A 57,301-nucleotide genomic window follows, 5' to 3' on the forward strand; every position below is an offset into this window, starting at 1 on the left:
CAGAACAGGTCGGGGGCGTTGAAGGTCGTGCCGAGCGCGAGCCGGGCCAGCGCGCTGTGCGCCGACAGCTCGGCCGGTACGCCGGTGATCTGGGCGAACTCGACCAGCCAGCTCAGGCAGAGCGCCACGGCCGCCACCACGACCGGCCGGGCGCGCGGCGCGGCCACGACGACCAGCGCGTACACGAGGAGGGTGTAGAGGAGGTCGCCCGCGTACTTGGCGACCGCGCCCGGCAGCAGCGCCCGGACCGTCAGGCCCGCGGCCACGACCACCACGGCGGCGGCCAGCGCGGCGAGCCGGCGATGCGGCGAATGCGGCATCCGGGCACCCTATCGGGCCCGGTCGTCAGGGGATCCGGTGGTAGCGCACCCAGATGTCGCCGCCGATGTGCCCGGACAGCCGCAGCACGACGCCGTCGGGATCGGGCGGCACGGGAGAGGTGTTGTGCACGCGTTTGTGCCGGACCCACCCGCCGGAGGTCACCTCGTCGGCGGCGACACGCCAGCCGATCGGGACCCGGATGACGACGTCGCCGAACATCGAGTCGCAGCGGACGATCATGTCGATCTCCCGGTGCGGGCAGTCCGCGTACCGGAAGTCGACCACCGCCGTCCGCCAGGTGCAGTCGAGCGTGATGCGCGGCGGCACCCTCCAGCGCCCGGTCTTCCTGACGGCGCGCGTGCCGCGGGTGAACAGCAGCAGGTCGTCCGCCGGCTCCGAACGCACGTCCGGCGCCCGCGTCCCGGGCAGGTCCGCGACCAGGGCCTCCAGCTCGCCGTACGTGCGTGCGGCGTACAGACGGTCGAGCCGATCGGTCAGTTCGTCCAGGGTGATGCGGCCCTCACCGACGGCGGCGCGCAGCCTGTCCGCGATCCGGTCCCTGTCCCGGTCTCCGGCGCGTAATTCCGCCTGGTCGCCCACGATTGCGCAGTTTAGTAATCGGCATTCCAGGGTCGCCAGTCCACATATCCGAAATAGCGGTAACCGTCAGCCCGAAATGTTATGAGCGCCGGTGAAAAATCATCTCATGGAACGATCTAGCCGGAAAAACGATCGCTAGTTAAACTCCGAGTCAGCTTCGGCCGCCCGTCTCGGGTGGCCGTTCGCCCGTCGCCCAACGGGGAGGGCCCGTGCCCTCCCATGCCCGGGGGCGGCGCGGCTCCTCCACGCCCTGAGCGGCGGGGCCTCACAGGTCTCCATGGAGGTGTCGTGTCGAGGAAGCCCCCACCTGCCTACTTACGGACCACAGCGGTCGTCGCCGGCCTCGGCCTGGTGACGGCGATGATCCCGGCGGCCACCGCTGCCGCCGACCCGAGCCCCACCCCGTCGTGGTCGTGGAGCGCCACGGCCGTGACGGGCGCCGAGCGCGTCCAGGGCGCCAAGTCGCCCAGCGGCCGGCTCGCCAAGAGCGACCCCGCGCTGCTCGCCTCGCAGTCGGCGGAACGGACGAGCGTCGTCGTCAAGCTCGACTACGACTCGCTCGCGGCGTACAAGGGCGGCCTGCCGGGTCTGCCCGGCACCAGCCCGTCGGTCACCGGCAGAGCGCTCAACCCGAAGAGCGGTGACGCGGCGAAATACACCAAGCACATCGAGAGCGTCGAGAACACCTTCCTCGGCGAGCTCGGCAGCAAGATTCCCGGCGCCAGGGTCGGGCAGAAGCTCCGCACGGTCTACGGCGGCGTCGCCCTGACGCTTCCCGCCAACAAGGCCGCCGACCTGCTGAAGCTGCCCGGTGTGGCCGCCGTGCAGGAGGACAAGCGGGAGCAGCCCCTCACCGACTCCAGCCCGGAGTTCATCGGCGCGACCGCCGTCTACAACCGGCTCGGCGGCGCGAAGTCGTCGGGCAAGGGCGTCATCGTCGGCATCCTCGACACCGGCGCGTGGCCGGAGCATCCGTCGTTCGCCGACCCCGGAACGCTTCCGGCTCCCCCGCCGAGGGCGGACGGCACCGCGCGGACGTGCGACTTCGGCGACAACCCGCTGACGCCGGCGGCCGACCCCTTCCGCTGCAACAACAAGCTGATCTCCGGCCAGCCGTTCCTGGAGACGTACAACGCCATCGTGGGCGGGGAGATGTACGGGGACAGCGCCCGTGACTCCAACGGCCATGGGACGCACACCGCCTCCACGTCGGCGGGCGGGCCGGTCGACCACGCCAACCCGCTCGGCATCGACCGCGGCGCGATCCACGGCATCGCGCCCGCGGCGCACGTCGCGGTCTACAAGGTCTGCGGCGCGGAGGGCTGCTACCAGTCCGACTCGGCGGCCGCGGTCGCGCAGGCCATCGCCGACGGCGTGCGGGTCATCAACTTCTCGGTCGGCGGCGGCGCCGACCCCTACAGCGACCCGGTCGAGCTCGCGTTCCTCGACGCGTACGCGGCGGGCGTGTTCGTGTCGGCCTCGGCGGGCAACTCGGGACCGGGCGCGGCGACGACGGACCACCGCGGCCCGTGGGTGACCACCGTGGCGGCCTCGACGCAGAGCCGCACCTTCCAGTCGACGATCACGCTGACCGGCGGCCCGTCGATCAAGGGGGCGTCGATCACGGCGGGCGTCGCCTCGCCGCTGCCCGTGGTGCTCGCGTCGGCTCCGCCGTACAACGACGCGCTGTGCGTCAGCACCCCGCCCCCGGGGCTGTTCACCGGGAAGATCGTCGCCTGTGAGCGCGGCCCGAACCGGGTGCTCAAGGGAGCGCAGGTCAAGAAGGGCGGCGCCGCGGGGATGATCCTGTACAACTCCACCCCGCTCGACGTGATGACCGACAACCACTGGCTGCCGACGGTCCACATCGACAAGCCGGAGACCGACGTGCTGCTCGCCTGGCTGAACTCGCACCCGGGTGGGACGGCGAGCTTCACCCAGGGAGAGAAGGCCACCTGGCAGGGCGACGCGATGACGACGTTCTCCTCGCGCGGCCCGGGCGGCGACTTCCTCAAGCCCGACGTCACCGCGCCCGGCCTGCACATCCTGGCGGGCACCACCCCGACGCCGGAGTCGGAGCTGGAAGGCCCTCCGGGCAACCTGTACCAGGCGATCGCGGGCACCTCGATGTCGTCGCCGCACGTGGCGGGCGCCGGCGCGCTCGTGTTCGCGCTGCACCCCGACTGGACGCCCGGCCAGGTCAAGTCGGCCCTGGAGACCACCGCGACGACCAAGGTCACCAAGCAGGACCGGACCACCCCGGCCGATCCGTTCGACTACGGCGGCGGCCGCATCGACCTGAGCAAGGCGGGCGACGCGGGCCTGACCCTCGACGAGACCGCGGCGAACTACGCCGCCTCGGCCGCCGACCCGCTGAACCGGATCGACCTCAACCTGCCGTCGGTCAACGCGCCCGTCATGCCGGGCGTGATCACCGCCAAGCGCACGCTCGTCAACGCCACCGGCAAGTCGCTGGTCTACGCCGCGTCGGGCACCACCGTCAGCGGGGCGAACATCACCGTGCTGCCGCCGCTGTTCACGGTGAAGCCGGGCAAGAGCCAGAAGATCACGATCGTGATCACGGCGCCGGACCTGCCCGACGGGCAGTACTTCGGCCAGGTGAACCTCAAGCAGGTCGGCGGCAACCGGGAGCAGCACCTGCCGGTGGCCTTCTACCGGCAGGAGGGCGCCGTGCCGATCGACCAGACCTGTGCGCCGAGCACCATCGCCAGGAACACGGGCGAGTCCACCTGCACGGTCACCGTCCAGAACAACACCCTGGAGGACACCGAGGTCACCGCGGTCAGCACACTGGACCTCAAGCTGCGGCTGGGCGGCGTCACCGGCGCGACCAAGATCGGCAGCCAGATCGTGACGGCCAAGAGCACGCTCGCGGGCAGGCAGCCGGACAAGCCGACCATCGCACCCGGCGAGAGCCCGGTGGGCTACCTGCCGCTGTCGGCCTTCGGCATCGCCCCGACCCCCATCGGCGACGAGGAGGCGCTGAACTTCACCGTCCCGGCGTTCACCTACGCCGGACGTACGTTCACCAGGATCGGCGTCGTCTCCAACGGCTACACGGTGGCGGGTGGCACCAACGGCGCGGCGGACATCCAGTTCGCACCGCAGACGCTGCCCGACACGGCCCCGCCGAACGGCGTGCTCGCGTCGTACTGGACCGACCTGAACGGCACCGGGGCGCCGGGCGTCTACGTCGCCTCCCTGACCGACGGGGTGAACAGGTGGATCGTCGTCGAGTGGCAGGTCAACCTGTACGGCACGAACAGCCGCAAGGTCTTCCAGCAGTGGATCGGGCTGGGCGGCGCCGAGGACATCTCGTACGCCTACGACCCCGCCAACCTGCCGGGTGACCCTGGGCCGGAGTACGGCCTGACCGTCGGCGCCGAGAACGCGGAAGGCAACGCCGGCAGCCAGATCAGCGGCCCGCCGACGCAGGACTACCGGATCACCAGCACGCCGGGCGCCCCCGGCGGCACGCTCAGCTACTCCTTCAAGGTCAAGGGCGTGTCCTCGGGCACCGGCAGCGTCACGACCGGCACCTCCACCCCCCAGGTGAAGGGCATCACGGTCGAGGTCGACAAGATCACCGTTCAGTAGGGATCCCCTGGGGCCCGGCGGCGGAGTCCGCCGGGCCCTCCCGTTGCCGCCGGTCAGCGGGCGGAGGCGATCTGGGCGCGTACGGCGGGGCTGAGCCCGGCCAGAAGGCGCTCGGCGCGGCCGTCCGTGGTCGCCCGGAGCAGCGCCGCGGTGACAGGCGGGGGCACGTACTCCAGCACCTGCCGGGCCCGCCGGGTCGTCATCGCCTCGACCAGCCGGATCGCGGCGGGCGTGACGCCGAGCGCGTTGAGGATGTCCGCGGCGACCCGATCGGCCACGTCCGCCAGGATGCCCGCGCCCCGGCTCGCCGGCATCTGCCGCAGCAGCGCGGCCGCTCCCGCCGCGGTCATGTGACCGATTACCCGCCCCGCCTGGCCGGGCGGCAGCAGGGCCAGCACCTCGGCCGCCCGGGACGGATCGTCCGCCATGGCGTCCAGCGCCTGTCCGGCCGCACCGGGCGTCATCGCGGCCAGCGCCGCGGCGGCGCTGCGTGAAGAAGAGCCGCGTGAAGAAGAGCCGCGCGACGGCGGCGGCGACTGTTGCGGCTGTTGCGGCTGCTGGGGTGGAGGTGGCGGCGAGTGGGGCGGCCGCATCGGCGGCGTGGACCGCGGCGAAGCGAGGATCGCCGCCAACCGGCGGTCGAGTTCGGCCGCTCCCGTCCGGAGGCCGGGGTCCTTCCTGAGCAGTCCGGCGATCACGTCGTACAGCGGCCCGGGGTGGCGAGGCCGCGGGAGATCGTCGTTGCAGACGGCGTGCACGGTCGCGTAGGGGTTCTCCCGGCGGAAGGGCGAGTAGCCTTCCAGGGCGCAGAAGAACGTGATGCCGAGCGACCACAGATCGGCGGCCGGTCCCACCGTGCGCCCGTCGATCCGCTCCGGCGCCATGAACTCCGAGGTGCCGAGCAGGGTGCTGCGTGAGGTGAGCCCGCTCTCGCCGACGATGTGGGCGATGCCGAAGTCGACCAGAACCGCCTTGCCGTCGTGCCCCACGACGATGTTGGCCGGCTTGACGTCGCGGTGCAGCACGTGCGCGGCGTGTGCCGCCGTCAGCCCGGCGAGCACCTCGCGTCCCATGGTGGCGATCTCGCGCTCGGACAACCGCCGCCGCCGGATCAGGTCGTCCAGGGAGCCGCCCTCGATGTGGACCATGACGATCCACGGCGAGCCGCCCTCCTCGAAGACGTCGTAGATCCCGGCGATCGCGGGATGCCTGATGCGGGCCAGCGACCGAGCCTCCCGCAGCGCCCTCGCCCGCTGGACCTCGATGCTCTCGCCGTACGGCGTCAGAGCGACTTCCTTGAGCGCGACGAACCGGCCGAGCATCCTGTCCTTCGCGAGCCAGACCGTGCCCATGCCGCCGCGGCCGAGCTGGGACCTCAGCTCGTAACGGTCCCTGATCACGCGCCCCGGACTCGCCATGGGAGCGTCAGTCGTCATCGGGCAGCAGCTCGACTCCCCCGTGACGCTCGGCGCCGGCCCGCGGCACCCGCATGGTCCTGTCGTCCGGCATCCGTCTCAGCTCCTGGTCCTCCAGCGAGTCGTACACGTCGGTCTCGCCGACGGTCTCCGCGCGGGTGCCGGTCGGGCCCGCCGGATACGGCGCGCCGTCCCCGGAGACGTCCACGACCGGCTGGGGACCCGTTTCGCCCGTACGGGACCAGATGCGCCAGACGTCCTGGGAGCGGGCCGAGGGCGGGACGGACGTACCCGGACCGGACGTGCCGGGCGAGGCGAATGTGCCCCGCGCGTCCCGGAACTCGTGCTTCTCGGCCAGCGCGAGGACCTTCTCGTAGTTGCCCGGCCGCTGCATCAGCTTGACCGCGATCGGCAGGCACTCGATCAGGAGGAACAGCAGGAACAGCAGCAGACGGGTGACGCTGAGGCTGGGATCCTTGCCGGTGATCTCGTTCAGCGCCTGGATGCGGATGAGCAGACCGTTGGTCGCCATGTTCTCCGCGTCGAAGGACGCCTGGAGGTCCGCCTGCCGTTTGATCCCCGCGTCGAGCTGCGCCTTCGCCTTGGGCAGGGCCTCCTGCGCGCTGGCGAGGCGGGCCTGCTTGGCCTCCTCGCTACTCGCGCTCAACTCTCGCTTGCGGTTCTCGATCTGCCGGTTGATCAGGTCGATCCGCCGCTTGTCCTTCTCGTACGCGCGCCGGCTGTCCTGTGCGAGAGGACCGTCGCCCTTCTTCGGGCACGAGGGTCCCCCGTACAGCTGGCACTGCCACTCGTCGTAGTGCTTGTCGGCCAGTTTCTGCTGTCTGGCACGCTCGACGGTCAACGCCTTGACGGCCGGGTCCTGTTCGGTGTCGATGGGCACGTCGCCGCCGGAGGAGATGACCTTCTCCAGATCCGCCACCTCCTTGCGGAGTTGGCCGACGTCCTTGCCGACGTTGCCCTGCTGCTGCTGTGCGACGAACGTGTCCGCACGCCGCTGCTTGATTTGCACGATTTGAGCATCAATCTCCGACCGGAAAATCTGCAGCACCAATGGCGTGGAGATGACGAAACCGAGCAGGAGTGCCATGAGAACGCGCGGAACGGCCAGCGGCCAGCGGCGCGGGGCGTCCGCCCTCATCGTGGTGACCAGCCAGCGGTCGAGGCTCAGGATCATCAGGCCCCAGACGAGCGCCGCGATGACCGCCAGGACGACGTTGACGCCCAGGGCGCTGTTCAGGGCGAACGTCATCGAGACCACCGCGAGGACGGCCGTGGTGAGCACGGCGCCGCCGATGCCCTCGAACTTCCCGTACTCCGTCGGGCACCGTTGGAGCACCTCCGGCCGCGCTCCGGACAGCGCAATCAGAAACCGTCTCATGTTTCTCCTCGCCTACGCGGCCCCCACCTGGAGCGCCATATCGCAACCTGGCATTACGCACGCGACGCGGGCTATCGTAGATCCCTGTCGTGCGATTGCGGGGAATTGACAATGATTCGACGCAACGACACAACAAGAAGCCTAGCGTTATGACAAGTCGTCTCTTCGTAGTTGCCGACTAGACATAAAGGGACGTGGGCGACAAATAGGACGATAATCGGAGGATTCGTGCCAGAGCCCGACAAGGCTCTGCTTCGCAAGGCCGTCGCCCGGGCCGTTGCGGGGCTCACCGCCACCGGCCGCCTCACGATCGTCGAGGTCGCAGCCGACGCAATGACCGTCTTCCAGATCCATCGGGACGACAACGGCAGACCTCGCTGCCACTACTGGTCCCTGTCATGGGGCGAACTGGCCTCCGAGCACGGGTGGGCAGAGGAGTCTCCCCGGCAGGCCGTGCTCCGGGCCGCCGACCTGTCGTCCGCCGACGAGGTCGTCCTCGCCTGCTCGTTTCCGGACGGCGCGGAGGCGAGCCGGGTGCTCGGCTGGCTGAGCGAGGCGCGGCCCGCCGCCGTCCACCCCGTCGACGGGCCGGTCACCGCGGTCGTCGAGGACGTCCTGGCCTCCGACCCGCTGACGCGGTCGTACGACCTGGTCGTGATGCGTGCCGACCACCCGGGCGGGCGACTGCGGCTGGGGAGCAAGCAGCTGTTCCCGATCGGCGCCGTCCCAGGCACCCGGGCCGAGGTGACCGTCCGCTGCGAGCCCGGCGACGAGTACGGCACCGCGTTCGCCGTGGTCACCTGGCAGGGCCGCGAGCCCAGGCTGCTGTCGGTGCACAGCGCCAGGCTCACCCCCGGGCGTTACCCGCTGACGGCCGAGCTGGTGCGGCCGGGAAAGGTGCGGTTCACCGGCGTGGGCGAGCTGACGCGCGACCCGCGCGACTGGGGCGACCTCGTCGCCGCGGCGCCGTCGCAGCTGCCGCCCCGGGCCGGACCCACGCATCTGATCTGCGCGGTGGAGGTGTGCGGGCCGGACGCGAAGGTGGAGGAGCGGCTGAGCCGGGTGCGCCAGGTGGTCAGTTTCCTGTCCACCGAGCTGGCCGGCCTCCTGCGGGTCTCCCTCGTGACGTACGGCGCGCACTCCTACGACGACCGATCGGCAGGAGAGCATCCGGTGGAGGTCGCCGCCTGGCAGGTCGCGCCCGAGCACGCTCTGGCCGCTCTGGAGCCGCTGGAGGATCGCGGCGCGATCACCGAGGGCTATCCCTATTACCCGCACGCCGCGCAGCTGGAGGACATGCTGGACGCCGTGGCCCGGCGGCTCTCGACGTCGGAACACACGCGCACGGTCCTGCTCACGGTCGGCGACCGCCCGCCGCATCCGGTGCGCGCGAACCGGTCGTTGATCCTGCCCTGCCCGCACCCGCACGACTGGCAGTCACTCCTGAGTCGCGTGCAGCACCGGCCGGACACCCTGCTCGCCGCGATCTGCGACCGCCGGGACGCCTCCGCGCACCCGGCCTGGCGCCGGCTCGGCGCGAACGCCGTCGCGCATCTCGACGCCCTCGACATCCGGGGGCTGGCCACCGACCTGGGGCTGAGCGCGCCCGCCGCCCTCCCCATCCCGTTCCCCCTCCTCGACGAGACGGAGTGAGACCAGGCATGCAGTCCGATCCGGCGCCGGGACCACCGGCACACGACATCGCCATGTGGGGCGCCCCGGGCAGTGGCAAGACCACGCTTCTGGCCGCCCTGAACATCGCGCTGATGCGGCGGAACGACGACTGGAAGATCATCGGCTCCGACGCCGCCTCGTCCGACTACCTCATCGAGAGAACGAACGCGCTGTCGAGCGGGAAGGTCTTCCCCGAGGCGAGCCAGAGCCTGGAGCACTACCGCTGGACGCTGGTCGGGCCGACCGGGCGGCACAAGCGCCGGTGGTGGCACAGGCTCCGGCCCGCCCCGCCACTGAAGATCGGCATCAGCATGGTCGACGCGCCCGGGGGTCTGTTCAGCGCGGCTCCCCTCCGTACGGGGACCGGCTCCGGAAGTGCCGAGGACCCGCGACGCCGCCTGATGGACAACCTGGTGAAGAGCCGGGGCCTGGTCTTCCTCTTCGACCCCATCCGGGAGTTCGAGCTCGGCGACGCCTTCAACCACCTGCACCCGCCGCTCACCCGCCTGGCCGAGAAGATGCTGGAGACCGGCGAGCTCCGGGACGGGAAGCTTCCCCATCACGTCGCCGTCTGCATCACCAAGTTCGACGACCCCCGCGTGCTCGAGACCGCGGAGAAACTCAACCTGCTCGACCCCGCGCCGGACGACGAGTACGGATTTCCCCGGGTGAGCAGCGAGGACGCCCGGGACCTGTTCCGGGCGCTGTGCGAGGTGTCCGCGAGCGGCAACGCGGACATGGTCGTCAACGCCCTGGACCAGTTCTTCGACCGCACTCGCGTCGAGTTCTTCGTCACCTCGTCGATCGGCTTCTACGTACGGCCGCAGACCAAGACGTTCGACTGGCACGACTACCAGAACCTGCTGCCCGAGGCGGGCAAGGACCTGCGCATCCGGGGACAGGTCCATCCCATCAACGTCGTCGAGCCCATGCTGTGGCTAGGGCAGCGCCTCGCCGCCGGCGGCTCCCGGTGATCGGATTCGAGTGGGCGCTGGAAGGCAAGCGGCCCGGCAGCTATGACGAATACGGTCTACTGAACTGGAGCGACGGACGACTCGATCACGAGGTGTTCGAGAAGCTCAGGGACCGTTACACCGCGGGCACCGCCGTCGACCTGCCACAGGTGACGATCGGGACCGCGAAGATCAGCGAGAACGGGGAGATATCCCATTATGTGGTCCTGGCGATCCGGGAGTGGTCCGGTCACCACGACTTCGCCAACCGCAGGATCGCCTACACCCGCTGGTTCTACGTGCCGTACGAGCAGCTCGTCGATCGGCCCGTGTCGTACACGGCGCTTTACACCGCCTTCGCCGCGTTGCCGCTGGAGCCGCGGCCCCCGCTGACCGTCGACGTGCCCCCGTACGCCCCGGAGGCGGTGTCTCCCGGGCCGGACGCGCTCTCGGCGGCGGCGCTGCTGCTGAACGGCCGGCCGGTGTGCGTGGTGGGCGCCGACGCCGTGCCCATGATCGACCGGCTGCGGTTCGTCGACACCGTCGCGGCGCTGCTGCCGTACGGGACGCGGACCAGGTTCACCGCGGCCACCTGGACCAGCAGCACGACCGAGCACACCATCAAGCTGTCGTTCGCGCGGTACGCCCCCGAGGGAGGGCAGACGGTGGTGTGGGGGCACGCGGCCGAGAGTCTCCGCGACCAGACGGCCTCGAAACTCTGCTACCAGTTCTACACACGGTCCGACGTCCCCGTGGCGACGATGGTCGCAAGGCTCGCCCGCGACACCGAGCCGCTGTCCCTCGAGAAGGACCGGCCCAGGGTGCTCCAACTGGTCGAACTGTCCGGCAGCGCGGTGCCCGAGATCGAACCCTCGCCTGACCCTCCTTCGGCCCCGCCCATGGGTCCCGCGGACACCACGGTGGCGCACCGGAACGGCGCGGGGCAGGCCTTCATCGAGGCGCTGGCCGACGCGCTCAGCTATGCCCCGGACGTCCGCGCCGCGGTCGAGGAACTGGCTCGCACGGGCACGAACCCCACGACGCGGCAGCACATCCAGCGGGTCCTGCTCCAGCGCAACTGCTTCCGCGGCGTCATCGACTCCCGTAGTGACGCGAGCCGCCTCTACGCACGGCTTGTGGACGCGGCCTTTCCGCCCGAGGAGATGGGCAGGCAGTCCACCCAGGACATCGCCGACGCCCTCGTCTGCTCACCCACCACGCCCGAGCCCGTCCGGCGGATGCTCACCTCTCTCCTGGGCGAGCCGCCGCCCGAGCGCCGGTGGACCTGGCGGGCTCTGGACCGGCGAGCGCGTCTGACGGTGACCCTGGCGGGAACGGCCGTGCTCGTCGTGGTGTCCGTCGTGACCGTCTTCCTCACTCTGGGCGACGCGGGCGAATCCTCCCCGGAGCAGTTCTCCCCTCTGCCGGTGGTCGTGCAGGCGCCCGCGGAGCAGCAGTACGCCGCCGAGGCCTTCGCCGAGATGCTCGGCCGCGACGGCTACGCCCCGGCCATCGAGACGATCGATCCCGCGACGGTCACGCCGCGCGCCGACGTGCCGACCGTGACGATCGCCTACGACCTCGACGTCCTCCGGGCGGTCAGCGGCGGTCGGTACTCGGGCAGGGACGTGCGGGGAGAACTCCAGGCCTTGGGCCTCAGCGAACTGGCGGACCTGCGGGTGACCGACCCCGACGTCCTGCTCGTCAACGACGACATCAAGCCCGAGAGGTTCCTCGACCATCCCGAGAAGGGCGAGGAGGTTCTCATCCGCGACACCCTCGGCGCGGAACAGCTGAATGCGCTGCGTGATTGGGGCGTCCAGTTGCGCCCCGAGTCTGCCCAGGAGATCTCGCGCCGGCTCGCGGAGCACTCCGCCGACGCCGCGATCGTTCCGGAGAGCGTGAGCGCGTACGAGGGCTACCGGCGTCCTGATCCGCGGGACCTGCCGCTTCCGCGGCGCAGGCTGGTCGTGCTCGTCAACAGCGCGGCGGGCGACCGGATCCGGCAGGACCTGCTCCAGGTCACCCGGGCGGCGGATCTCGGGCACGCTCCCCCAGGCGACCTCAAGGCGGCCGCGAAGGCCCTCATCGACAGGATCGCTCCGGTGGTGGAACCGGCGACCCTCGAAGAGCCGGCGGAAGGAGGCCGCTCCTTCCCGTACGTTCTCTTCTTCGTGGTGGTCGCCGTCGCCTTCGTGGCGGTGGTGCTGTGGATGTGGCGTCCCGACCGGCTCGGCGACCACTCCCTCAGCCGGAAGCCGTCCAGGAGGGGCAGCAAGTGACCGACCGCGCCGGGTTCGCCGGCTATGACATCCGGGACATGCGGGAGGCCGACGCCGCGCAGGTCCTCGCCATCTACCAAGCGGGGCTCGACAGCGGTGACGCCAGCTTCGAGATCACCGCCCCCACCTGGCAGGCGTTCGACGCCGCGAAGCTGCCCCGCCACCGGCACGTCGCCGTGGACACCACCACCGGGCGGGTGATCGGCTGGGTCGCCGTCAGCGCCGTCTCCGGCCGCTGCGTGTACGCCGGGGTGGTCGAGCACTCCGTCTACGTCGATCCCGCCCACTCCGGCCGGGGAGTCGGGTTGGCGCTGCTGAACGCCCTGATCCGGTCCACCGAGGCCGAGGGCGTATGGACCATTCAGTCGGGCGTCTTCCCCGAGAACACCGCCAGCCTGCGCCTGCACGAGAAGGCCGGCTTCCGCGTCGTCGGCATTCGCCACCACATCGGCCGGCACCACGACCGCTGGCGCGACGTCGTCCTCCTCGAACGCCGCAGCACCGTCACGGGTCTGTGACCGTCATCCGACCGACCGCGGGGGATCTTCATGGAGAACGGAGTGGCGGAGTGGCTCGAGTCGCGAGCGATACCGCTGAACGGCCTGAAACCAGGTGCCGGGACCGCCGACCTCGCGCCGTTCCGCGCCGCACTGGACGGGGTGCGGGTGGTGGGAGTCGGTGAGGCCACCCATGGCAGCCAAGAGTTCTTCCTGCTCAGGCACCGACTGCTGGAGTTCCTGGTCGAGGAGCTGGGCTTCACGACACTCGCGGTGGAGGCCAGCGCGTCGGCGTCCCGGGCCGTGGACGACTACGTGCGGGGCGGCTCCGGTGATCCGGTCGAGGCGCTCGCCGGTCTGGGCTTCTGGACGTTGCACACCGAGGAGATGCTGGCGGTCGTCCAGTGGCTGCGCGACCACAACCGCACCGCTGTGGAGAAGGTCCGGTTCGTGGGGATCGACCCGCAGTATCCGGCGGCCTCGCTGGAGGCCCTGCGTACCTACCTCGGCGATGACGCGCCGGACCTGCTCGACCCCCTCGCTCCCCTCGCCGGCAAGCGCCTGGGCATCGGCCCAGCGCTGGACCGGCGGATCGAAGCCGACGCCCGCCGTGTGGAGGACTTACTGACCGGCCGGACCGCCGGCCTCGGACGGGATGAGGCGCTGGCGCACGCGCGGATCGTGCGGCAGAGCGCGGACCTCGCGAGCCGGCCGTTCCGGCATTCGGACCCCGCCGAGACCGTGAGCGTCGCCCGCGACCGCTATCTCGCCGACAACCTCGGCCTGCTCCTGGCCGACCCGAACGCCAGGATCGCCCTCTGGGCGCACAACGGCCACATCATGAAGGGCAGTCACAGCGGCGGGTCGGTGCCCGCCATGGGCCGGCACCTCGCAGAGCGCCACGGCGAGGCGTACTACGCACTCGGCGTGCTGTTCGGAGAAGGCCGGTTCCGGGCCCGGCGGCCACGGTTCGGAAAGGTGAATCCGTCCAAGCCTCCGGTCACCTTCCGCGTTCCACTCGTCCACAAACCCACGATCGTGGAGGGCCACCTGGCCGCCGCCTCCCCGGGCGAGTATGTGGTCGATCTGCGGTGCGGGCCACGGCCCGAGGCTGTGGCGCAGTGGCTCGGCGATTCCCTGTACATGCGGAGCTACGGCGCGGTGGCGAGGCGGTTCACCTACAAGCTCAGCTACACGTCGACCGTGCTCGCCGAGCACTTCGACGGCATCGCCTTCGTGCCGGAGACCACCGCCTCCACGGCTCTGTAGACGCCGATGTGAAGCCGGCCAAGATATCGATCACCGGAATGTCGGGGACCGGTAAGTCGACCGCGCTGCTGGCCTGGCTGGAGAGCGGACCAACAATCCGTACGGCAAGCGGCCGGAGGAACGAGACGCGATCCTGGAGAACCTGCGCGTCGTCGAGCCGCTGCTGCGGGCTACCGCGACCATGGAGATCGACGCCAGCGCTCCGATAGAGCATGTCGTCCGGCAGCTCGAGGAGCTTGCCGCGGCGCGGGCTCCACGCACGTGATCGGATCAGGGCATGGGCGAGCCGACGCGATGCAGTGTTCCGTCAGGGTCGATGTAGGCGAACTCCCGGAGTCCGTACGGAGTGTCGTGAGGTGCGCCGAGGCGGCCGGCGACGTCCGCCGCGGCCCATTCGGCGTACACGGCATCGGCGTCTGAGACATAGATGTAGACGGCCGCGGCGGTGCGGGCAGGATCGTGCTCATTCCACTCGGTCAGATGGAGCGAAATCGACCCCCGCGCGACGAACCCATACCTGGGGTCCTCTTCGGCTTTCCGCACCGAAAACCCCAGCTGACGGTAACGCTCGAGTGCAGCAGCCAGATCGAGGACAGGGATCACGGGCGCCACCGTCTCGAAGAGAACCTCGCTGTCCATGGCCACCCCTACGGCTGTCGGCATCGGAGTCGATGCGAGGCTATGCGGTGGCCCTGACAATTTCACGGATGCCGACCTATTTCTCGGCGTCGTCGTCCGCACTGCAACAGCCCGTCGCCCGGTGACTGAGAGCGCCGTCAGGATCGTCAGGCAGTCGGGGAGACGAGCCGCCGCCTCCCGCCCCTGAGCCCGCTCGGCGGCCGGGTATGCGGCTGTGGGCCGCTCCCGGCCGCCGGCAGCTCGGGCCGCAGCCTACCCCCATGCCTCACAAGTCACTTCGTCCAAGTCAGGAAGCTCCGGTCGGCCGAACGTGTTCCCCGAGAACCACTCCAGCAGGAACTCGGTCGCGGTCAATCTGATAGCGGGACCCTGATCGTGATGCCGGGGCCAGATAATCACTGGCCAAGCTTCCGGTTCGCCCTCGGTCAGCCAACCGATCAAATCACTGTTGTCGGTGCTTCCCCATTTGAGAAAGCCACCTGGCTCCGGCCAGGCCGCGAGCGGGTACCAGGACGGCCACTCCTTACGAAACTCCCGGTATTGATCCCCAACGTACCGAGCAGCGTCCGCGAAGGACTCGCCACCCGCAGCGCTACGCGGATCAGCCACCGACAGCCACTCCCCGAAGTAGCAGCTCCCGTAACGGTCGACGAGTGCAACGAAATCGGCAGGGAGAGAAGTGCCGAGCTCAGCGAACACCGCTTCCCACGCCGTCTCCCCATGAATGGGCTCGGCAGGAGGCGGAACCAGAGCAATGAGCTTGTTCAAGGCATCGTGCATCCGGCAGACATACACCTGATTGGCCGGGCCTGTACAGAATAGAGAGCCGTCCGCGCCTGGCCGAGATACCTCCGGCGGGTGCCTCGGCTCCGGGTCATCGTCCGCCCGTCGCCCGAGGCCGCAGCCGGTCCGCCGACAAGCCCTGATTTCATCTGCCAGCGGCACCTTCAGCTTTCGCCAGGCTCTCCTACCAGGTACCGGCTCTCAGTAGCGTGGGGTCGTGCACGAACACGCCTCAACGGCACGGCGGGTCCAGTGGCCAGAGCGACGTGCAGACGTCCTGAACGCGTTACAAGCCCTCGGCGACCGCGACTATCAGGAGCAACACTGGCGAGCAGGACACGGGTGGCCAGACCTCACTGCCGCCGTTCACTGGCTGATCGACGACACTTCCATCGACCAAGCCGGCGCACGATCGCTGATCCCCCAACTCTTCCAAAACGAGCGAGAAGCCGACCGCGTGCAACTCGTGGTTGATGCCCTCCTTCGCGTTCTCGATGACCTTGGCCCCATCGCCCCAGACGATGCCTACCTCGACCACCCCGCATGGGTCAGCGTCCTGCACGCGGCCGACGCCGCCCTCCAGGTTCTGGCGCCGGACAAAGAGAACCCGTAACGGCATCCCCGGGCATCAGCGAGATAGTGCGGGTCCGAAACCTCGCGGGAAGAGTCAGCATCGTTGTCCCGTTCCGCGGCGTACACCTGCAGGACCGCCACCAGATCATCTGGACGGGCAGTTCGAACCACACACGCTGCGGCAGCATCCATCACGTGATCAGCATGCCCGGTGGGGCGGTCGACGTCACCACGGTAGCGACCTCGAAGGCAGAGCGACCATTGGTCGAAAGCGCTTCACGACCTGTGGAAACACCCTCGAGATCATTGCACGCATATCGATGGACCGGCGACAGACGGGGGGCTCAGGGCGGCGCCTGGCTGCACAGGCCGGAGAAACAGAAGAGGCCCCGGAGGGCCTCTGAGCTGCTGTTCTGCTGGTGGCAGGTCCAGGGTTCGAACCTGGGTAGGCTGAGCCGACGGTTTTACAGCGCGTGACCATTCTCGGTTGCTCGACGCTCTTGACCTGCGCCGGAAGCTTCTCGCCCGGCCCTTCTCGGCAAGATCATTGCACGCATATTGCACGGCGCGCCATACGGAGACTCAAGGGAAAGACCCCGATGCCGAGCCCGGCAGAGCCCCTTCCATCACCGGCCAGGATCGGTTACGCTCAAACCAGCGTTAAGACCCCGAGGCATGCGCCCCGCGTGACGTCTTCGCTGACCTTGTCGATCCCATTTTTATGGGTATTCGACTTTAGGGTGTTGAGTTTTGTGCTGCCCGAAATCGGGCGCGCAAACTCGGCGCCCTTTCGCTTTTATTGGGCTAGTTACAGCCGTTTCGCTGTATGTGGAGGGGAGGTGATGACAGTGACATGGTCTGCAGTCGCCATCGAGGTAGTGCGGACGGTACGGCTGGCTCTGGCAAGCTGGGGCCGTACCGTCCGCCTGGCGGTCCTGGTTGTGCTCTTCGCACTGATGGGATGCCTATTCACAGCGATCCAACGGTTTCCGCTGATCGCGTGGTGAGGCATCTGACCTCCGTAGCACAGCTTAGGCGGAAGACTGGGCCTCCTGCAGCCTCGCAGGGGTTACGTCCTGCTCGTTATTAGGGCACCGTCGAGCCGTGCTGTCGGCGGCCTGGGGGAGGTGCGGCCTCGCACGCCCCTCCCCCATCCGCGCATCCCGTATGCCGTCGACCCGCTGCGGAGCAGCAGCAGGCCGGCGACGGAGGGGCAAGCCCGTCTTCGCGTGTACGTCAGCCGGTCGCCGTTCCTCGGCCATCGGACGCCAAGGGTGACAGACGGGCTTGAGCTGTAGGAGCTGGTCTGCTGGGCTTGCCCGGGTCGATGGCAGGAGGGATGCGCGGGCTCCTACCTCAGCCACCTGAAACCCGCGCTCTCCAACTGGGCGGGGCATCCCGGAGCCGGAGCGCCCCCGCCGGAGGCACACGACTTGACCTCGTCAGAGAGGTCTGTGGCCGGAACCGTCGAGAAAGTAGAACTCGACAGGAGCGGTGAGCGGGCGGACACGGCGTAAGTACCGCTCGCCCACCAGCGCGTCTTGCCCGAATACCATGAACACGCGATCGGCCTGCACCTTCTGCAAGAGCCATATGCATTCAGCGATTGCCTGCCACTTCGCGGCCGGAACCTTGATGTTCTTGAGCCACTTCGCGTCTCCGACGATGCGCTGGTCAGGCGAGACGAGATCGAACTTCCAAGGGACCTTCCCGCCTACGTTCACAGAGCGCTCCGCCAGCTCCACTCCCCACAGCGCGGAGAAGTATCGGCGTGCATGGTCCTCGAACGTGCGCCAGTCAGAGACACCGGTGATCGGTAAGTCCATGTACTCGACCGTACGGGCCGCCAGAGTCGGGCGCCAGCGGTAGCCCGGTCGGTCGCCTTTTTCCTGGAGCCGCGGCCCGAGCTGCCGCCGGCCGGGACCGGCCCCCGGGCCGCACGCCCGGACGGCGGGCGGGCGAAGGGCCGCAGTGCGGCGGCGCGCAGCGCCGCCGCCTTGATCCTTATAAGAGCAATTCAGCAGAGCAGGATGCAGACCCACGACCGGCGGCCTTCAGTCTGGGATAGCAGCCGAAACCGTGTTGTGGTATGACTGCCGGTGGCGCTCTCCCCGCTACTCAGGAGCGGGGAGAGCGTCCGGGTTCGGCTAGATCAATCGCTCCTGGTCCTCCGCATTACCCCTCCGCAGCCGCGCGAAGTCAAGTAACTCGGTAAGCCGTGCATTGTTCTTGTGCCAGGCCCGAAGAGCGGTCTCACCGAGTAGGACGTAGTGCCAGGTGAGATCAAACCGCTGGCTTTCCGAAAGGTCGTTGATCTGATCCACCCAGGTGAGGGCAGCACGCTGCTTCCGCTGTACGTTCTCATCGCTCAACGCACTCTGTGCTTTCGTTTCAACAACGTATACGTCGGAGTCCGTCCGCACAAGAAAATCTGGTGAGTACTGCGCAGGCATTCCATCTGCCTTCAAGTATGGGCGACGCATGAAGTCATGTCGATACTCGTGAATCTTCACGAAAGCTCGAATCTGTGTGTCCTGATCCGCCCACTCCATAAACAGCCGCTCCAGGCCGCCGTTACGAGTCGGCACAGGCAACTTCGGATAGATTGACTTAGTCACCGTAACCGCACTGGAAGACCGAACGCTGATGGTCTTAACTTCGGACATACGCCTGTAGATGACTTCGGCGCCTTCAAGCTGAAGGTTCTCCTGAGCATCTTCGACTAGGCGGGTGGCAAAGGCTCCAGCGATTTCCATAGCGATATCGTCGAGAAGCAGGATCCGCCAATTCTCGTCGGCCAGCGGATCGTAATACTGACCAAAAAGCCGCTGCCGAATGTAAGTATCCAGCCATGCCGCCAGAAGAGGGCGGTGTATCTGGAAGACGGGATACTTAGAGATCTCGCTGTACTTCTTCGCGCTCCTGGTCAGGTTGCTACCGAGTGCTTCAGAGATTCGCACCGTCATTCTGGACAGATAGTCGTTGTATCCTGTAGCGGTCAGTACACCGCTGTCGACGCGGTAATCGCCATACTGAGTTCCCGTTTGAGCATCCTGAGACACAAATCGATCGCCCTTGCCGATCTGCTCAAGCAGCCAACCGAGTTGGTACTTACTACGCGGCAGCTGCATCGGATCAAGGAAGGGCGTCTGCAGCTCCTCTTCGGCCTCTCGAATTACGATAGGGATATTGAAGTCGTATGAGGAAAAATCCTCCCGAAGATCTACGCTTTCGAGGTCACCAGTCGGATCCGTCCGGTCCCCCTCGTCACCCACCTCGCCAGCCAAGCCGCCGGCTAGGAGCTCATCGTAGAAGTCGGTGAACGCTGGGTGTTCGACAATGAAGAGGACATCGAAGTAGTTAGTGGGCTCCAGCCTCTTCTTAAACCGCTCTCGGGTTTCTCGCTTAAGCTCTTCGATGCGTTCGTCACCGCGCCACATGAGGCGCAAGCCCCGACCAATCGTCTGCTCTAGTAGGATCTGAGCCTGGCTAGAGCGAAGCGGCACTATGACGCAAATGTTATTGACATCAAACCCTTCTCGCAGCATAAGAACGCTTACGATTACTTTTGGCTGCTTGTGCCTATCGATATCGAAGAGCCGTTCACGTGCCGCCTCCCATTCCTTCTTGGACATCTCCCCCTTACGGTTAGAGTCCACGCTGAGAATGTCGTCCTCGCTCAGACCAGTCTGCTTAAGGAACTCAACGACATGGCCGGTGACGCTGGTGTCCTCACAGACAACCAGAAGCTTGGGGTGCTTGTCCGGATCAGTGGCCGCGAACTTCTCTTCCAGGATAGAAAGCTTCTTCAAGCCTGCGCGCAACATCGTGCGCTGTCCGCTTGAGAGCCCACTTGCCTTTCCCTGCTCATCCCGTTCCGCGCGGAAGTCCAGGGGCAGAGAGGCCACTTCCTTACGCTTATCCAGAGCCAAAGCCTTAACAAGGCCAAGACTCATGGCCAGATTTAGATCGAAGTCGACTACGATATGAGGGAAGTACTTTTTTCCCTTATTCCTCCCGGAACCGACCTCATTGTAAGGAGTTGCAGAAAAGTCTATTTGGATGAATCGATGACCCTTGGTAGAGGCGATCTCCGCCAAACTCTTTTGCCACTCAACCTCAGTGACCTCACCCCCTTTGCGCACCTCATGAATGTGATGGGCCTCATCATTGAAGACGAGAAGACGCGACAAGTCCTTGAGACTGTCGAGCGGGCCGCCTCGTACGTAAGCCCGGTCAAGCGCCTCTAGGGAGTTGCCGCTTGTGGTTCCAGGGGTAATCGGGAAAAAGCTTTCGATAGCCGCTTGTGCATCTACTTCTACTCCGGGTGCATCCACGTCCGACACAAACAATGGATCTTCCACGCCAGCAAGCAGGTGCCAGTTTGTAATGGCTATCATTCCGCCGCCGGTAACCTTGCGACCAATCTCGACTTTTGTGACGACAGAAGATTTGAGGAACCCGAAAACTTGCTCTCGGTGATTATCCGGGATGAAAAGGTCGCGATTCTGGTAGATATCGCTTGTCTCGAAGTGCCGCTCTCCTTCGCGCTCTTTGCCGAGGAAAGAGTCAAGCAGACGATCGTAGACGATGAGACCGGGCGTAACGATTAGAAAGTTGCTGGTGAACCGATCGTCTTCAGGCGCAGCTACATGGTTCAAATACTGCCACACCAGAAGAGCATTAAGAACCCAGGTCTTGCCGGTCCCTGTCGCCATTTTTGCGGCGTACTTAGGATGCTGGTGGCGACTGCGCGTTACCTCGCCTAAGACGCCGTCTTCGAGCAGGGCATCAGGTGCTACGGCCTTGTACAGCTCGTAGAGATTTTTGGTGCGCAGGACTTCATGTGCATAGATCACATGCAGAATTGCCGCGCGCTGACCCTCGTGGAAATTGAGCCATCTCAAGGAGCAATAGTCGGGGCCGAACCAGTACCGCAGGAGTTCCGCGGTAGTAGGAGTCACATGATCTAGCAATTCAGGAGAACTGCCACCTACGAGTTCGGCGAGTTGCTCGTTGAGTCGCTGAGCGAGGCCGGTGGCCAGGGGAAAAGAAACACCGTTGCCGCTCATCCGGTCAGCTCCACACCATCGATGATGACCTCTGATTCGAATCCGAACACGTCAACTGCCCGCACGCATACCTTCCGCGTTCCTTCCTTCATGGGCAGCGTGAGACGAGCGTTCGTCACCACGCGAAGAGGATCACCATCATTATCGGTATTCCCTCTATAGTCCTGCCAGACGGAGCGGACAACCTCACCATCATAGTCCGGGTCTACAGCCCAATATTCAATAAGCGACAGCGGTTCAGTGTTTATTACCCCTTGCAGCGCCTTGCGGTTTTTCTCATCGATATTGATCGCCTCTGGAGATAGAAGGACGTAGTTCTCTAGGGAAACACGCAATTCCTCCCCGTCGGGAGAAGCCTTACGCTCCGTCACTCGAGCTTGCAGATACTGCAAGCTCGAGAAGCGAAGGTCGCCTGCGAGCTTCTCCAGACTTCCCCTCTTCTTCAGTCGGTCGAGAAGATCAGGTGGAATCACCAGCACTTCGAGGCGATCGTCGTTGAGTGCGGAAATCTCCTGCCCTATGCTAGCGGAGAAGTTCCAGCCCAATACGATTACCTTGTCGAATCCTCCCATAGTTGAATCTCTGTAACCTTGCGCTCGCCTCAAGGTCGAAGCAGTGGTCAGCTTGGATGGACTATCGGCGTAAACCAGTGTCTTCGTTCCTGGAACACGTCCCAGACTGCCGTTAAGGTTCTCCTCCTGAGGAAGTGGGATCGCGCCAAAAAGACTCAAGACCACTTGTGCCAGGTCGCCGACTCGGAACCTTCGTCCCAGAGTTGAGCGCGCCTGTTCCACTTGATAGTCGCCAATCGCCTGATAAACAAATGGCTTGGCGTCCTGATCAATGAGTCGCTTCCGTGTGATCATCGTTGCGGGCTTGCCCATGTCCGAAGCGATCCAAGACCGCCCTAGCCGCTCGGCCACAGAAACGGTGGTCCCAGATCCGACAAAGAAATCAGCTACGATCGAGTCCTCGTCAGAGGCAGCCAAGATGATACGTTCCAAGATGGCTTCCGGCTTCTGCGTCGCGAAGCGCAGATTCTGGGTCTTGTCGGCCGGCTGCAGCATCGATATGCGCCAGACATCATCGACCGTACGGTGAGTCGAGTCTATATAGATGATGTTTCCGTTTTCATCCTTTGCGTTTACTATGGAGCCCTTTTCGCTCGACCAAACCCGCTTAATTTGACGGACCGGCTTATCGCGTAGCTCCTTCTGTGGATTGAAGATAAAATTATCGCTCTTGCGATAATAAAGAATTACATCATGATTGCGCGGGAAGGTTTTGATATTCCCTTGCATCTTGTTGTAGTACCACCAGGTAATCTCGTTCGTGAAATTATCTTTCCCGAAGATCTCATCGAGTACGAGCTTTACGTAGTGCCCTACGTGCCAGTCCAGGTGGACGAATATTGAGCCCCGATCGGAAAGCAGCTCTCGCATCAGGATCAATCGGGGAGTAATCATTGCGAGGTAAGAGGCAGTGCCGTCCGACCAAGTATCCGAATATGCAAATTGTTCGATGACCGTGGGCTTCTGCTCCAGCGTTGCGCCGGGCAGAGTGATTTTAGAACGGTAGTCTGCCTTGGAATCGAAAGGTGGGTCGATGTATATTAAGTCGATCTTACCCCTCATGGATGGAGTACTTTCGTCGCCGGCCAATAGTGCCGCCATAGCGAGCAAGTTGTCCCCGTAGATAAGCCTGTTGGGCGAATCCCCCAAGGTGGTATCGCGATCAAGGCGAAATAGATCCATCCTCGAAGTGTCTTTGGACGGAATCACTAGCTCGCGCGCCTGTAGGGTGACTTTACTTCGACCCTCTAGGTTCTCGAGAATCCGGGCTGCTTGCTGCTTTCCAGCGGCAACGATATTTGGCAGTGCCTCTAGCAGCGACTTTCCCATGCCCGTTCCGTCCTCTATAGCCGATCCAGCCCATACTGCAAGGCTGCAGGCAGTACCGTAAGCCTTCGATGAGCTTAGTACTGAACCACGGCTTGGTGACGGGGTGCAATAGCTAGAGCTCCGTCCAGCCATCGGGTTTGATCGCAAGGAGACCGGATGTCGCACCACGTCGAGGCTCGTGTCACTGCTACTGACAGGGATGAGGCTGACCGGATCGCGTCGGCCGTCGTGGCTCGGCGTCTGGCGGCCTGTGCTCAGGTAGTTGCGCCCATCTCCTCTACTTACTGGTGGGCCGGTGAGGTTCAGCAGGCTGAGGAGTGGCTGTTGCTCATGAAAACGACCGCTGATCGCTTCGAGGACCTTGCGGCCTGCGTGCGTGAGCTGCACTCGTACGAGGTGCCCGAGATCATCGCGGTGCCGATCGTGCAGGGGACGCCGGATTACCTGGAGTGGATCAGGCGGGAGACGGCCCCAGAGCGCGACGAGTAGCGCGGATGTCGCCGAGTAGTTCACGGGCGGCATGGTCGGGCCGGGCTGCGAGCGCCTTCTCCACCTTGGCGAGGTGTTGCACGCCCCAGGTGGATTCGGTGCGCTGGGCTGCTTCGAGGGCGCGGCGGGCGTAGGCGACTCCCTCGGTCACGTCGCCGATCTGGAGCTGTGCCTGTGCGATGTCGGCGTAGACAACCGACACGCGCTTTTGGTCCTCGTCCTGGCCGAGAGCGGCAAGGGCGGCTTGGCCGGCCTCTGTCACGTGCTGCTCGTCGCCGAGCCGTACATAGGTCGAGAGCTGGAAGGCGGCCATGCGTCCGGCGTCGAGAAAGCGGGTCCATGCGCGCTCGCGGTGGGGCCGGGCTCGGGTGTGGGCTTCCTCCGCTCGCTGCAACAGTTCGACGGCCTGGCCGTCGCCGAGTCCGGCCAGTTCTTCGGCTTCGCGGGCAAGCAACCATGCGCGGGTCGCGTCGTCGCCTTCGGCCGGGAGGAACTGCTGGGCGTGTCGGATGTGCTCGACAGCCTCGGGGCCGCTGACAGCGTACGACCGGTAGGCGTACGTGCATGCCTGGATGACGCGGTGCCCACTCTCCTCGGCGGCCAGGGCGGCGACGCGCTCGAATGAGGCCGACTGCGCGGGCTGCTTGAGGTCCCAGGCGATCCAGGATGCCAGCGTTGCGGCTTCGCCGGCTGTTGCCGCCAGGCGGCGCCGATAGCGCTCGGGCGGGCCGCTTTGGAGCAGGGTGCTCAGCTCGTTGATGTGCGTCGTGAGCCCTTGGTAGATGGTTCGGGCGGGCATGACGTATTCGAGCCGGTGGAAGCCGATGGTGCGCGCTTCGAGTCGTTCGATGGTGTCGTCGTCGAGCATCTGCGGTCCCTTCAGCGCACGGGAAAGGCGTTCCCAGGGGTCCGCGATGGAGGCCGCGGTTTCGGCGGTCATGCCGGCCGCGAGGAGCAGCATCGTTCGTCGGTCCATCCGAGAGTCCAGCCTTCCCACTACCCAGGCCAGCGTCAGAAGGTCGACATCCCATAGGTCGTCGGTCGGACGCGGGCCGATCACCACGCCTTCGACGCTAAGGAGCTGACTCGCTGGCATCCCATCCCGAGAAGGGATAGCGCGACGGGATGAGGCGGTCTCGATGATCTGGGTACGGCCGGACGAGTGGGGGGCGAGTCCGAGAGCGAGCCGGGCTGGGTCGGGCATGCGCAGCCCTTCGGCGATCCGCTCGAACACGTCAAGCGCTGTGACCTGCGCGCTTCCGCGCATGATCTCGCTGACCTTGCCCTGGCTGAGGTTCACGGCAATGCCGATGCGAGTCTGACTCACGCCCGCGTATTGCCTGATAAGCCGGAAAACCTGCCCGATGTTCCGTTTCTTCAGGGCGTCGAGCATTTCAGGGCGCTGCCAGAGGTCGGGCGGGATCATGACCGGTTCCGCCGCTTCTGCGGGCATAAGGCGCTTCCCCTTGCGTCTGCTTGACTGCCTGTATTTCCAAGCTTCCGGGTTGGGGTTAACCCGTCAAGGGATATCGGCATGCCCGGCCGGAATATCGGCGCGGGATGGGTTGAGCGACCTGCAATTACGACCCTTGCCCCATGGTTACGGAGACGGAGAGGTGCGGGGCCTGCCGGGGGAAGGGCTGGCGGCTCGTTCGGCGGGCGTCGGCGGATGCTGAGTACCGGCTTAACGGCGTGATCGTGGAGCTGTCCACGGTCGAGTGTTTCGAGTGCTCGGGCTCGGGCCGTAGGGCGGTGGCGTCATGAGCGCCGATCGGCTCGTGGCGGGCCGTCGCCCCCTGGCCGTTACCGCTGCCCAATGTGCCGAGCGGCTGCGTGTGGAGCTGGAGCAGTACGGCGTGGCCGCCGACGTCCACGAGGGGTACGGACTGGCGCTGGTGTCGGTCTGGGTCGAGCTGGTCGTGTGGACCGATGGCCGCTGGTTCCGCTGGCGCTCGGGCCGTACCTCGACCAGCGGGCGGCCCGTCTACGCCTTCGGCCCGGCCTCCGACGTCGTCACCGCCGCGCGCCGGGTGGCTCACCGGTACGGGCAACTGCGCCAGCAGTACCCCCGTCCGCCGTACCTGGCGGGGAATGCCTCGTGAACGACCTCGACGAGCCGGACCGCCTGCACAGCGCACACGTCCCCATCCGCCGGGGATACTTCCGCAAACTGGAGTGGTGGAAGCCCACACCTGCGCAGCGGGTCCTGGTCCTGGCCTGGACGTGTGACTGTCAGGCCAGGTTCTACGAACTGTGCCAGTCCGGCGGGCTGGCCTACATCCGCCGTACCGTCCAGAAGGACGAAGAACCGGAGATCGCCGAGACTCACCGGTGGTCGGTCCGGCAGGGCTGGGCGACCTGGTTCGACCTGCTGACGGGTGAGGTCCGTTAGGAGCGGCAGTTCGCTGCCCTTGGGTTACGGGCTCCTGTCGGCAATGGGCCTTCGCGCGACACACCTGCACTGCTAGCCTGCATGGCTAGACAGGCATGTTGAATGCGGGGCTCTGATGTCATTTGAATACACTCCTCCCAAGTACGCCCAACTGATCGCCGAGCTTGAACGGCGCATCGAATCAGGCGAATATCCGCCCGGCTCACCGCTGCCGAGCGAACACCAACTCATGGCCGAATTCGGCATGGCGCGGCCCACGGTGGTCAAGGCGCTGGGCGTGCTCCGAGATCAGGGGTGGATCGTCACCCATCAGGGCAAGGGCCGATTCGTACGCGGCCGTCCCGCCATCGCCTCCGGGCGGCAGGTCCGCACGGGCCGGGAGCTGCTCGACCGTAAAGAGATCCAGGTCGGAAGCTCGCTGCTGTCGGCCGGGCCGGTGCCGGCCCCCAACCGCATCGCGGCCTACCTCGACATCACGCCCAAGTCGCCGGTCGTCCTCCGCAAGACCCTCGTCACCCGCGACGACGAAGCGTCTGAGATCTCCTCCACCTGGGTGCCAGCCGATGTGGCCGAAGGTAGCCCGCTGACAGAGGCCGACGACCTCAAGCAGGGCGTACGGCGCTACGTCGAAGCCGCGGCCGGTGTCGAGCTGGACCACATCGTCGAGCACGTGACCGCACGCAACCCCACTCAGGAGGAGCGCGACCTCCTCGGCGTCAAGACCTCGGCCGCGTTACTGGCCGTCTATGCCGTTGCCTGCGACGCGACCGGCAAGCCCTGGGCCGTCGTGGAGACAGTGCTTCCCGGCGATCGTCACGAGCTTGAGGACGCCTACCCGATTAGGTAATCCAACTTTCCCGCCTGAACCCACTTGGACTGCTTGACTAGCCAAGTGGGTTCAGTGCTTAATGGAGAAGCAACTTGGTCAGTCAAGGTGGCTGGCCGGACAAGAAGGGAGGGCGGTAATCATGGCGCTACAGGGACCCATTCCGATCGGCTTCGGCCAGATCTTCCCGTACGGCTGCTACGCCGTGGGCGAGGTCGAGCCGGTCAAGGACTTCGAGGCGTCGAGCAACGGCCGGTTCGTCCAGGCGCGGGACAAGCAGACGGGCGAACTCGTCTGGCAGATCCCCGTGATGGACGCCGACCCGTCGCTCAAGGCCGCGCAGAAGACCGTGGCCGTCAAGATCCTCGCTCCGGTGCAGCCGGTGCCCCCGGCCCCGGTTGCGGGCCTGCCGTTCACGCCGGTCGAGTTCGACGGGCTGACCGTGACCCCCTACGTCAACGGGTCCGGACGGCTCGCCTACTCCATCCGGGCTCGGGAGATGCGCGCTCCTCGCACTCACGCCAAGGCGGCCGGCAACGGCAAGGAGGTGGCGGCGTGACCGGGCGGCCGTACACGCACCTGTCGATGTCGATCGACCCCGGCGAGCGTCCCCGCATCGGCATCTCGTTCTACGCCTCGATCACTCGGGCGCGGGCTCGGGTGCTGGAGTCCGGGAGGCCATACCTGGTCCTGGAGTCCGACGAGGCGGACGTAACCGTCTCGACCACCGGGGCCGGGCCGGTCACCGCCGAAGACCTCGACATCGCGCGGGAGATCTTCAACGCCGCCGCGCGGTACCTGGCCGACTGCGAGCGCATGCACGCCGAACACGCCCAGGCCATCGAATCGGCGGCCTGACGACAAGGACGGGGCCGCTGGAACTGGCATTCCAGCGGCCCCCGGGATCTCTCACACACGCCAATGCCTGAGAGGACACCAAGCCTAATGTTCAAGAAACTCCCCGGCGACGAGGCACGCAACCTCGTCTCCACCACACCGGACACCGCCGTGGTCTTCCGCCCGGCCGTCATGCAGACCCCCGCCATCGTCACCCTGGTTATCTGGCTGTCGCGGCTCGTCGCGGGCCTAGTCCGCCTCGTGGTGCGGCATCCGGTCGCGGTGGCCGTGCCGGTCGGCCTCGGGGTGATCTGGACCCTGTACGGCTGGCGCCTGGCCCTGGTCATGGCCGGATTCCTGCCCTCGGCGGGCCTGTCGTGGCTGCTGCTGGATCGGGCCTCGTTCCTGCGCCTGGTCGGCTGGCCCCTGCTGGCCTGGTGGCGGCTGGTGGCCGTGTACCGGCGGCACTGGCAACCCGTGATGGTCGTCTCCGGCCTCGGGCGGCACATCCGGGGACGCGACTACCTGCCCCGCCTGATCCGGGTGGAGTGCGACGGCTGGGCCGACCGCGTCAGCGTGAAGATGCTCAACGGCCAAGCCGTCACCGACTGGGCCGACCGCATCGAGCACCTGGCCCACGGCTTCGGCGCACCCTCCTGCCGGGTGGCCGTCGCTCGGGCCGGGCGGCTCGTGCTCACCTTCCCCCGGCGTGACCCCCTCGCCGAACCCCTGCCCGCGCTTTCGATCCCTGACGAGGCGTCGGTGGGGCCGGTCGAGATCGGCCGATGCGAGGACGGCACGCCGCTGCGGCTCAAGGTGCACGGCACACACGTCCTCATCGCGGGCGCGACCGGGGCCGGTAAGGGCTCCTACCTGTGGTCGACAATCCGCGGTCTCCTCCCGGCGATGCGGGCTGGGCTGGTGCAGGTCTGGGCGCTCGATCCCAAGCGGATGGAACTGTCCTTCGGCCGGGCACTGTTCGGCAGTCGGTACGCCGCTGATCCGAAGGAGTGCGCCGACCTGCTCGACGAGGCGGTCTCGGTGATGCAGGAGCGGGCCGACCGGTTCGCCGGCCTCCAGCGTTCCCACACGCCGACCTTGGCGGATCCGTTCGTTCTGGTGCTCGTGGACGAGGTGGCGTTCCTGACCGCCTACCAGCCCGACAAGGGCCTCCGTCAGCGGATTACGGCGGCCCTGGCCACCCTGACCACGCAAGGGCGGGCGGTCGGTGTCGGGGTCATGGCGGCCTTGCAGGATCCGCGTAAGGAGGTCATGAACATCCGCAACCTGTTCCCCGACAAGATCGCCCTCCGGCTCGATGAGTCGGAGCAGGTGGACATGGTCCTCGGCGACGGCGCACGGGACCGGGGCGCACTGGCCGACCACATCTCACCGGTCCCCAAGCTGGGTGCGGGCGTCGGCTACGTCCGGCTCGAAACCAGTCCTGATCCGGTGCGCGTGCGGGCCGCGTACGTCTCCGACGCCGACATCTCCGCGATGGTCGCCGAGTTCGCGGGGGAGGGCCGATGATGCGCCTTGCCCACATCCTCGACGGCCTGCGCTGCTCGGGCTGCGGCGCGCTCGATGTGCTCTGGCTCGACCCGGTGCGCGGCATCGTCGAGTGCCACGAGTGCGGAGAGAAAGCCTCCGTCATGGTCGACGGCCTCGGCCCGGCCGACCTCCTCGACCCCGTCGCCGCGTGGGACGGTGACCGGTGACCAACCCGCACGACCGCTCCACACCCCGCGCCGTCCGGATGGCTCAACCATTGGCGCGCGACGTGGTCGAGGAGATCGCCAAGCAGTACGGGGTGTGCATCCGCCCAGTGCCGCTGCGGCGGCAGGACATCCTCACCGGTCAGGTTGAGGTCATCGACGTGCCGTGCGGGGCCACGTTGGAGAGCAAGTGCCCGCCGTGTGCCAAGCGGAACCGGCAGCTTCGGCGGGCGCAGTGCCGGGAGGGCTGGCACCTGGAAGCCGAGCCCGCGAACCTTCCGGACAACGCCGACGACTATCAGCGTCACCTCGTGAAGCTGCGGGCCGACGCCCAAGCCTGGCGGGACGAGGTCGAAAAAGCCGGCGGCGACACCACCGACCTGGACGCCGCCATCGAGGACCTGGACGAGGAGATCAACGCCGCCGGGATGCGCGGCAACGTCCTCGGCCGCACCTCCGGAAAGCGCTCGCGCTCGACCAAGCGGCGGCAGGACGCGCCGGATCTGCCCAAGCGGCAGATGACCAAGACCACGCTCGGGCGGACCTTCACCGGCTCGGACGGCAAGGTCTACCGGCCGTCGATGTTCGTCACGCTCACGCTCCCGTCCTACGGGCGGGTGCTGGAGGGTGCGCCCCTCGACCCGGACACCTACGACTACGCGCGGGCGGCGCGGGACGCGCTGCACTTCTCCAAGCTCGTCGACCGCTTCGTGCAGAACCTCCGCCGCGTCGCCGGATACGACGTGCAGTACTTCGCCACCGTCGAACCTCAGAAGCGGCTCGCACCGCATCTGCACATGGCGATCCGCGGCACGCTGCCCCGTGCGGAGCTGCGGCAGATCATCACCGCGACCTACCACCAAGTGTGGTGGCCCTCCACGGACACCGTCCGTTTCGAGGGTGACCACCTGCCGGTCTGGGAGGACGGGGCCGGCTACCTCGACCCCAACACCGGGGAACTGCTGCCGACCTGGGAACAGGCCCTCGACCGGCTCGACCAGGACGACGAGGCCGAACCCCTGCACGTGCTCCGCTTCGGCGACCAGCTCGACATACAAAGCGTGCTCGCCGGAACACCGGACGCCGACCAGCTCATCCAATACCTGTCCAAGTACCTCACCAAGTCCCTCGGCGACGCGCTCGGCACCGACGACCCGCGCCGGAAGGTTCACGCCGAACGGCTGCTGGAGGCGCTGCGGTTCGAGCCGTGCTCGCCGACCTGCCCGAACTGGCTGCGGTACGGAGTGCAGCCCAAGGGCGCCAAACCAGGGATGGCCCCGGGCCGGTGCAAGGGCAAGGCGCACAAGCCCGACCACCTCGGCTACGCAGGCCGCCGCGTCCTCGTCTCGCGCAAGTGGTCCAACAAGACCCTCACGGAGCACAAACAGGACCGGCGTACCTGGGTCCTGGAAGCCCTCGGCCTGCATGACGAGCCGGTCGACCCCCACCGCTACATCTGGCGGCCCGTCAAGCCGGGAGATCCCGACCTCGCCCCGATCGGCGTACGGCTCCTGCGCTCGGTCCATGAACGGCAGCGCTGGCGTAACCACCTGGCCCGGCTCGAAGCCGAGGCAGACGGCCAAGATCTTTCGGCAACTGAAGGGAGGGCGGCATGAAGAAGGACGACAAGCTGATGACAGTCCCCGAAATCCTCGACGCGCTCGGCGGCATCTCCCGCCGGACCTTCTACCGCTGGCGCGAGATCGGCAAGGCCCCCGAGGGCTTCAAGCTCCCCAACGGCGAGATCCGCATCTACCGCAGCGAGTTCACCGCATGGCTTGAGAGCCTCCGGGAGGCTGCGTGAATACCTCGTATGACGTGAAGTTCTGGGCGATCACTCGGAACGAGTCGAGCAAGACCCCGTCGTACGTCGTCCGCTGGAAGGTCGGCGGTCGGCAGAAGTCGAAGACGTTCAGGACCAAGGCTCTCGCCGAGAATTTCCTGTCCGACCTTCGGCAGGCCGCCAAGCGTGGTGAGCCGTTCGACGTGGAGACGGGCCTTCCCCTGTCGATGCTCCAGGCCAAGAGCGCCCGCACCGTCTTCGACTTCGTCCGGGCCTACATCGAGATGAAGTGGCCTCACGCGGCAGCCAAAAGCCGTGACAGCATGTCCGACGCGCTCGCCACGGCACTTCCGGCGCTGGTGAAGGAACGCCCCGGCTGTCCCGACGCCGAGACGCTGCGGACAGCGCTGCGGAAGTACGCACTCCTACCGGAGGGCAAGCGGCCTGACGCTCCCCCGGCCATGGCTCGGGCCATTCGGTGGTTGGAAGGGGCCTCGCTCGACCTGACCGACCTCGGCGAAACGAAGACGGTACGGCTGGCGCTTGACGCGCTCGCACTTCGCCTCGACGGCAAGGCGGCCAGCGCCAACACGGTTAGGCGTAAGCGGGCCGTCCTGCACGCGGTCTTGGAGTACGCGGTGGAGCTGGAAGAGTTGTCGGCAAATCCGCTGCACCGGATCAAGTGGAAGCCTCCCAAGACGACGGAGACTGTCGACCCTCGGGTCGTGGTCAACCCCCGGCAGGCTCAGGAGCTGCTGACCGCGGTGACCTATGTCGGCAAGCGGGGACGTGGCCGGCGGCTCATGGCCCTGTTCGCCTGCATGTATTACGCGGCCCTTCGCCCCGGTGAGGCCGTCGCCCTGCGCAAGGATGACTGCCACCTTCCGAAGCATGGATGGGGGCGCATTCTCGTCGATGTGTCCCGGCCCGAAGTCAACACTCAGTGGACGGACACCGGCGATGCACATGAGGAACGCGGGCTCAAGCATCGCGGCCGGGACGACGTGCGGCCCGTTCCCATCCCGCCGACCCTGGTCAACATTATTCGGCAACACATTGAGGAGTACGGCCTGAGCGCGGACGGGCGGCTCTTCCAGAGTGAACGCGGTGGAGTGGTCGCGTCGACGGCCTACACGGAGGTGTGGCAGGAAGCCCGCAAGCTCGCCTTCACACCGCCCCAGGTCGCCTCTCCCCTGGTTCGTCGGCCGTACGACCTCCGGCACGCGGCCGTCTCCCTGTGGCTCAACGCGGGCGTCCCGGCCCCCGACGTAGCTGAGCGGGCTGGGCACAGCGTTGACGTCCTCCTACGGGTCTACGCGAAGTGCCTCGACGGCCAACAGGAGATCGCCAACCGGAGAATTGACGACGCCCTGGCAGCGTGACCGCCAAAACCTGGTCGCCAACTTCGGCTGATTTTGTCAGCCTCTCCCGCTACCAGCAGAACAGCGATCCGCGTGAACGGCTATGGCGTGCCTCCGCTCCTTGGTAATGGAACGGAGGCACGCTGCCACATCTACCGTGAGCGCCGGACTCTCCAGGAGCGAGTGCAGGCCCCACAGCCGAGGGCACGGTCGATGTACTCGTCCGTGTCGATTCGGTGGACCTCAAGCACCGCGTAGGACGCGCATCTCGGGCAGAGCTCATCCGGCCACTTCGGATCAAGGAGAAAGATTTTGTCCATTTCCCGGTAGCACCTACAACCCGGGCGACACTTACCCGGGCGACGCTTGCACCGTCCTCCACGCATGGCACTTCCCTCCGTTCTCTCCGTCGACATAACGGCATTCGGAGAGCCGGGCACCGCTGCTCCGGGGCGGAACAGTCGCTCAAGCGGGCGGATCTCGTGATTGTCGGAGACTTCTCCCCGACCCCCTTTCTCGCGACGATCGTGCCATAAGGGAAGGGCCTCTGACTAGACCTCAACGAAAAGTAATACCGTTCTTACGCCGCAGAGAGACGGCCATCTAGCGCGTAAATCCAGGAAAGCTACCTTCATTTAGCGCGTAAAGCCAGGGAGAGGCATTCTCCAACGCGTGAAACAACTTGCGGAGATAAACACAACGTGTGGGATAAACATCAGCGAGGGTGGCTTCATGAGGCGACCGAGGGTAGAGGGCGGGTCACGGCACAAGCGTGACCAGGTCTCCAAGGCTCACCAAGCACAGCCGACTTCCGTTGGTCCCCCGACAGCAGGCAACGCCCTCGGCGACATCGCAACCCAGGCCATGGAGCCCTGCTGCTCAGCCAATATGCGGCGTGTTCCTACCGGTCAGGTGATGCCTGATACGCAGAGCCATCGAGCGGTCCATCGGCAGGACCTGGACCCGGTCCCGGGGCACCCAGCGAACCTCTGTCGACTCGCTGCTCGGGGTGGGCTTGCCGGCTACGGCGCGGGCGGTGAGCACGATGGAGAACTCCTGCCGAGCCTCGCCGTTGCTGGTGTAGAGGATCACGTGCCTGGGATCGGTATAGATGCCGACCAGGCCCGTGATCTCGCACAGCACTCCGGTCTCTTCGAGAGACTCCCGTACCGCGGCTTGCGGGAGGGACTCACCGAGGTCGATCGCACCGCCGGGGACGGCCCAGTTGCCGTTGTCACTTTGGCGGATCATGAGGATGTCGCCGGCCTCGTTGGTGACGACGACGTTGACGGACGGCACGAGGCTGTTCGGAGCGGGGGCGTCGGGGTCGTCGTAGAAGTCGATCCGTCGCGCCATGGTCACGACACTACCGATGCGGGAACTCTCCCGCCCTGCAAGCCTGTCCAGGAAGGGGCTGATCGCGCCCCCATCGGCTCATGCGTAAGCCTGGCGCATGACTGCTGCGAAACAGCCTGCGCGACCTGCGGAGACGCCGCCAAGATCATTGCGCGTATATTGCGCAACCCCCGACAGACGGCCGCTCAGGGCGGCCTACGGCTGCATAGGCCCGGAAAGCAGAAGAGGCCCCGGAGGGCCTCTGAGCTGCTGTTCTGCTGGTGGCAGGTCCAGGGTTCGAACCTGGGTAGGCTGAGCCGACGGTTTTACAGACCGCTCCCTTTGGCCACTCGGGCAACCTGCCTTGTCTTCCGCTCGCTGCGGCGACAGGTAGAAGAATAGCGGACTTCCCGGGTGCACGTGACATGGGTTCCGGCGCGGCCCCCTCGCATGATCATCCGCCGGAAAACCGGGAGCGGGCGCGGCAGGCGGGCGGCCATAGTGGGACGGTGATCAGACAGGCTGAGCCGGCGGATCTCGCGGCCCTGGCGAAGATCGAGACAGCGGCGGACGGGATGTTCGTGCCGCTCGGCATCGTCTTCCCGCCGGGCACCACGGTGATCGAAGGGTGCGACGATCCCGGGCGTGTGATCGTGGCGGGCCGGCCGCCGGTGGGGTTCGCCCTGGTCGGGATGGTCGACGGGCTGACCCACCTCGAACAGATCGCCGTACATCCCGATCACGGCAACCGTGGGATCGGGACCCGGCTCCTCGACGCCGTCTGCGCGGCGGCCACTCGGGCCGGTACCGCCGCGGTGACGCTGACGACGTTCCGGGACGTGCCGTGGAACGCCCCCTGGTACGCCCGGCGCGGCTTCCACGTCGTACGACCTGACGAGTGGGGGCCGGAACTCACCGGGCTCGTCGAGCACGAACGGTCCCTCGGCATAGAGGTGGCGCCCCGCGTCGTCATGAGGAAGGACCTCTGATCACATCGGCGCCCACTAATCTCGAAGGGCAACGGAGAGAGGACACGGACACCGATGGCCGACAGCAGTTTCGACGTGGTGAGCAAGATCGACCGGCAGGAGGTCGACAACGCCCTGAACCAGACGGTCAAGGAGGTCGGGCACCGCTTCGACTTCAAGGGCACCGGCGCGAGCATCTCCTGGTCGGGGCAGAAGGACATCGAGATCAAGGCGAACAGCGAGGAGCGGGCCAACGCCGTGCTCGACGTCTTCAAGGACAAGGTCGTCAAGCGCAACCTGTCCCTCAAGATCCTGGACGCGGGCGAGCCGAAGCTGTCCGGCAAGGAGTACCGCCTGATGGTGTCCCTCAAGGAGGGCATCGACCAGGAGAACGCCAAGAAGATCTCCAAGCTGATCCGGGACGAGGGCCCGAAGGGCGTGAAGGCGCAGATCCAGGGTGAGGAACTCCGGGTCAGCTCCAAGAAGAAGGACGACCTCCAGGAGGTGATCTCCCTGCTCAAGGGCAAGGACCTGGACATCGCCCTTCAGTTCGTCAACTACCGGTGATACGCCTCACACCTGACACACGATCAAGGCCCTGACCTGCGGGTTCAGGGCCTTTGTCGGCTTTGGCCACCCCCGCGCCATGACCATTTGGTTGCCCGAAGCAACGATCATTATATGATTGCTTAGGGAAACTAAGTTTGATCGCACGGGGAAGGACTTCGATGGCGAATCCGATGACCAAGGAGACGCCGCCAGGAACGGCGGCCCCGGGAATGACGCACCGGGAGATCCTGGAGGCGCTCTCGGGGCTGCTGCTCGGAATGTTCGTCGCGATCCTGTCGTCGACCGTCGTGGCGAACGCGCTTCCCACCATCATGGTGGAGCTGAAGGCGGACGAGACGACCTACACCTGGGTGATCACCGCGACCCTGCTCGCGGCGACGGTCTCGACGCCGATCTGGGGCAAGCTGGCCGACCTGACGAGCAAGAAGGTGCTCATCCAGATCGGCCTGACCGTGTACGTGATCGGGTCCATCATCGCCGGCCTGTCGCAGAACCCCACGATGCTGATCTCGGCGCGGGTGGTGCAGGGCCTGGGCGTCGGCGGCCTCACCGCGCTCTCCCAGGTCATCATGGCGGCGATGATCCCGCCGCGCGAGCGGGGGCGCTACTCGGGCTACCTGGGGGCGGTGTTCGCGGTCGCCACGATCGGCGGCCCGCTGATCGGCGGCCTCATCGTGGACACCGACTGGCTCGGCTGGCGCTGGTGCTTCTACGTCGGCGTGCCGTTCGCGATCATCTCGCTCATCGTGCTGCAGAAGACCCTGCACCTGCCCGTGGTCAAGCGCGAGGTGCGCATCGACTGGGGCGGCGCCATCCTCATCGCCGCCTCGGTCTCGCTGCTGCTGATCTGGGTGTCCTTCGCGGGCAACAAGTACGACTGGCTGTCGTGGCAGACCGGCGCGATGGTCGGCGGGGCCGTCGTCCTCGCGGCGCTGTTCCTCCTGGTCGAGACGAAGGCCAGTGAGCCCATCGTCCCGCTGCGCCTGTTCCGGATGCGGACGGTCAGCCTCTCCGTGGTCGCCAGCGTGCTGGTCGGCGTGGCCATGTTCGGCGCGACGACCTTCCTCAGCCAGTACTTCCAGCTCGCCCGTGGTGAGACGCCCACGGTGGCCGGCCTCATGACGCTGCCGATGATCCTCGGCCTGGCGCTCTCCTCGACTATTTCCGGGCAGATCATCACGCGCAGCGGCCGCTGGAAGGTCTTCCTGGTCTCCGGCACGTTCTTCCTCACCGCCGGCTTCGCGCTCATGGGCACGCTGCGGTACGACACCGACTACTGGATCGTGGCCGTCTTCATGTTCCTCGTCGGCGTGGGCGTGGGCATGAGCCAGCAGAACCTCGTGCTCGCCGTGCAGAACGAGGTGCGGGCGGAGGACCTCGGCGCGGGCAGCTCGGTGGTCGCGTTCTTCCGGTCCCTCGGCGGCGCGATCGGCGTGTCGGCGCTGGGCGCCGTGATGGTCCACCGCGTCAAGAACTACCTGGAGGAGGGCCTGTCGGCGCTGGGCGTCAGCGGGACCGGGGGCGACAGCGGCGCGATCCCCGACCTCGCCGCGATGCCCGCCCCGATCCGCGCCGTCGTCGAGAGCGCGTACGGCCACGGCGTCGGCGACCTGTTCCTCTACGCCGCGCCGGCCGCCTTCCTCGCGCTGATCGCCGTGCTGTTCATCAAGGAGATCCCGCTGCGGACCAGCGCGATCAGCGTCCGCGCCGACGCGCGGGAACCCGACGAGACCCTCACCCCCGAGATCTCCCACCAGCGCAACGGCGCCGCGCCCGGACGTCACGCGCAGCGCGACAGGCAGCGGCCGATCACGACCGGCGCCGAGGTCGCCTCGCCGAACGGTCACGCCCTCACGCAACCCCTGAACGCGCAGCCCCTGAACGCGCAGGTCCTCACCGCCACGCAGGCCCAGCCGTACGCCGCCGTCGCCACGGAGACGCACGGCCCGGACGGCGTGGAGATCCGCGGGTTCGTCAAGGGCCAGGACGGCGTGCCCGTGGGCCGCGCCACGCTCACGCTGATCGATGTACGCGGCCACCAGCTCGGCCGTACGGTCACCCGGGACGACGGGGGCTACGCGCTCCAGACGCCGGGCGGCGGGACGTACGTGCTGATCGCGTCGGCGGGCGACCGGGAGCCGCAGGTCGCGACACTGGTCGTGGGCGACCAGCCGGTGGACTTCGACATGGTGCTCGCGGCCTCGGGCCGGCTCGTCGGCACCGTACGCGGGACGGACGGTGCGCCGGTCGCCGAGGCGGTGGTCGTCGTGACCGACGTGCGCGGCGAGGTCGTGGCCACGAGCGCGACCGACGCCGAGGGCGGCTTCACCTTCTCCGGCATCGTGGCCGGCACCTACACGCTCACGGTCAGCGGCGCGGCGTACCGCCCGGCCGCCGTCCCCGTCGAGGTGCTGGGCACCGGCCAGACCCGGCACGACGTCGTGCTGCTGCCCGGCGCACGGGTGCGGGGCACGGTCCGCGTCAAGGACGGCGTGCCGCTGGCCGACGCCAGGGTCACGCTGCTCGACGCCGCGGGCAACGTGGTGGGCGTGGCGACCACCGCCGAGGACGGCGAGTACGCCTTCACCGACCTCACCGGCGGGCAGTACACCATCGTCGCCAGCGGCTACCCGCCCGTGGCGAGCACGCTGAATCTGGGCGGCCAGGGCGACGAGCCGTACGACGTGTGGCTGGGACACGAGCGATGAGCGTCTCGGAGACGGTCCCCGGGGGGCTGCACGCCATGGTCCTCAGCAAGGACGGCTGGGCCGTCCAGCACGCGGTCGTCACGGTGACGGACACGACCGGCCGCCAGGTGGCGCGGGCGGAGGCGGACGCCGACGGGCAGGTCGCCACCGCCCCGCTGCGGCCGGGCGTGTACACGGTGGTCGCGACCGCGATCGGGTACGCGCCGGCCGCGTCCACCGCGATCGCGACCGCCTCGGGCGCCGCCGAGGCCGGCACGCTGGTGCTGGCCCGGCAGGGCGGCACCGAGCTCCCGCCGCCCGGCGTGTGGATGATCGACGTCGAACACTCGAAGATCTCGGCCACGGCCCGACATCTCGGTCTCAGCAGCGTGCAGGGGCGGTTCACCGAGTTCTCCGGCCGGATCGACATGGGCGCCACGCCGGAGGAGTCGTCCGTGGTCGCCGAGATCGTCGCCGAATCCATCGACACGGGCAGCCGGATGCGCGATGATCACCTGCGGTCCGCGGACTTCCTCGACGTCCCGGTGCACCCGGTGATCACCTACCGGAGCACCGGGCTGTCGCCGGCGGGCCCGGACCGGTGGACGGTACACGGCGTGCTGACGCTTAGCGGCGTCAGCCGCCCTGTCGATCTCGACATGACGTACCTGGGCACCGGCCCGGACCTGTGGGGCGGGCTGCGGGCGGCCTTCCACGCGGTCACCGAGTTGCGCCGCGAGGACTTCGCGATGACCTACAACCAGGTCGTCCAGGCCGGGATCTCGCTGATCGGCGCGACACTGAAGGTAGAGCTGGACATCCAGGCGGTGCGCGGCTGAACGCCCTGCCCACCGCAGGCGGAAGGAGGCAGGCCATGACGCAGGCGGAGATCGCTCCCCGACCGCCGACGGCCGGCGAGCGCGAGGCGTACTGCGCGGTCGAGCGGCAGCTCGCCATCCTGCTCCGGCGCGCCAAGGCGTTCTCCGCCGGCATGGGGCGCAAGGTGCATCCCGAGCTCGACCCCGGCGCGTACGGCCTGCTGGTCCGCATCGACCAGAGCTCGCCGATGCGGTCCAGCGACCTGGCCGCCTACCTCCGGGTCGGCCGGGCGACGATCAGCCGCCAGCTCAAGGTGCTGGAGGAGCTGGGGCTGATCAGCCGGAGTCCCGACCCGGAGGACGGCCGGGCCCACCTGCTGGCCCTCACGCCCGAGGGCCGCAAACGGCTCGACGACGCGCGGGCCGCCCGCGAGGGCCAATTGCGCACGCTGCTGGCCGCCTGGCCGGAGGAGGACGTGCGGCTGCTCGCGCGGATGCTCGAACGGTTCAACGTGCTCACGGAAGGCCTGAATCCCTGACACCAGGTTTCACAGACGTTACTGGCTCCGACCCATGCGGTGGCCAATCCGTCATAAGGGGCGCTTAAACTGCGCCTCAGACGTTTTCGCACCACAGCAAGGAGGCCGGTGTGGCTCCCTGGTCCACCTATCGGAAAGCGGCGAGCATCGGCGCGGCGGTGCTGGCGACGGCGCTCGCCGTGTCCGCCTGCGGGAGCGACTCCGCCGATTCGGGCACGGCGACGGCCTCGGCCGCCCCGGGCGGCGTCGCCCTCGTGAACGCCGGAAAGATCACGACCTGCACGAACATCCCGTACGAGCCGTTCCAGTTCAACCAGGGCGACAAGGTCGTCGGGTTCGACGTGGACATCGTCGACCTGGTCGCCAAGAAGCTGGGCGTGACCCAGGACATCGTCGACATCGACTTCGCGGCGATCAAGAGCGGCGCCGCCCTGAACGCCCGCAAGTGCGACGTGGCCGCCGCCGGTATGACGATCACGCCGGAGCGGCAGCAGAACCTGCTCTTCTCCGAGCCGTACTTCGACGCCACCCAGGCGCTGATGGCCAAGAAGGGCAGCGGGATCACCTCGCTGGACGACGTCAAGGCCAAGAACCTCAAGCTGGGCGCGCAGGCGTCCACGACCGGCCTCGACTACGTCAAGAAGCAGGGCTTCGAGCCGATCGAGTTCGCCGACTCGCCCAAGGAGCTGCTCGGCCTGCAGACCGGCCAGGCGGACGTGATCGTGCAGGACCTCCCGGTCGTGCTGACCTGGCTGAAGAAGGGCGACGTCGGCGACAAGTTCGAGCACGTCGCGAGCCTCGACACCGGTGAGCAGTACGGCATCGGCATGAAGAAGGACAACGAGGCGCTCAAGAAGGTCGTCGACGAGGTCATCGCCGCCGCGAAGTCCGACGGCACCTACAACGAGATCTACAAGAAGTGGTTCGGCACCGAGCCCGGCGCCACGGCCGGTGACGGTTCGGGCGCCGAGAGCCCGGCTGAGACCGGAACCGAGTCGCCCGCCGCCGGATCATGAGTGCTGTGAGCGAACAGCAGGACGCCGCCGCCGCTGAGCCCCGCAAGGGGCTCAGCCCGCGCAAGAAGCAGCGCATCAGCCGGGGTGTCCAGTACGCCGTGCTGGTGGTGATCGTCGGCGTCCTGGCCGCCCTGGCCGACTGGGCAGCGATCCGCCAGTCGTTCTTCAACCTCGACGTCGCCCGTCAGGGCCTGCCCGACCTGTTCACGGTGGCGCTGCGCAACACCGTCATCTACACGGTGTCGGGCTTCGTCCTCGGGTTCGTCCTGGGTCTGGTGCTGGCCCTGATGCGGCTGTCCTCGGTCGCGCCGTACCGGTGGCTGTCGGCGGTCTACATCGAGATCTTCCGCGGTCTGCCGATGCTGCTCATCTTCCTGCTGATCGGCAGCCTGCCGCTGGCGTTCCCCGGCTTCGAACTGCCCGGCGGAGTGTACGGCAGCGCCGCGCTGGGGCTCGGCGTCGTCTCGGCGGCGTACATGGCGGAGAACTTCCGGGCGGGCATCCAGGCGGTGCCGAAGGGGCAGATGGAGGCGGCGCGTTCGCTCGGCATGCCGCACATGCGGGCGATGATCTCGATCGTCATCCCGCAGGCCATCCGGATCGTGCTGCCGCCGCTCACCAACCAGCTCGTCACGCTGCTGAAGGACTCCTCGCTCGTGCTGATCCTCGGCGTCACGGCCGCGCAGGTCGAGCTGGCGAAGTTCGGCAACGACCAGTCCTCCACCCACGCCAACCCCACGCCGATCCTCGCGACCGGCCTGACGTACCTGCTGATCACGATCCCCCTCGGGTACGTCGCGAGGCGGCTGGAAGCACGTCAGGGAGCGCACCGATGAGCGCCGTCGAGATCAGGAACCTGCACAAGTCGTTCGGCAGCCTGGAAGTGCTGCGCGGCATCGACTTCACGGTCGAGAGCGGCCAGGTCGTCTGCGTCATCGGGCCGTCCGGTTCGGGCAAGTCGACGCTGCTGCGGTGCGTGAACCTGCTGGAGCAGCCCACCTCGGGTCAGGTGATCGTGAACGGCGTCGACCTGACCGATCCGGACGTGGACATCGACGCCGCCCGGCGGCACATCGGCATGGTGTTCCAGCAGTTCAACCTGTTCCCGCACCTGACCGTGCGGCGCAACGTCACGATCGCGCAGGAGCGGGTGCTCAAGCGGCGCAAGGACGAGTGCGAGCGCGTCGCCCGGGAGAACCTGGAGAAGGTCGGTCTCATCGAGAAGATCGACGCCTACCCGCCCCAGCTGTCGGGCGGCCAGCAGCAGCGGGTGGCGATCGCCCGCGCGCTCGCCATGAACCCCTCGCTGATGCTGTTCGACGAGCCGACCTCGGCGCTCGACCCCGAGCTGGTCGGCGACGTGCTGTCGGTCATGCGGCAGCTCGCGGAGGACGGCATGACGATGCTGGTCGTCACCCACGAGATGGGATTCGCCCGCGAGGTCGCCGACCGCGTGGTGTTCATGGACGGCGGCGTGATCGTCGAGGACGGGCCGCCCGAGCAGGTCATCGCGGACCCGCAGCACGAGCGGACCCGCGGATTCCTGAGCCGCGTGCTGCATCCCGGCGTCTGACGCGGACGACACGAGACGAGGCGGGGCCGTCGCGGGCGCCCGCCTCGTCTCGTCTCCGTGCCCGCCTCGTCTCCGCGCCCGGCCCCGTCGTGGCCCATTCGTGACAGAACCTTCCGTCGTCGCACCGCATCTATCCAGGCGAGACGAAAGGCACTCCGATGAGACAGCCCGCGATCCTCGCCCTCTCGGCGGCGGCCACCATGGCGCTGACCACCCTCGCCGGCGCCGCACAGGCGGAGGCGCGTACGGGAGCCGCCTCCGCCACGGCGGCCTCCGCGTCCCCCGTCCGGTACGCCTGGCTGAAGTCCTGCCACAAGAAGGACAACTACTACCCCTGCGGCTCGTGGCACCTGCTGCTCCGCGACGGCCGTGACAGCGTGCTCAAGGACGCCGCGGTGTTCCCCCGCACGGCCAAGGGGAAGATCGACAAGCAGTCCCACGCGCCTGTCTCAGTGAGCGGCGACGGGCGGCACGTGTCGTACTTCCGGCAGAAGGACGGCATGCTCGTCGTCCGCGACGTCACCACGAACAAGGTCCGCGTGCTCCCCCGCGCGGTGTCGAAGCCGCCCAAGGGCATCGGCACGGGCGACCTCGCCACGACCCTGTCACGGGACGGCGGCCTGCTCACGATCGACTACTACGACGAGAACGACAAGGCGCCGTCCCTCCTCGTGAACGTGCGTACGGGGAAGGTGCGCGAGATCCCGTCCCGCGACGCGATCCTGGGCTTCAGTCCCGACGGAAAGCACCTGCTCGTCACCCGGGGGACCGCCGAGAACACCAGCCGGTTCAGCGTCTACGACCAGGACGGGCGGCAGACGAACACCCAGGTCGTGCCGCAGGTGGTGGCCAACAACAGCCCGATGGCGCTCGCCGACGACGGCTCCTCCGTGGCGGTGCTGATCACCACCACCTCGGGCAGGCAGCGGCTGCGGGTGTACGACCTGTCGAACGACACCGTGGGCGAGGCCGTCGACGTCCGCGTGCCCAAGAACGAGTCGGCCAGGCGCCTGGAGTGGACGCCCGAGGGCGGTCTCACGCTCTGGGAGACCCTGGACTCGGCGAAGACCGGCGAGACGACCGGCGTCGTGGTCCGCGGCCTCGACCCCGGCACCGGCGCCGCCACCAAGCTGGACTCCTTCCGGGTGAAGTCCAGCCTGTGGACCTGGTGGTTGCCCGGCGAGTGACGCGGGTTATCGTCCGGTTATGGGCAAGATCTACGAAAAGCTCACCGACCGGCTGCGCGAGTTCGTCACCACGCAGCCGGTCTTCTTCGTCGCCACCGCTCCCGAGCGGGGCGGCCACGTCAACGTGTCCCCGAAGGGATATTCCGACACCTTCGCCGTCATCGACGACACGACGGTGGCCTACCTCGACCTCGACGGCAGCGGCGTGGAGACCATCGCCCACATCCGTGACAACGGCCGCGTCACGCTGATGTTCTGTGCCTTCGGCGGGCCACCGAAGATCGTCCGCCTGTTCGGCACCGGCCGCGTGGTGACCCCCGGGGACTCCGGCTTCGCCGACCTGCTCACGCTCTTCGGGCCGCATCCGGGGGTGCGCTCGGTCATCGTGGTGAGCTGCGACCGCATCGCCGACTCGTGCGGCTACTCGGTGCCCTTCATGGCGTACGAGCAGGACCGCACGCTGCTCGACGAGTGGGCGGGGCGCAAGGAGGTCCAGCAGCGGCGGGACTACCGCGCCAAGCACAATCGGGAGAGCATCGACGGGCTGCCCGCCCTCAGCCCCGCGGAGACCGACCCGGTCACCCAGCACTCCTGAACGGGGTTCGCCGCGTCACCGCCGATAGCCGGCCATCCGCTCAAGGCGGGCGATCCGCGCGGCGACCGGCGGATGCGTCGCGAACAACCTGCCGATGCGGGTGCCCCGAAACGGGTTGACGATCATCATGTGGCCGGCCGAGGCGAGCCTGCCGTTCTCCGGGAGCGGCAGCCTGCGGACCTCCATCTCGATCTTGCGCAGCGCGGAGGCGAGGGCCAGCGGGTCGCCCGTCAGCCGTACGCCGGCGTCGTCGGCCGCGAACTCCCGTGAGCGCGCGATCGCCACCTGGATCATCGTGGCCGCGACCGGCCCGAGGATCATCACCAGCACCGCGCCGAGGAACCCCGGACCCTCGTCGTCGTCGGAGCCGAAGAGCAGGCCCGCGTACCCGAAGTACGTGAGCATCGTGGCGAGCGCGCCCGTGACCGAGGAGATCAGGATGTCCCGGTTGTGGATGTGCGACAGCTCGTGGCCGAGCACGCCCTTGAGTTCGCGTTCGTCCAGCAGCCCGAGGAGGCCGTGTGTGACGCACACCGTCCCGTCACGCGGGTTGCGGCCGGTCGCGAACGCGTTGGGCTGCATGGTCGGGGACACGTACAGGCGGGGCATCGGCCCCCGGGCCTCGGTGCACAGCTCGCGGACGACGCGGTAGAGGACCGGCTGCTCCACCTCGGCCACGGGCCGGGCCCGCATGGCCGACAGCGCGATCCTGTCGGCGCAGAAGTAGGCGACGCCGCTGACCACGAGCGCGGCCACGACGGCGATCCGTGCGCCCGTGCCACCCCCCAGCCAGGCCCCGGCCACCAGGAGCGACGCGGACAGCGCCCCCAGCAGAGCCGCGGTGCGCAGGCGGTTGTGGTGCACGCCTCCTCCTCACGGCTCGGTGCGTCCCGCCCTACCAACGCGCATGGTCTGGACGAACGTTCCCCGTGACGCGCCTCACCCTGTCACGGACAGCACCACCTGCGGGGCGACGGAGAAGACCACGGTGACGGCGACCGTGACGGCGACGGCGACCCCGGCCGCCGCTCTCGTCGTGACCGTACGGCTCTCGCCCGCCGCGGGCGGCGCGAACAGCCGGGCGGTCCAGGCGATGTAGTAGTACAGCCCCGCCACCGTGTTGGCCGCCATGACCACGGCCAGCCAGCCGAGCCCGCCGTCCACGACGGCCCGGAAGACGACGATCTTCGCGAACAGACCCGCGAGCCCCGGCGGCAGGCCGGCCAGGCAGACGAGGGAGAAGGCGAGGGCCAGCCCGGCGGCCGGGCTCCGCGACACCAGCCCCCGGTACGCCTCCAGGTCGCCGCCCTCGCGCCGCGACACCAGCATGACCACCGCGAAGGCGATCAGGTTCATCGCGGCGTAGAAGACGAGGTAGGCGATCGACGCCCCGACCGCCACGCGGGGTTCGGCGGCGTAGGCGGCCAGCGGCGCGAGGATGTAGCCCGACTGCGCGACCGACGACCAGGCCAGCAGCCGTACGGCGGCGCGCTGCCGCATGGCGAGGACGTTGCCCGCCGTCATCGTCAGCGCGGCGACGACCGCCACTCCGGGAGCCCACAGCGCCGCCCTTCCCGGCAGCGCGGACGTCAGCAGCAGGATCAGCCCGGCGAAGCCCGACGCTTTGGACACCACCGACAGCAGTGCCGCGACCGGGATCGGGGCGCCGTGGTAGACGTCGGCCGCCCAGAAGTGGAACGGCACCGCCGCGATCTTGAACGCGAAGCCCGCCACGACCAGCACCATGGCCGCTGCCGTGACCTGGGCCAGGTCCCCTCCCGTGCCCCCGGCCGTGCCCCCGACCAGGCCCCCGGCCGTGCGCAGGGCGGCGTCGATCCGGTCGAGGTGGACCGAGCCGGTCACGCCGTAGAGCAGCGATACGCCGAACAACGTGATCGCGGTGGAGACCACGGAGACCAGGAAGAGCTTGAGGGCCGCCTCCGCCGCGCGGCCGTCATGGCGCCTGAGCGCGGTCAGCGCGAAGACCGGCAGCGACACCAGTTCCAGCGACACGACCAGCATGACGAGATCGCGGGAGGCCGGCAGCAGGACGGCCCCGGCCAGCGTGGCCAGCAGCAGGAAGTACCACTCCCCGGCCGGGATCCGGCCGCGCTCTCCCGGCCCGGCGCCGGCGATCTCCGTCATCGACAGCAGCACGACCACCAGCCCGGCGGCCAGCACGACCGCCGCGACGACCAGGGAGAAGCGGTCCGCGACGAACGAGCACGACGCCGCGGCGGACTCTCCCGCCAGGGAGGCGGGGACGCAGAACGTGCGCCGGGTCGCGCCGCTCGCGGCCTGGACGGCCACCGCGGCCAGGGCGGCGGCCAGGCCGCCGAGCGTGACGAGGCCGAGCACCCGCGCACCGCCGGGCCGGGCGGGCAGGAACGCGTCCAGCAGCAGCACGAGCCCGGCCACCAGCACGAGGACCAGGGGCGCCGCCACGGCGGCGTAGTCGATGGACTGGATCACCCCGCCCGTCATGGCGCCGCCCCCGGTCCGAGGAGCGCCTGCACGGCGGGCGTGGTGACGGCGAGCAGGGCCTTCGGCCACAGGCCGAACAGCACGATCAGCGCCACCAGCGGAAGCCAGGCCGCCAACTCGTGGGCGGTGACGTCCCCGAACCGCCGCCGCGCCCCGGCGGCGTCGCCGGCATCGGCGGCGCCTGCCCCGCGGGCCTGGGCGGCGCCCGTCGCACCGGCCCCTCCGGCGTCCACCACGACGTCGGCCTCCCCCTCCAGAGCGGCCACCGCGGCCCCGGCCGCGACCGGCTCGACCGGTTCGGCGCCCTCCCCCGCCTCGCTCAGCACCGCGCGTACGCCTTCGGCGGTCGCGAGCGGCGGCCCCGGCGGGATCGTCTCGACCGGCCGGCCGTGCGTCACCCGGGAGAGCATGCGCAGGAAGTAGGCCGCCGTGAGCACCGTGCCGAACCCGCCGACGGCCATGAACACGAGGAACAGCGGCCGGGAGAGCTCCGTGGCCGGGCGGAACGCGCCGAGCAGCGCGAGCATCTCCCCCCAGAACCCGGCCAGGCCGGGCAGGCCCAGCGAGGCGACGCAGGCGAAGGTCAGCAGCGACGCGACGTACGGCAGGCGGCGCAGCATGCCGCCGCCCAGCCGCCGCATGTCGGCCGTGCCGTACCGCTCCTTCACGGCTCCGGCGAGGAAGAACAGCAGTCCGGTGATGAGCCCGTGGGCGACGTTGGCGAACAGGGCGCCGTTCAGGCCCACCGGCGTGAGCGAGGCGAACCCGAGCAGCACGAAGCCCATGTGGCCGACGGACGAGTAGGCGATCATCCGTTTGAGGTCGCGCTGGGCCAGGCAGGCGAGCGAACCGTACACGATGCCCACGACGGCGAGCGCGCCGAGCCAGGGGGCCAGGGCCGCGGCGCCCTCGGGAAGCACCGGGATCGCGATCCTGGCGAAGCCGTACGAGCCCATCTTGAGCAGCACGCCCGCGAGGAGGACCGAGCCGACGGTCGGCGCCTCGGTGTGCGCGTCGGGCAACCAGGTGTGCAGCGGCCACATGGGCGTCTTCACCGCCAGACCCAGCCCGATGGCGAGGAACGCGATGATCTGCGCGGACCGGGCGATTCCCGAGCCGTGCCGGGCGGCCAGCGCGACCATGTCGAGGGTGCCGGCCTGCGTCCAGACCACGAGGAGGCCGATGAGGAGGATCGCCGAGCCGAGCAGCGTGTAGAGGATGAACTTCAGCGCCGCCGCGCGCCTGCCCGCGCCACCCCACAGGGCGATCACGAAGTACATCGGGACGAGCACGACCTCGAAGAACACGAAGAACAGCAGCAGGTCGAGGGCGAGGAACGTGCCGATCATGCCGACCTCGAGCACGAGCAGCGTGACGACCAGTGTGCCCGTGCGGCCCCCCGCGGGCGGGTGCCCCGCGAGGTGGACGAAGCACAGGAACGTCAGCAACGCGGTCAGCACGACGAGTGGCAGCGAGACGCCGTCCACGCCCAGGTGGAACCGGAGGCCGAGGCCGGGGATCCACGGCCGGTCGGTCCGCAGCTGCATGGCGGCGGGGCGCGCGTGGTCGAAGACCGCGGCGAGCGTGACGGCGAGGGCCAGCACCACGGCGGAGACGGCGATCCCCCAGGTCACCGCCTTGTCCCGGACGGCAGGGGCGATGAGCGCTCCCAGCAGCGGCACGGCGACGAGCGTGATCGGCAGCCAGCTCACGTCGTCACCACCACCGCGTGAAGCCGCGTGCCGCCGTTGTGCGCCAGCCGCGTCATGTCAGCACCACCGCCGCGACCGCGATCAGCACGATCCCGGCCAGCAGGCCGGTGACGTAGAGCTGCGCGTTGCCGTTCTGGGCGAGCCGCACCAGGGTGGACAGGCCGAGCGTCGCCCGGCCCGAACCCCGGACCGCGCCGTCCACCAGCCGCGCGTCCGCGCGGACCACCCCCCGGGCCAGGCGCAGGACGGGCCGGGCGACCAGCGCCGCGTACGCGGCGTCGACGTAGAAAGCACGCTCGCACGGCACCCGGAACGGGCCGAGCACGCGGGCGGGGTCCTGCTCGGGCGCGGCCCGCCACACGGCGTACACGATCCCCGCGCCGAGCAGCGCCACGGCGAGGCTGACGGCCGCCGGTCCCCACTCGATCTCCATGCCGGTCATCGGACCGGCGAGGCCTAGCAAGAGGGCGGGCACGGCCAGCACACCGGCCGGCCACAGCATCGACGCGGGCGCCTCCCTGCCGTCGAAGACGTGGGCGACACCGGGCGGCGGCTCCGCGAGCGGCTCGATCCGGGTGGGACCGAAGAACGTGCGCAGCCACGCGCGGGCGGCGTACGCCCCGGTCACGCCCACGGTCAGCAGCGCCGACGCCTGCACGAACGGCTGGGCGGGACCCGTGCCGTGCTCGATCGCCGAGATCACCGCGTCCTTGCTGAAGAAGCCGCTCGCCGGCGGCAGTCCCGCGAGGGCGGCGAAGCCGATGGTCATCGTCCAGAACGTCACGGGAAGGGCGGTGCGCAACCCGCCCATGTGGCTGATCAGGTTCGACCCGACGTGGTGGATGACCAGGCCCGCGCAGAGGAACAACAGGGCCTTGAACGCGCCGTGCGACACCAGGTGGAACATCGCCGCCCGGTCGGACCCGGCCGCCAGCGCGGCGGCCATGTAGGCGAGCTGGCTGATCGTCGAGTAGGCCAGCACGCGCTTGAGGTCGCTCTGGGCCAGCGCGGCCAGCGCGGCGCCCAGCATGCCGACGGCCGCGACCACGCCCAGCACGTCGAGCGTGGTCGGCGCCGCGATGAAGGCGGGATAGAGCCGGGCGACGACGAAGATCCCCGCGGCCACCATCGTGGCCGCGTGGATGAGCGCGCTGATCGGGGTGGGCCCGGCCATCGCGTCGGGCAGCCACGTCTGCAGCGGCACCTGCGCGCTCTTGCCCGCGACCCCGGCGAGCAGCAGCAGCGTCGCGGCGATCAGCGCGCCCCTGTTTCCGGCGTGCTGGAGGATGTCCGCGCGCAGGACGTCGTCGATCCGGAAGCTGCCCGCGGCCGTGCCGAGGATGAAGATCCCGAACAGGAAGCCGACGTCGCCGAGCCGGGTGACCAGGAACGCCTTGACCGCCGCCCGGGAGTTGGCCCGGTCCTCCCACCAGTGCCCGATGAGCAGGTAGGAGCACAGGCCCATGATCTCCCAGCCGACGTAGAGGACGATCAGGTCCCCCGCGTAGACCACCAGCAGCATGGCGCTGGTGAACAGGCTGACGAACGCGCTGTAGGACGGGTAGCGGGGCTCGTCCCGCATGTACCCGACCGAGTAGACCTGCACCGCCAGCGCGACCACGACGACCAGGATGCCCGCGAGCACTGACAATCCGTCGGCGCGCAGAGTCAGGGAGATCGGCGCCGTTCCCGTCTCGACCAGCGTCAGCGTGCCCTCGGCCCGCCCGGGGAGCAGCTCCGACCAGAAGCGCCCGTCCGCCGGGGCCGCACCGTGCGCGAGGGCCGCGGCGAGCCACACCGTGAGCGCCGCCGACACCGCGACCGGGACGACCGCGACCCAGGCCGCCCGCCGGTACGCCGCCGGTTCGCCGCGAGCGCCGAGGTTCCGGGTGCCCAGGCGGGTCGCGAGCAGCCCGGCCGCGGCGGCGGCGAACGGCAACAGGACGATCAGGGCCACCACGGCGATCACGAGACGTCCTCCCCCTCCGGGCGCCCCGAGCCGGGTGTCCGTACGACTTCGGCGAGCGCGCGCAACCGGTCGACGTCGACGGTCCGCCGCGTGCGGAAGACCGCCAGCACGATCGCCAGCCCCAGGCCGACCTCGGCCGCGGCGATCACGATGACGAACAGCGTGAGCACCTGACCGCCGTGCAGACGGTCGGCGAGCCAGACGTCGAAGGCCACCAGGTTGAGGTTGACCGCGTTGAGCATCAACTCGACCGACATCAGCACGAGGATCGCGTTGCGCCGGGCCAGCACGCCGTACACACCGATGGAGAACAGCAGGGCGGAGACCACCACCGGGTAGACGACGTGCATCGCGTTCACCGCCTTCGGACCGCGGGTCTGGCCGATAACGAGATCATTCCCGCCCCCTGATGTCGGTGCGGGACAGGACGATCGCGCCGATCAGCGCGGCGAGCAGGAGCACCGACAGCGCTTCGAACGGCAGCACCCAGGTGCGGAAGACGCTCGCCCCCAGGGAGCCGGCCGACCCCTGCCCGGGCCGGAGCGGCGCGTACGCCGTGCGGAAGCCGGTGACGACCACGGTGACGAGCACGGCGGCGGTCGCGACGGCGACCAGCGCGGCGGCCCACCGGTTGCCCGAGTCGAGGCCTGCGGAGGGCCCGATGGGCGCACGGGTCAGCATGATCCCGAACAGCAGCAGCACCACGACCGCGCCCACGTAGATCAGCACCTGCACCCAGGCGACGAACTCGGCGGTCAGCACCAGATAGCCGCCCGCGAGCGCGCCGAAGCAGACGACCAGCCACAGCGCCGCGTGGACGAGCTGCCTGGTCGTGACGACCAGCAGCGCCGAGCCGACGGCGACGGCGCCGAGCAACAGGAAGACGATCTCAGGCCCCGAGGGCGGCCACAACCCCGGAGCCTGGGAGGTCATCGCTCCCCCTCTGGCCCGTCCTTCTCCTCCGGCGACGATCCGTTCTTCCTGGGCAGCGAGCCCGGCGGCCGGATGGAGCGGATGTCGCGCATGGCTCGCGGCGGCTCACGCCGCGGGCGGTTCTCCGGGGCATCCGCCGGTTCGGCCGCCGGTCGCGCGATCTCCCGCGCCGTCCCCTGGGCGGGGTCCTGCCCCATCGCTTGGGCCGTCTCTTGGGCCGTCTCTTGGGCCGTGTCCTGTGCCGTCTCCTGGGCCGCGGACGCGCCCTCGGCCGGTCCCTTCACCTGCGCGGGCCGCCCCGTACGGCCGGCCGACGCAGGGCGCGATCCGGCCGACAGTTCCTTCGGCGGTTCGGCGCCGACCTCGTGTGCCGGCGGCGGGGGCACGGTCGCGGCCCACTCGCCCAGCCTGTCCTTCTCGTGGAGGAGATCGCGGATGTCGTACTCCGCGTACTCGAACTCCGGCGACCAGAACAGCGCGTCGAAGGGACACACTTCAATGCAGATGCCGCAGTACATGCACAGCGAGAAGTCGATCGCGAAGCGGTCGAGCACGTTGCGGGCGCGCGGACGGCCGCCCTCGGGCGCGGGCAGGGTCTCCTTGTGGGAGTCGATGTAGATGCACCAGTCGGGACACTCCCGCGCGCACAGCATGCAGACGGTGCAGTTCTCCTCGACCAGGGCGATGACGCCCCGGCTCCGGGCGGGCAGGTCGGGATGAACCTCCGGGTACTGCTGCGTCTCCGACTTACGCAGCATGTGCCGCATCGTCACGGCCAGGCCCTTGGCCAGCCCTTCTCCTGGAATGCGCGCCACACGCTCATCATCGCGCACTATCGGCGGCGAGTGAACGTGTGACTCCATCCCGACGGTTTTCCACATCATCCACATGGTCATCCCCAGGTTGTCCACAGCGTGTGGGGAGAAGGGGGCAGCGCAAACACCGACATATCCGTATCGTCTGGACCATGAACGGCTATGGGGGGCCGGGAGGTTACCCGCCCGGACCGCAACGACCGCAGGGACCACACGGACCGCAAGGGAACGGTCCGCACGGTCCGCACGGACAGGGGCCGCAGGGGCCGCAGAGGCACGGACCACACGGACCGCAAGGGAACGGACCACACGGACCGCAGGGGCAGGGACCACAGAATCCGTACCGGCAACGGGGACCGTACGGGCAACAGTGGCCGGGCCCCTACGGCGCGCATCCGGCGCCGCATGCACAGTCACCCGTGCCACCACCCCCTTCCCCGCCGATGCCGCCATCCCCACCGCCCCCGGTGCGGCGGCCTTCCAGCGCCCCCAGCTACCTGTGGGCGCTCGCCCCGCTGTACACCTGCGGCTTCGGCACTCCCTTCAGCATGCTGTACGCCGCCATCCGCAAGCGCAGCGCGTGGTACGGGGCCGCCTCCGCCGGGTACGCCACGGCCACCGGCGCCTGGATCTACCTGTCCGAGCTGTACGAGGGCACGGACGCGCCGGCTCTGGCGTCCATCGTCATGGTCCTGTGCATGCTCGGCCCCTGGCTCTTCGGCACCGTGCACTCGCTCGCGGTCAGGAGACAGGTCTTCGGCGACGCCACGCCGTACGCGCCCGGGAACGAGCACGCGCTGGCCATCGCCCAGCAGCGCCGCGCACTGCGGCAGCAGGCCAGGGAACTGGCGGAGCACGATCCGGTCATGGCGCGCGAGCTGCGGATCGGGCGGCCCGACCTGCCCCGGCAGTACGACGACGGCGGTCTCGTCGACGTCAACCATGCCCCCGCTTCGGTGATCGCCGGCCTGCCCGGCCTGACCCCCGCGCTCGCCGACCAGATCGTGCGCGTACGCGACCAGGTCGGCGGCTTCGTCTCCGCCGAGGACGTCTCGGCCGCCGCGTCCCTGCCTCCGAACCTCACCGCCGATCTCGCCGAATACGGCATTTATCTCCCATAGTCATTCGGTAATCCCGGTTGTCGTCGCACATATCCCTGGCTGACCGATCGGCGTTTCCTTAGGCTTTACGGTGCGTCGGCCGTGAGGAACGGGAGGGCCAGTGACGTCACCGGAGATCGCCGAATGTAGGGCGGACATGGCCGCGGCCGCCACCGCCGTGCGGGAGATCCTCCAGGTACTCAGCGCCGTCCCCGCCCTGTTCGGTGACCACACCTGGCAGGGCCCGGCGGCCGACCGCTGGGCGGCCGGCTGGAACGCCAGGAGGACCCAGCTCACCAGGCTGTTCGACGCCGTGCTCGCCGAGCAGCCGCACCTGATCGCCCGTGTGGAGGAGGCGGAGCGCCGCAAAGCCGCCTCGTAGGCCGCCACACCGGGAAGGATCGCCATGGGGGAATTCGTCGGAGTCGATCCCGAAAATCTCAAGGAGCTGGCCAAACGACTGGAACAGCTTCATGAGTTGCTGGCCCGGTATAGTCCGCTCATACAGCAGAAAATGCAGAAATGGGGGGGCGAAGTCGCGGTCACCGCGCTGCCCGGCCTCATCGCCGCCGCGCTCGACGACGTCCGCGACATGGATGCCCGCACGACCAGGGCGTACGAACTGGCGCGGCAGCAGGGCTGGAGCGCGCTGGGCCCTGCGCCCGGCGTTCCCGGCCTCACCTTCAATCGGCCGCCCAACGTACGGCTGGACTGGGAGGCGACGGGGCAGAGCGGCTACCAGGGCCAGCGCGACGCGGAGACGCTGGCCGCCGCCCTCGCGGCCAAGGACCCCGAGGACGCACGCATCGCCCTCTTGGGACTGCCGGACAGTATGCGGCGGCACCTGGCCGACAAGGACTACCAGGCGGCCTTCTGGGCGGGAGCGGGCCCGCTCGCGCTGCGGGCCGCCCGCGCGCTCTACGAACGGGCGGGTAGCGCCCTTTTCAGCGCGGAGAGCGTGAGCGTACTGCGGGCGCTCGGGGCGTCCCTGGCCGCCGCCAGCCAGATGCGCGTCGGCACGGGCAAGGACCGCCGCCCCCTGCTGCCCGCCGCGGCCCGCGCCACCCTCACCGGAAGCTCCGACCCCTGGTCGGTCGGCATGCTCGTGAAGTACGGCCCCGAGGGCAGGTCGTGGGACTCCCGCCTGCTCGCCGACCTGACCCGCGCCATGCTCGACGCCCGCGCCGCCGGCAAGACCATCTGGCCGCCCACCCGAGGCAAGCTGGAGACCGACGTCGACGCGTCACGTCACCAGCGGCTGATGGCGGAGTACGACGCCGTGGGGGCCGTCCTCCAGCGGGCCGCGGAGAACGGGATGGCCGCCCGGCACGTGCTGGGCGACCCGGCCACCGGCCCTAAGTACGCCCGCATGCTCGTCAGCGACTCCTGGCACACCCCCGGCTACGACCCTGGCCCCTTCCTGAGCTCGTACGTGCACCCGGGCGGCACGCTTCCGCTCACCGGCCAGGTGGATCTCTCCGCGCCCACGGCGGCCTTCCTCAAGGCCGCCGTTTCCGCGGAACGCGGCACCTCCGCCGACGCGAAAGAGTCGGCCTGGTCCGTCGTCCACATCGTCCAAGCCACCGCCGACTTCTCCAAGCTCCACCCGGAAAGCACCCTCCCCACCGCGATCCGGCAGTCTTTGATCCACACCGCGCAGCGCTACATCGCTGATTTCGCTCAGGGAGCGAGCCGTGAGTACGGGTCAGGTGCGACGCCTCTCGGCGATGTCAAAGGCAATCCCTGGGTGGCGATCGTCAACCGGTCCGAACTGGAGAGGTTTCTCGACCAGGCGTTACGTGATCCTCGAGAACTGGGCGTGTTCAAGGGGCTGGCGGATGCCCGGATAGCGTCCGCGGTGACGGCGACTGTGAAGGCTCCGGGCGATGAGAACTTCTTGCGTGAGATGGCCGGCCTCTATGGACTTATTCAACGCGTCGAGAACGGCCGGCAGTTCGCGTCGGCACAGAAGCAGGATGAAGAGGCGACCCGCAACCAGGTGGCCCTTTCCATACTTACAGGAGGCTTCGGAGCACTGAGCTTCTCCAATTCGTGGGGTCCCGGCACCATCGCCCAATTCCTCACAGGGGTGACAGCACCGGTCGTGAACGATTCCCTTGACACCGGGCACGCTGCCGAAGCCCAGCAGAAGAACAACGAGGCCTTTCGCAACGCCGTCTTCGGCGTGGAGCTCCCCGTCGTGAAAGGGCTGGTGAACGCGGGCGTCCTCCAACCACCGGCGGACGCGACGTGGTTCAGAGACGGGAAGGTCGTGCCCAATCGCAACCTGACCGCCTGGCTGAGCGCGCACGGAGAGACAGTGCTCGGTGGGAGACGACTCGACGACTGGGTGGAGGAAGCGAGGAGCGCGATGGGGGACCAGCGATGACGAGACGCACCGTTGGCTTGGTTAGCATCGCGGCGATGTTGCTGCTCGCGGGGTGTGAGCGTGGCGAGCAGCGCCCCGTCCCGTCTCCCGACGACGTTCAGCGCCGCGGGGAGGCGCTCGTGGCTGTCGTGCAATGTCTCATAGACAGCGGCGTCATCCCCAGAAGCGACCTTTCCGCCAGGAGTTGGCTGGTCAAAGGCCAAATCCAACCCAATGCCGCCTTCACGACCTGGGTCGCAAGCCATGCCGACACGGTCTACCAGGGAAAAACCTTGTCCACGTGGGAGGACGAGGCGACGGCGGGGTGGCCGGGGTGGAGGTGCCCGTTGTGAGGCCGATCAGGCGGTGAGGACCCTGACGACGCCCGTGAGGGCGAGCTGGAGGAGAGCGAGGGGCACCAGGACGGTCCAGGCGAACTTCTGCAGCTGGTCCTCGCGCATCCGGGGATAGCTGACCCGGACCCAGATGACGACGAAGGCCAGGGCGAAGACCTTGACGAGCGTCCAGACCGGTCCGGGCAGGAGCGGGCCCTGCCAGCCGCCGAGGAACAGCACGGTCGTCAGGGCGGACAGGACGACGATCCCGGCGTACTCGGCGAGCATGAACAGGGCGAAGCGAAACCCGGTGTACTCGGTCATCGGGCCCATGATGAGCTCGGATTCGGCGATCGGCATGTCGAACGGCGGCCGGCGCAGCTCGGCCAGTCCGGCGACGAAGAAGACGAAGGCGCCGATCGCCTGCCAGGGAAGCCACCACCAGCGCCACTGCTCGGCGATGCCCTGAAGGGACAACGTGCCCGCGGCCATCGCCACGCTGGAGGCCGCGAGCACCAGAGGCAGCTCGTACGACATGAGCTGGGCGGCGGCCCGGATGCCGCCGAGGGCGCTGTACTTGTTGGCCGAGGCCCACCCGGCCATGATCGCCCCGAGCACGCCGACGCCCATCACCGCCAGCACGAAGAACAGCCCCGCGTCGAGGTCCACGGCCGCCAGCCCGGGGCCGACCGGAATCACGACCATCACGACCAGGTACGGCACGAGCGCCACCGCCGGGGCGATCGCGAACACCCGCCGGTCGGCCGCCGCCGGGATCACGTCCTCCTTCTGGACGAACTTGACGCCGTCCGCGAGGAGCTGGGCCCAGCCGTGGAAACCGCCGGCGTACATCGGCCCGAGGCGGGACTGCATGTGGGCCATGGCCTTGTGCTCCATCTGCCCGACGATCAGCGGCAGCAGCAGGAACGCCGCCACCACGACGACCAGCCGGACCGCGACGTCGAGCACCTCGGCCATGGAACCCCTCTCAGCCGGAGGCCCAGTCGGGCGGCACGCCCGGGGGCGACATCCTTCGGCGGCTCGGCGAGCCGTGGCCGGACTCCCCCGGTTCCTTGGCTCCGGGCCAGGCCTTGGCGACGCGGGCGGCCAGCACGAAGTCCTTGCGCAGCGGGTGGCCCTCGAAGCCGTCCGGCAGCAGCAGCGGACGCAGGTCCGGGTGGCCGTCGAAGACCACGCCGAACATCTCGTACGTCTCCCGCTCGTGCCAGTTCGCCCCGCGGAAGACACCGGTGGCGGTCGGCAGGCGGGGGTCGGCGCGCGGGACCCGGGTGCGCACGAGCAGGTGCGCGAACGCGACCGGGTCGAACACGTGGGCCACGACGGCGAACGCCTCGGGCGGCTCGTCCACGGCGGTCAGCCAGTCGAAGAACTCGAACCCGGCCGACCGCGCGAACGCCAGTGCCTCGACCCACTCGCCGGGGTCCACGTCGAGCACGTCCTGGCCGAAGGAGTCGGTGACGCGTGAGCCGTACCGCTCGCGCACGGCGTCCGCACTCATGCGTCCGCCTCCGGCAGGTAGCGGTCCTCCAGCGTCTCGGCCGCGATCTTCTCCTGGAGTTTCATGATCCCGTGCAGCAGCGCCTCGGGGCGGGGCGGGCAGCCGGGGACGTACACGTCCACCGGGATGATCTGGTCGACGCCCTTGGTGACGCAGTACGAGTCCCAGTACGGCCCGCCCGAGTTGGAGCAGGCGCCGAACGAGATGACGTACTTGGGATCGGGCATCTGCTCGTACAGCCGGCGTACGGCCGGGGCCATCTTGTCCGTCACCGTGCCCGACACGATCATCAGGTCGGCCTGCCGGGGCCCGTTGGCGAACGGGATCACCCCGAAGCGGATGAAGTCGTGCCTGCTCATCGACGTGGCGATGAACTCGA

52 protein-coding genes and 1 tRNA gene (2 of these 53 cut by a window edge) are annotated in these 57,301 nt (G+C 68.3%); 31 read left to right on the forward strand and 22 right to left on the reverse strand.

All coding sequences use genetic code 11. From position 1 onward, the window contains the following. Positions 1-320, reverse strand: partial view of a ribosomal maturation YjgA family protein gene (locus tag ACWEQG_RS12380; protein ID WP_452284129.1) — the 5' portion only. Its footprint begins 82 nt before the window's first position; 320 of the gene's 402 nt are visible here — the first part of the coding sequence; the start codon lies at positions 318-320; its stop codon lies beyond the left edge, outside the window. Positions 321-345: 25 nt separating this feature from the next. After that, positions 346-921 carry a DUF1707 SHOCT-like domain-containing protein gene (locus ACWEQG_RS12385; protein WP_452284131.1) on the reverse strand — a complete coding sequence of 192 codons (576 nt, stop codon included), beginning with the start codon at positions 919-921 and terminating at the stop codon, positions 346-348. Between the two features lie 288 nt (positions 922-1,209). On the opposite strand from ACWEQG_RS12385, the gene ACWEQG_RS12390 reads away from it, so the two are divergent. Further along, positions 1,210-4,539: a S8 family serine peptidase gene (locus ACWEQG_RS12390; protein WP_452284133.1), complete on the forward strand. Its 3,330-nt coding sequence runs from the start codon at positions 1,210-1,212 to the stop codon at positions 4,537-4,539. A 53-nt stretch (positions 4,540-4,592) separates the two neighbouring features. Here ACWEQG_RS12390 and ACWEQG_RS12395 read toward each other — a convergent pair whose 3' ends face one another. Together ACWEQG_RS12395 and ACWEQG_RS12400 are read right to left on the reverse strand one after the other, a co-directional pair. Then, on the reverse strand, positions 4,593-5,975 hold the full coding sequence (locus tag ACWEQG_RS12395) for a protein kinase domain-containing protein (RefSeq protein ID WP_452284135.1): 1,383 nt from the start codon (positions 5,973-5,975) through the stop codon (positions 4,593-4,595). After that, positions 5,965-7,353, reverse strand: a complete 1,389-nt coding sequence (locus tag ACWEQG_RS12400) for a DUF4407 domain-containing protein (protein ID WP_452284137.1) — start codon at positions 7,351-7,353, stop codon at positions 5,965-5,967. The genes ACWEQG_RS12395 and ACWEQG_RS12400 overlap by 11 nt, the downstream gene beginning before the upstream one ends. 228 nt (positions 7,354-7,581) lie before the next feature. Between ACWEQG_RS12400 and ACWEQG_RS12405 the strand changes: the two genes are divergently transcribed. The 5 genes from ACWEQG_RS12405 to ACWEQG_RS12425 are packed head-to-tail and all read left to right on the forward strand — an operon-like array spanning position 7,582 to position 14,028. Next, entirely contained in the window at positions 7,582-9,006 is a 1,425-nt protein-coding gene (locus ACWEQG_RS12405) for a hypothetical protein (RefSeq protein ID WP_452284139.1), read from the forward strand. Positions 9,007-9,014: 8 nt separating this feature from the next. Beyond that, positions 9,015-10,001, forward strand: coding sequence for a hypothetical protein (locus ACWEQG_RS12410; protein WP_452284141.1), 987 nt, complete (start codon positions 9,015-9,017; stop codon positions 9,999-10,001). Continuing rightward, entirely contained in the window at positions 9,998-12,262 is a 2,265-nt protein-coding gene (locus tag ACWEQG_RS12415; RefSeq protein ID WP_452284143.1) for a hypothetical protein, read from the forward strand. Before ACWEQG_RS12410 ends, ACWEQG_RS12415 begins: the two co-directional genes overlap by 4 nt. Then, positions 12,259-12,780, forward strand: a complete 522-nt coding sequence (locus ACWEQG_RS12420) for a GNAT family N-acetyltransferase (protein ID WP_363464490.1) — start codon at positions 12,259-12,261, stop codon at positions 12,778-12,780. Before ACWEQG_RS12415 ends, ACWEQG_RS12420 begins: the two co-directional genes overlap by 4 nt. A 42-nt stretch (positions 12,781-12,822) precedes the next feature. After that, complete coding sequence (locus ACWEQG_RS12425) at positions 12,823-14,028, forward strand: erythromycin esterase family protein (RefSeq protein WP_452284145.1); 1,206 nt, start codon at positions 12,823-12,825, stop codon at positions 14,026-14,028. Between the two features lie 270 nt (positions 14,029-14,298). Here the strand turns inward: ACWEQG_RS12425 and ACWEQG_RS12430 are convergent, their stop codons facing one another. Together ACWEQG_RS12430 and ACWEQG_RS12435 are read right to left on the reverse strand one after the other, a co-directional pair. Next, positions 14,299-14,667, reverse strand: coding sequence for a bleomycin resistance protein (locus ACWEQG_RS12430; RefSeq protein ID WP_452284147.1), 369 nt, complete (start codon positions 14,665-14,667; stop codon positions 14,299-14,301). 252 nt (positions 14,668-14,919) lie between these two features. After that, a complete protein-coding gene (locus tag ACWEQG_RS12435; RefSeq protein WP_452284149.1) occupies positions 14,920-15,447 on the reverse strand; it encodes an SMI1/KNR4 family protein in 528 nt (175 codons plus the stop codon). Between the two features lie 220 nt (positions 15,448-15,667). Between ACWEQG_RS12435 and ACWEQG_RS12440 the strand changes: the two genes are divergently transcribed. Beyond that, the gene (locus ACWEQG_RS12440) at positions 15,668-16,063 is read left to right on the forward strand and encodes an SCO4402 family protein (RefSeq protein WP_452284151.1); all 396 of its coding nucleotides are present in this window, start codon (positions 15,668-15,670) and stop codon (positions 16,061-16,063) included. A gap of 1,402 nt (positions 16,064-17,465) precedes the next feature. Here the strand turns inward: ACWEQG_RS12440 and ACWEQG_RS12445 are convergent. The 3 genes from ACWEQG_RS12445 to ACWEQG_RS12455 all read right to left on the reverse strand — a co-directional run bounded on the left by ACWEQG_RS12445 (position 17,466) and on the right by ACWEQG_RS12455 (position 22,996). After that, the gene (locus ACWEQG_RS12445; RefSeq protein ID WP_452284153.1) at positions 17,466-17,849 is read right to left on the reverse strand and encodes a hypothetical protein; all 384 of its coding nucleotides are present in this window, start codon (positions 17,847-17,849) and stop codon (positions 17,466-17,468) included. A gap of 321 nt (positions 17,850-18,170) precedes the next feature. Next, positions 18,171-21,095: a DEAD/DEAH box helicase family protein gene (locus ACWEQG_RS12450; RefSeq protein ID WP_452284155.1), complete on the reverse strand. Its 2,925-nt coding sequence runs from the start codon at positions 21,093-21,095 to the stop codon at positions 18,171-18,173. Then, complete coding sequence (locus ACWEQG_RS12455; RefSeq protein ID WP_452284157.1) at positions 21,092-22,996, reverse strand: DNA methyltransferase; 1,905 nt, start codon at positions 22,994-22,996, stop codon at positions 21,092-21,094. The genes ACWEQG_RS12450 and ACWEQG_RS12455 overlap by 4 nt, the downstream gene beginning before the upstream one ends. 156 nt (positions 22,997-23,152) lie before the next feature. Here ACWEQG_RS12455 and cutA point away from each other — a divergent pair, with 156 nt between their 5' ends. Next, entirely contained in the window at positions 23,153-23,485 is a 333-nt protein-coding gene (gene cutA, locus ACWEQG_RS12460) for a divalent-cation tolerance protein CutA (protein ID WP_452284158.1), read from the forward strand. Here the strand turns inward: cutA and ACWEQG_RS12465 are convergent. Beyond that, positions 23,451-24,911 (reverse strand): helix-turn-helix domain-containing protein, encoded by a 1,461-nt coding sequence (locus tag ACWEQG_RS12465; RefSeq protein WP_452284160.1) that lies wholly within the window; start codon positions 24,909-24,911, stop codon positions 23,451-23,453. The genes cutA and ACWEQG_RS12465 overlap by 35 nt on opposite strands. 334 nt (positions 24,912-25,245) lie before the next feature. Between ACWEQG_RS12465 and ACWEQG_RS12470 the strand changes: the two genes are divergently transcribed. The 10 genes from ACWEQG_RS12470 to ACWEQG_RS12515 all read left to right on the forward strand — a co-directional run bounded on the left by ACWEQG_RS12470 (position 25,246) and on the right by ACWEQG_RS12515 (position 32,420). After that, positions 25,246-25,587: a hypothetical protein gene (locus ACWEQG_RS12470; protein ID WP_452284162.1), complete on the forward strand. Its 342-nt coding sequence runs from the start codon at positions 25,246-25,248 to the stop codon at positions 25,585-25,587. Beyond that, on the forward strand, positions 25,584-25,877 hold the full coding sequence (locus tag ACWEQG_RS12475) for a hypothetical protein (RefSeq protein ID WP_142651341.1): 294 nt from the start codon (positions 25,584-25,586) through the stop codon (positions 25,875-25,877). Before ACWEQG_RS12470 ends, ACWEQG_RS12475 begins: the two co-directional genes overlap by 4 nt. A 115-nt stretch (positions 25,878-25,992) precedes the next feature. Then, positions 25,993-26,724, forward strand: a complete 732-nt coding sequence (locus ACWEQG_RS12480; RefSeq protein ID WP_432869250.1) for a UTRA domain-containing protein — start codon at positions 25,993-25,995, stop codon at positions 26,722-26,724. Positions 26,725-26,845: 121 nt separating this feature from the next. Then, a complete protein-coding gene (locus ACWEQG_RS12485; protein WP_452284164.1) occupies positions 26,846-27,262 on the forward strand; it encodes a plasmid replication, integration and excision activator in 417 nt (138 codons plus the stop codon). Continuing rightward, positions 27,259-27,561 (forward strand): hypothetical protein, encoded by a 303-nt coding sequence (locus tag ACWEQG_RS12490; RefSeq protein WP_452284166.1) that lies wholly within the window; start codon positions 27,259-27,261, stop codon positions 27,559-27,561. Before ACWEQG_RS12485 ends, ACWEQG_RS12490 begins: the two co-directional genes overlap by 4 nt. 87 nt (positions 27,562-27,648) lie before the next feature. Then, a complete protein-coding gene (locus ACWEQG_RS12495; protein ID WP_452284168.1) occupies positions 27,649-29,070 on the forward strand; it encodes an FtsK/SpoIIIE domain-containing protein in 1,422 nt (473 codons plus the stop codon). Then, positions 29,067-29,258 carry a hypothetical protein gene (locus tag ACWEQG_RS12500; RefSeq protein ID WP_452284170.1) on the forward strand — a complete coding sequence of 64 codons (192 nt, stop codon included), beginning with the start codon at positions 29,067-29,069 and terminating at the stop codon, positions 29,256-29,258. The genes ACWEQG_RS12495 and ACWEQG_RS12500 overlap by 4 nt, the downstream gene beginning before the upstream one ends. Continuing rightward, the gene (locus ACWEQG_RS12505) at positions 29,255-30,871 is read left to right on the forward strand and encodes a replication initiator (RefSeq protein ID WP_452284172.1); all 1,617 of its coding nucleotides are present in this window, start codon (positions 29,255-29,257) and stop codon (positions 30,869-30,871) included. Before ACWEQG_RS12500 ends, ACWEQG_RS12505 begins: the two co-directional genes overlap by 4 nt. Then, complete coding sequence (locus tag ACWEQG_RS12510) at positions 30,868-31,059, forward strand: helix-turn-helix transcriptional regulator (protein ID WP_452284174.1); 192 nt, start codon at positions 30,868-30,870, stop codon at positions 31,057-31,059. The genes ACWEQG_RS12505 and ACWEQG_RS12510 overlap by 4 nt, the downstream gene beginning before the upstream one ends. Continuing rightward, a complete protein-coding gene (locus ACWEQG_RS12515) occupies positions 31,056-32,420 on the forward strand; it encodes a tyrosine-type recombinase/integrase (protein WP_452284176.1) in 1,365 nt (454 codons plus the stop codon). The genes ACWEQG_RS12510 and ACWEQG_RS12515 overlap by 4 nt, the downstream gene beginning before the upstream one ends. 858 nt (positions 32,421-33,278) lie before the next feature. Here the strand turns inward: ACWEQG_RS12515 and ACWEQG_RS12520 are convergent. Continuing rightward, positions 33,279-33,755: an NUDIX hydrolase gene (locus tag ACWEQG_RS12520; RefSeq protein ID WP_452284178.1), complete on the reverse strand. Its 477-nt coding sequence runs from the start codon at positions 33,753-33,755 to the stop codon at positions 33,279-33,281. Positions 33,756-34,013: 258 nt separating this feature from the next. After that, a tRNA-Tyr gene (locus tag ACWEQG_RS12525) sits at positions 34,014-34,098 on the reverse strand. A 145-nt stretch (positions 34,099-34,243) separates the two neighbouring features. Here ACWEQG_RS12525 and ACWEQG_RS12530 point away from each other — a divergent pair. The 10 genes from ACWEQG_RS12530 (at position 34,244) to ACWEQG_RS12575 (ending at position 43,687) form a co-directional block, all read left to right on the forward strand. Further along, entirely contained in the window at positions 34,244-34,723 is a 480-nt protein-coding gene (locus tag ACWEQG_RS12530; RefSeq protein ID WP_452284180.1) for a GNAT family N-acetyltransferase, read from the forward strand. 54 nt (positions 34,724-34,777) lie between these two features. Then, positions 34,778-35,269: a YajQ family cyclic di-GMP-binding protein gene (locus ACWEQG_RS12535; protein ID WP_346224900.1), complete on the forward strand. Its 492-nt coding sequence runs from the start codon at positions 34,778-34,780 to the stop codon at positions 35,267-35,269. Positions 35,270-35,430: 161 nt separating this feature from the next. Further along, on the forward strand, positions 35,431-37,980 hold the full coding sequence (locus tag ACWEQG_RS12540) for an MFS transporter (protein ID WP_452284182.1): 2,550 nt from the start codon (positions 35,431-35,433) through the stop codon (positions 37,978-37,980). Continuing rightward, entirely contained in the window at positions 37,977-38,798 is an 822-nt protein-coding gene (locus ACWEQG_RS12545; RefSeq protein ID WP_452284184.1) for a YceI family protein, read from the forward strand. The genes ACWEQG_RS12540 and ACWEQG_RS12545 overlap by 4 nt, the downstream gene beginning before the upstream one ends. 35 nt (positions 38,799-38,833) lie before the next feature. Beyond that, entirely contained in the window at positions 38,834-39,316 is a 483-nt protein-coding gene (locus ACWEQG_RS12550) for a MarR family winged helix-turn-helix transcriptional regulator (protein ID WP_363470544.1), read from the forward strand. Positions 39,317-39,426: 110 nt separating this feature from the next. Beyond that, positions 39,427-40,332, forward strand: coding sequence for an ABC transporter substrate-binding protein (locus tag ACWEQG_RS12555; RefSeq protein ID WP_452284186.1), 906 nt, complete (start codon positions 39,427-39,429; stop codon positions 40,330-40,332). Continuing rightward, complete coding sequence (locus ACWEQG_RS12560) at positions 40,329-41,168, forward strand: amino acid ABC transporter permease (protein WP_452284188.1); 840 nt, start codon at positions 40,329-40,331, stop codon at positions 41,166-41,168. The genes ACWEQG_RS12555 and ACWEQG_RS12560 overlap by 4 nt, the downstream gene beginning before the upstream one ends. Next, a complete protein-coding gene (locus tag ACWEQG_RS12565) occupies positions 41,165-41,905 on the forward strand; it encodes an amino acid ABC transporter ATP-binding protein (protein ID WP_363470552.1) in 741 nt (246 codons plus the stop codon). The genes ACWEQG_RS12560 and ACWEQG_RS12565 overlap by 4 nt, the downstream gene beginning before the upstream one ends. 158 nt (positions 41,906-42,063) lie before the next feature. Further along, positions 42,064-43,092, forward strand: coding sequence for a hypothetical protein (locus ACWEQG_RS12570; RefSeq protein ID WP_452284190.1), 1,029 nt, complete (start codon positions 42,064-42,066; stop codon positions 43,090-43,092). Positions 43,093-43,111: 19 nt separating this feature from the next. After that, a complete protein-coding gene (locus ACWEQG_RS12575) occupies positions 43,112-43,687 on the forward strand; it encodes a pyridoxamine 5'-phosphate oxidase family protein (protein ID WP_452284192.1) in 576 nt (191 codons plus the stop codon). A 15-nt stretch (positions 43,688-43,702) separates the two neighbouring features. On the opposite strand, the gene ACWEQG_RS12580 is transcribed toward ACWEQG_RS12575, so the two are convergent. The 7 genes from ACWEQG_RS12580 to ACWEQG_RS12610 form a co-directional block, all read right to left on the reverse strand. Next, the gene (locus ACWEQG_RS12580) at positions 43,703-44,551 is read right to left on the reverse strand and encodes a M48 family metalloprotease (protein WP_452284195.1); all 849 of its coding nucleotides are present in this window, start codon (positions 44,549-44,551) and stop codon (positions 43,703-43,705) included. 75 nt (positions 44,552-44,626) lie between these two features. After that, on the reverse strand, positions 44,627-46,171 hold the full coding sequence (locus ACWEQG_RS12585) for an NADH-quinone oxidoreductase subunit N (protein WP_452284197.1): 1,545 nt from the start codon (positions 46,169-46,171) through the stop codon (positions 44,627-44,629). Then, a complete protein-coding gene (locus ACWEQG_RS12590) occupies positions 46,168-47,883 on the reverse strand; it encodes a complex I subunit 4 family protein (RefSeq protein WP_452284199.1) in 1,716 nt (571 codons plus the stop codon). The genes ACWEQG_RS12585 and ACWEQG_RS12590 overlap by 4 nt, the downstream gene beginning before the upstream one ends. Before the next feature lie 52 nt (positions 47,884-47,935). Beyond that, positions 47,936-49,852 (reverse strand): NADH-quinone oxidoreductase subunit 5 family protein, encoded by a 1,917-nt coding sequence (locus ACWEQG_RS12595; protein WP_452284201.1) that lies wholly within the window; start codon positions 49,850-49,852, stop codon positions 47,936-47,938. Continuing rightward, positions 49,849-50,202: an NADH-quinone oxidoreductase subunit NuoK gene (nuoK, locus tag ACWEQG_RS12600; RefSeq protein WP_363464134.1), complete on the reverse strand. Its 354-nt coding sequence runs from the start codon at positions 50,200-50,202 to the stop codon at positions 49,849-49,851. The genes ACWEQG_RS12595 and nuoK overlap by 4 nt, the downstream gene beginning before the upstream one ends. Positions 50,203-50,245: 43 nt before the next feature. Continuing rightward, complete coding sequence (locus ACWEQG_RS12605; protein ID WP_452284203.1) at positions 50,246-50,785, reverse strand: NADH-quinone oxidoreductase subunit J family protein; 540 nt, start codon at positions 50,783-50,785, stop codon at positions 50,246-50,248. Further along, positions 50,782-51,600 (reverse strand): 4Fe-4S binding protein, encoded by an 819-nt coding sequence (locus ACWEQG_RS12610; protein WP_452284205.1) that lies wholly within the window; start codon positions 51,598-51,600, stop codon positions 50,782-50,784. Before ACWEQG_RS12610 ends, ACWEQG_RS12605 begins: the two co-directional genes overlap by 4 nt. A 467-nt stretch (positions 51,601-52,067) precedes the next feature. Here ACWEQG_RS12610 and ACWEQG_RS12615 point away from each other — a divergent pair, with 467 nt between their 5' ends. The 3 genes from ACWEQG_RS12615 (at position 52,068) to ACWEQG_RS12625 (ending at position 55,089) form a co-directional block, all read left to right on the forward strand. Then, positions 52,068-52,721: a ComEA family DNA-binding protein gene (locus tag ACWEQG_RS12615; RefSeq protein ID WP_452284207.1), complete on the forward strand. Its 654-nt coding sequence runs from the start codon at positions 52,068-52,070 to the stop codon at positions 52,719-52,721. 136 nt (positions 52,722-52,857) lie between these two features. After that, complete coding sequence (locus ACWEQG_RS12620; RefSeq protein ID WP_452284209.1) at positions 52,858-53,082, forward strand: hypothetical protein; 225 nt, start codon at positions 52,858-52,860, stop codon at positions 53,080-53,082. Positions 53,083-53,106: 24 nt separating this feature from the next. Next, on the forward strand, positions 53,107-55,089 hold the full coding sequence (locus ACWEQG_RS12625; protein ID WP_452284211.1) for a hypothetical protein: 1,983 nt from the start codon (positions 53,107-53,109) through the stop codon (positions 55,087-55,089). Between the two features lie 338 nt (positions 55,090-55,427). Here the strand turns inward: ACWEQG_RS12625 and nuoH are convergent, their stop codons facing one another. The 3 genes in view from nuoH to ACWEQG_RS12640 are tightly spaced (at most 10 nt apart) and all read right to left on the reverse strand, a layout consistent with a single transcriptional unit that may run on beyond the window. Next, the gene (nuoH, locus tag ACWEQG_RS12630; RefSeq protein WP_363464124.1) at positions 55,428-56,381 is read right to left on the reverse strand and encodes an NADH-quinone oxidoreductase subunit NuoH; all 954 of its coding nucleotides are present in this window, start codon (positions 56,379-56,381) and stop codon (positions 55,428-55,430) included. A gap of 10 nt (positions 56,382-56,391) precedes the next feature. Beyond that, the gene (locus ACWEQG_RS12635; RefSeq protein ID WP_452284213.1) at positions 56,392-56,922 is read right to left on the reverse strand and encodes an NADH-quinone oxidoreductase subunit C; all 531 of its coding nucleotides are present in this window, start codon (positions 56,920-56,922) and stop codon (positions 56,392-56,394) included. Continuing rightward, positions 56,919-57,301 carry the 3' portion of an NADH-quinone oxidoreductase subunit B gene (locus ACWEQG_RS12640; RefSeq protein WP_428833953.1) on the reverse strand. The gene runs 136 nt beyond the window's last position, so only the last 383 of its 519 coding nucleotides appear in the window; the start codon falls outside the window, past its right edge; its stop codon occupies positions 56,919-56,921. The genes ACWEQG_RS12635 and ACWEQG_RS12640 overlap by 4 nt, the downstream gene beginning before the upstream one ends.

This window comes from Microbispora sp. NPDC004025 (assembly GCF_053604425.1).

Bases quoted from the DNA above. Each gene is read 5' to 3' on its own strand.
- ACWEQG_RS12395 (WP_452284135.1), bottom strand. From the start codon at position 5,975: ATGACGACTGACGCTCCCATGGCGAGTCCGGGGCGCGTGATCAGGGAC.
- ACWEQG_RS12400 (WP_452284137.1), bottom strand. From the start codon at position 7,353: ATGAGACGGTTTCTGATTGCGCTGTCCGGAGCGCGGCCGGAGGTGCTC.
- ACWEQG_RS12410 (WP_452284141.1), top strand. From the start codon at position 9,015: ATGCAGTCCGATCCGGCGCCGGGACCACCGGCACACGACATCGCCATG.
- ACWEQG_RS12430 (WP_452284147.1), bottom strand. From the start codon at position 14,667: ATGGACAGCGAGGTTCTCTTCGAGACGGTGGCGCCCGTGATCCCTGTC.
- ACWEQG_RS12435 (WP_452284149.1), bottom strand. From the start codon at position 15,447: ATGCACGATGCCTTGAACAAGCTCATTGCTCTGGTTCCGCCTCCTGCC.
- ACWEQG_RS12445 (WP_452284153.1), bottom strand. From the start codon at position 17,849: ATGGACTTACCGATCACCGGTGTCTCTGACTGGCGCACGTTCGAGGAC.
- ACWEQG_RS12450 (WP_452284155.1), bottom strand. From the start codon at position 21,095: ATGAGCGGCAACGGTGTTTCTTTTCCCCTGGCCACCGGCCTCGCTCAG.
- ACWEQG_RS12455 (WP_452284157.1), bottom strand. From the start codon at position 22,996: ATGGGAAAGTCGCTGCTAGAGGCACTGCCAAATATCGTTGCCGCTGGA.
- cutA (WP_452284158.1), top strand. From the start codon at position 23,153: ATGTCGCACCACGTCGAGGCTCGTGTCACTGCTACTGACAGGGATGAG.
- ACWEQG_RS12465 (WP_452284160.1), bottom strand. From the start codon at position 24,911: ATGATCCCGCCCGACCTCTGGCAGCGCCCTGAAATGCTCGACGCCCTG.
- ACWEQG_RS12470 (WP_452284162.1), top strand. From the start codon at position 25,246: ATGAGCGCCGATCGGCTCGTGGCGGGCCGTCGCCCCCTGGCCGTTACC.
- ACWEQG_RS12480 (WP_432869250.1), top strand. From the start codon at position 25,993: ATGTCATTTGAATACACTCCTCCCAAGTACGCCCAACTGATCGCCGAG.
- ACWEQG_RS12485 (WP_452284164.1), top strand. From the start codon at position 26,846: ATGGCGCTACAGGGACCCATTCCGATCGGCTTCGGCCAGATCTTCCCG.
- ACWEQG_RS12495 (WP_452284168.1), top strand. From the start codon at position 27,649: ATGTTCAAGAAACTCCCCGGCGACGAGGCACGCAACCTCGTCTCCACC.
- ACWEQG_RS12500 (WP_452284170.1), top strand. From the start codon at position 29,067: ATGATGCGCCTTGCCCACATCCTCGACGGCCTGCGCTGCTCGGGCTGC.
- ACWEQG_RS12510 (WP_452284174.1), top strand. From the start codon at position 30,868: ATGAAGAAGGACGACAAGCTGATGACAGTCCCCGAAATCCTCGACGCG.
- ACWEQG_RS12520 (WP_452284178.1), bottom strand. From the start codon at position 33,755: ATGGCGCGACGGATCGACTTCTACGACGACCCCGACGCCCCCGCTCCG.
- ACWEQG_RS12535 (WP_346224900.1), top strand. From the start codon at position 34,778: ATGGCCGACAGCAGTTTCGACGTGGTGAGCAAGATCGACCGGCAGGAG.
- ACWEQG_RS12540 (WP_452284182.1), top strand. From the start codon at position 35,431: ATGGCGAATCCGATGACCAAGGAGACGCCGCCAGGAACGGCGGCCCCG.
- ACWEQG_RS12545 (WP_452284184.1), top strand. From the start codon at position 37,977: ATGAGCGTCTCGGAGACGGTCCCCGGGGGGCTGCACGCCATGGTCCTC.
- ACWEQG_RS12550 (WP_363470544.1), top strand. From the start codon at position 38,834: ATGACGCAGGCGGAGATCGCTCCCCGACCGCCGACGGCCGGCGAGCGC.
- ACWEQG_RS12560 (WP_452284188.1), top strand. From the start codon at position 40,329: ATGAGTGCTGTGAGCGAACAGCAGGACGCCGCCGCCGCTGAGCCCCGC.
- ACWEQG_RS12565 (WP_363470552.1), top strand. From the start codon at position 41,165: ATGAGCGCCGTCGAGATCAGGAACCTGCACAAGTCGTTCGGCAGCCTG.
- ACWEQG_RS12570 (WP_452284190.1), top strand. From the start codon at position 42,064: ATGAGACAGCCCGCGATCCTCGCCCTCTCGGCGGCGGCCACCATGGCG.
- ACWEQG_RS12575 (WP_452284192.1), top strand. From the start codon at position 43,112: ATGGGCAAGATCTACGAAAAGCTCACCGACCGGCTGCGCGAGTTCGTC.
- ACWEQG_RS12585 (WP_452284197.1), bottom strand. From the start codon at position 46,171: ATGACGGGCGGGGTGATCCAGTCCATCGACTACGCCGCCGTGGCGGCG.
- nuoK (WP_363464134.1), bottom strand. From the start codon at position 50,202: ATGCACGTCGTCTACCCGGTGGTGGTCTCCGCCCTGCTGTTCTCCATC.
- ACWEQG_RS12605 (WP_452284203.1), bottom strand. From the start codon at position 50,785: ATGACCTCCCAGGCTCCGGGGTTGTGGCCGCCCTCGGGGCCTGAGATC.
- ACWEQG_RS12620 (WP_452284209.1), top strand. From the start codon at position 52,858: ATGGCCGCGGCCGCCACCGCCGTGCGGGAGATCCTCCAGGTACTCAGC.
- ACWEQG_RS12625 (WP_452284211.1), top strand. From the start codon at position 53,107: ATGGGGGAATTCGTCGGAGTCGATCCCGAAAATCTCAAGGAGCTGGCC.
- nuoH (WP_363464124.1), bottom strand. From the start codon at position 56,381: ATGGCCGAGGTGCTCGACGTCGCGGTCCGGCTGGTCGTCGTGGTGGCG.
- ACWEQG_RS12635 (WP_452284213.1), bottom strand. From the start codon at position 56,922: ATGAGTGCGGACGCCGTGCGCGAGCGGTACGGCTCACGCGTCACCGAC.